This is a genomic window from Streptomyces sp. NPDC002566 (assembly GCF_042889585.1).
Lineage (GTDB): Bacteria > Actinomycetota > Actinomycetes > Streptomycetales > Streptomycetaceae > Streptomyces.
In genome coordinates this window covers 703,247-759,079 of sequence record NZ_JBIARD010000004.1, presented here as the reverse complement: position 1 = coordinate 759,079, position 55,833 = coordinate 703,247, and the positions used below count along the sequence as shown (strand labels likewise).

61 protein-coding genes and 1 tRNA gene (2 of these 62 only partly in view) are annotated in these 55,833 nt (G+C 68.2%); 56 read left to right on the top strand and 6 right to left on the bottom strand.

Annotated features, from left to right (window positions below; genetic code table 11):
- On the top strand, positions 1–188 hold the final stretch of the coding sequence (locus tag ACFYXA_RS20605; RefSeq protein ID WP_389034683.1) for a UDP-N-acetylmuramate dehydrogenase. The gene continues 868 nt to the left of window position 1, outside the view; only the last 188 of its 1,056 coding nucleotides appear in the window; its start codon lies off the left edge, out of view; the stop codon is at positions 186–188.
- Positions 189–428: 240 nt separating this feature from the next.
- On the opposite strand, the gene ACFYXA_RS20600 is transcribed toward ACFYXA_RS20605, so the two are convergent.
- Together ACFYXA_RS20600 and ACFYXA_RS20595 are read right to left on the bottom strand one after the other, a co-directional pair.
- Complete coding sequence (locus tag ACFYXA_RS20600; protein WP_352245284.1) at positions 429–1,463, bottom strand: adenosine deaminase; 1,035 nt, start codon at positions 1,461–1,463, stop codon at positions 429–431.
- A gap of 129 nt (positions 1,464–1,592) precedes the next feature.
- A complete protein-coding gene (locus ACFYXA_RS20595) occupies positions 1,593–2,819 on the bottom strand; it encodes a pyridoxal phosphate-dependent aminotransferase (protein WP_389034679.1) in 1,227 nt (408 codons plus the stop codon).
- 295 nt (positions 2,820–3,114) lie between these two features.
- Here ACFYXA_RS20595 and ACFYXA_RS20590 point away from each other — a divergent pair.
- The 12 genes from ACFYXA_RS20590 to ACFYXA_RS20535 all read left to right on the top strand — a co-directional run bounded on the left by ACFYXA_RS20590 (position 3,115) and on the right by ACFYXA_RS20535 (position 18,369).
- A tRNA-Trp gene (locus tag ACFYXA_RS20590) sits at positions 3,115–3,187 on the top strand.
- A 102-nt stretch (positions 3,188–3,289) separates the two neighbouring features.
- Positions 3,290–3,574, top strand: coding sequence for a preprotein translocase subunit SecE (secE, locus tag ACFYXA_RS20585; protein ID WP_351094562.1), 285 nt, complete (start codon positions 3,290–3,292; stop codon positions 3,572–3,574).
- Between the two features lie 79 nt (positions 3,575–3,653).
- Positions 3,654–4,529, top strand: a complete 876-nt coding sequence (gene nusG, locus ACFYXA_RS20580) for a transcription termination/antitermination protein NusG (RefSeq protein WP_352245286.1) — start codon at positions 3,654–3,656, stop codon at positions 4,527–4,529.
- Positions 4,530–4,719: 190 nt separating this feature from the next.
- Entirely contained in the window at positions 4,720–5,154 is a 435-nt protein-coding gene (gene rplK, locus ACFYXA_RS20575) for a 50S ribosomal protein L11 (RefSeq protein ID WP_130441023.1), read from the top strand.
- A gap of 107 nt (positions 5,155–5,261) precedes the next feature.
- Positions 5,262–5,987 carry a 50S ribosomal protein L1 gene (gene rplA / locus ACFYXA_RS20570; protein WP_352245287.1) on the top strand — a complete coding sequence of 242 codons (726 nt, stop codon included), beginning with the start codon at positions 5,262–5,264 and terminating at the stop codon, positions 5,985–5,987.
- A gap of 202 nt (positions 5,988–6,189) precedes the next feature.
- A complete protein-coding gene (locus ACFYXA_RS20565; RefSeq protein ID WP_389034672.1) occupies positions 6,190–7,104 on the top strand; it encodes a hypothetical protein in 915 nt (304 codons plus the stop codon).
- Between the two features lie 116 nt (positions 7,105–7,220).
- Complete coding sequence (locus ACFYXA_RS20560) at positions 7,221–8,198, top strand: hypothetical protein (RefSeq protein WP_352245289.1); 978 nt, start codon at positions 7,221–7,223, stop codon at positions 8,196–8,198.
- Between the two features lie 342 nt (positions 8,199–8,540).
- On the top strand, positions 8,541–9,071 hold the full coding sequence (rplJ, locus tag ACFYXA_RS20555; RefSeq protein WP_130441031.1) for a 50S ribosomal protein L10: 531 nt from the start codon (positions 8,541–8,543) through the stop codon (positions 9,069–9,071).
- Between the two features lie 146 nt (positions 9,072–9,217).
- A complete protein-coding gene (gene rplL, locus ACFYXA_RS20550; RefSeq protein ID WP_037680487.1) occupies positions 9,218–9,601 on the top strand; it encodes a 50S ribosomal protein L7/L12 in 384 nt (127 codons plus the stop codon).
- 567 nt (positions 9,602–10,168) lie between these two features.
- Complete coding sequence (gene rpoB / locus ACFYXA_RS20545; protein ID WP_130441033.1) at positions 10,169–13,654, top strand: DNA-directed RNA polymerase subunit beta; 3,486 nt, start codon at positions 10,169–10,171, stop codon at positions 13,652–13,654.
- A 94-nt stretch (positions 13,655–13,748) separates the two neighbouring features.
- The gene (locus tag ACFYXA_RS20540) at positions 13,749–17,648 is read left to right on the top strand and encodes a DNA-directed RNA polymerase subunit beta' (protein ID WP_352245290.1); all 3,900 of its coding nucleotides are present in this window, start codon (positions 13,749–13,751) and stop codon (positions 17,646–17,648) included.
- A gap of 187 nt (positions 17,649–17,835) precedes the next feature.
- Positions 17,836–18,369 carry a DUF1707 and DUF4190 domain-containing protein gene (locus ACFYXA_RS20535; RefSeq protein ID WP_389034665.1) on the top strand — a complete coding sequence of 178 codons (534 nt, stop codon included), beginning with the start codon at positions 17,836–17,838 and terminating at the stop codon, positions 18,367–18,369.
- Between the two features lie 54 nt (positions 18,370–18,423).
- Here the strand turns inward: ACFYXA_RS20535 and ACFYXA_RS20530 are convergent, their stop codons facing one another.
- Positions 18,424–19,701, bottom strand: a complete 1,278-nt coding sequence (locus ACFYXA_RS20530; RefSeq protein ID WP_351094550.1) for a hypothetical protein — start codon at positions 19,699–19,701, stop codon at positions 18,424–18,426.
- Between the two features lie 148 nt (positions 19,702–19,849).
- Here ACFYXA_RS20530 and ACFYXA_RS20525 point away from each other — a divergent pair, with 148 nt between their 5' ends.
- The 9 genes from ACFYXA_RS20525 to ACFYXA_RS20485 all read left to right on the top strand — a co-directional run bounded on the left by ACFYXA_RS20525 (position 19,850) and on the right by ACFYXA_RS20485 (position 31,377).
- The gene (locus ACFYXA_RS20525; RefSeq protein WP_352245292.1) at positions 19,850–20,902 is read left to right on the top strand and encodes a glycosyltransferase family 2 protein; all 1,053 of its coding nucleotides are present in this window, start codon (positions 19,850–19,852) and stop codon (positions 20,900–20,902) included.
- A gap of 253 nt (positions 20,903–21,155) precedes the next feature.
- A complete protein-coding gene (gene rpsL, locus ACFYXA_RS20520; protein WP_003948652.1) occupies positions 21,156–21,527 on the top strand; it encodes a 30S ribosomal protein S12 in 372 nt (123 codons plus the stop codon).
- Between the two features lie 2 nt (positions 21,528–21,529).
- Positions 21,530–22,000: a 30S ribosomal protein S7 gene (gene rpsG / locus ACFYXA_RS20515; RefSeq protein WP_130441039.1), complete on the top strand. Its 471-nt coding sequence runs from the start codon at positions 21,530–21,532 to the stop codon at positions 21,998–22,000.
- A 39-nt stretch (positions 22,001–22,039) separates the two neighbouring features.
- A complete protein-coding gene (gene fusA / locus ACFYXA_RS20510) occupies positions 22,040–24,166 on the top strand; it encodes an elongation factor G (RefSeq protein WP_351094546.1) in 2,127 nt (708 codons plus the stop codon).
- 155 nt (positions 24,167–24,321) lie between these two features.
- Positions 24,322–25,515: an elongation factor Tu gene (tuf, locus tag ACFYXA_RS20505; protein ID WP_351094544.1), complete on the top strand. Its 1,194-nt coding sequence runs from the start codon at positions 24,322–24,324 to the stop codon at positions 25,513–25,515.
- Between the two features lie 487 nt (positions 25,516–26,002).
- Positions 26,003–26,581, top strand: a complete 579-nt coding sequence (locus ACFYXA_RS20500; RefSeq protein ID WP_389034656.1) for a multicopper oxidase domain-containing protein — start codon at positions 26,003–26,005, stop codon at positions 26,579–26,581.
- Between the two features lie 12 nt (positions 26,582–26,593).
- Complete coding sequence (gene lanKC / locus ACFYXA_RS20495) at positions 26,594–29,212, top strand: class III lanthionine synthetase LanKC (protein ID WP_389034652.1); 2,619 nt, start codon at positions 26,594–26,596, stop codon at positions 29,210–29,212.
- Between the two features lie 60 nt (positions 29,213–29,272).
- On the top strand, positions 29,273–29,395 hold the full coding sequence (locus ACFYXA_RS20490; RefSeq protein ID WP_351333081.1) for a class III lanthipeptide: 123 nt from the start codon (positions 29,273–29,275) through the stop codon (positions 29,393–29,395).
- An 83-nt stretch (positions 29,396–29,478) separates the two neighbouring features.
- Positions 29,479–31,377, top strand: a complete 1,899-nt coding sequence (locus ACFYXA_RS20485; protein WP_389034647.1) for an ABC transporter ATP-binding protein — start codon at positions 29,479–29,481, stop codon at positions 31,375–31,377.
- Positions 31,378–31,405: 28 nt separating this feature from the next.
- On the opposite strand, the gene ACFYXA_RS20480 is transcribed toward ACFYXA_RS20485, so the two are convergent.
- Both ACFYXA_RS20480 and ACFYXA_RS20475 read right to left on the bottom strand, forming a co-directional pair.
- Positions 31,406–32,086: a LuxR C-terminal-related transcriptional regulator gene (locus ACFYXA_RS20480; protein ID WP_389035098.1), complete on the bottom strand. Its 681-nt coding sequence runs from the start codon at positions 32,084–32,086 to the stop codon at positions 31,406–31,408.
- Positions 32,083–33,369 (bottom strand): sensor domain-containing protein, encoded by a 1,287-nt coding sequence (locus ACFYXA_RS20475; protein WP_352245296.1) that lies wholly within the window; start codon positions 33,367–33,369, stop codon positions 32,083–32,085. The genes ACFYXA_RS20480 and ACFYXA_RS20475 overlap by 4 nt, the downstream gene beginning before the upstream one ends.
- 110 nt (positions 33,370–33,479) lie before the next feature.
- Between ACFYXA_RS20475 and ACFYXA_RS20470 the strand changes: the two genes are divergently transcribed.
- The 3 genes from ACFYXA_RS20470 to ACFYXA_RS20460 are packed head-to-tail and all read left to right on the top strand — an operon-like array spanning position 33,480 to position 36,429.
- Positions 33,480–34,256 (top strand): ABC transporter ATP-binding protein, encoded by a 777-nt coding sequence (locus tag ACFYXA_RS20470; RefSeq protein ID WP_389034643.1) that lies wholly within the window; start codon positions 33,480–33,482, stop codon positions 34,254–34,256.
- Positions 34,257–34,271: 15 nt separating this feature from the next.
- Entirely contained in the window at positions 34,272–35,765 is a 1,494-nt protein-coding gene (locus tag ACFYXA_RS20465; protein WP_389034641.1) for an ABC transporter permease, read from the top strand.
- Positions 35,766–35,823: 58 nt separating this feature from the next.
- On the top strand, positions 35,824–36,429 hold the full coding sequence (locus ACFYXA_RS20460) for a DNA-binding response regulator (protein ID WP_389034637.1): 606 nt from the start codon (positions 35,824–35,826) through the stop codon (positions 36,427–36,429).
- Here ACFYXA_RS20460 and ACFYXA_RS20455 read toward each other — a convergent pair.
- Positions 36,370–37,659, bottom strand: coding sequence for a sensor histidine kinase (locus ACFYXA_RS20455; protein WP_389034634.1), 1,290 nt, complete (start codon positions 37,657–37,659; stop codon positions 36,370–36,372). The genes ACFYXA_RS20460 and ACFYXA_RS20455 overlap by 60 nt on opposite strands.
- A gap of 835 nt (positions 37,660–38,494) precedes the next feature.
- On the opposite strand from ACFYXA_RS20455, the gene rpsJ reads away from it, so the two are divergent.
- The 31 genes from rpsJ to truA all read left to right on the top strand — a co-directional run.
- Entirely contained in the window at positions 38,495–38,803 is a 309-nt protein-coding gene (gene rpsJ / locus ACFYXA_RS20450; RefSeq protein ID WP_003948644.1) for a 30S ribosomal protein S10, read from the top strand.
- A 17-nt stretch (positions 38,804–38,820) separates the two neighbouring features.
- Positions 38,821–39,465, top strand: a complete 645-nt coding sequence (gene rplC / locus ACFYXA_RS20445; RefSeq protein ID WP_003992355.1) for a 50S ribosomal protein L3 — start codon at positions 38,821–38,823, stop codon at positions 39,463–39,465.
- Positions 39,466–39,473: 8 nt separating this feature from the next.
- Complete coding sequence (rplD, locus tag ACFYXA_RS20440; RefSeq protein WP_130441053.1) at positions 39,474–40,133, top strand: 50S ribosomal protein L4; 660 nt, start codon at positions 39,474–39,476, stop codon at positions 40,131–40,133.
- Positions 40,133–40,552: a 50S ribosomal protein L23 gene (rplW, locus tag ACFYXA_RS20435; protein ID WP_352245301.1), complete on the top strand. Its 420-nt coding sequence runs from the start codon at positions 40,133–40,135 to the stop codon at positions 40,550–40,552. The genes rplD and rplW overlap by 1 nt, the downstream gene beginning before the upstream one ends.
- 40 nt (positions 40,553–40,592) lie before the next feature.
- Positions 40,593–41,429, top strand: coding sequence for a 50S ribosomal protein L2 (rplB, locus tag ACFYXA_RS20430; protein ID WP_030788280.1), 837 nt, complete (start codon positions 40,593–40,595; stop codon positions 41,427–41,429).
- A gap of 12 nt (positions 41,430–41,441) precedes the next feature.
- Entirely contained in the window at positions 41,442–41,723 is a 282-nt protein-coding gene (gene rpsS, locus ACFYXA_RS20425; protein ID WP_130441057.1) for a 30S ribosomal protein S19, read from the top strand.
- Positions 41,724–41,765: 42 nt separating this feature from the next.
- The gene (rplV, locus tag ACFYXA_RS20420) at positions 41,766–42,113 is read left to right on the top strand and encodes a 50S ribosomal protein L22 (protein ID WP_030174537.1); all 348 of its coding nucleotides are present in this window, start codon (positions 41,766–41,768) and stop codon (positions 42,111–42,113) included.
- Entirely contained in the window at positions 42,113–42,940 is an 828-nt protein-coding gene (rpsC, locus tag ACFYXA_RS20415; RefSeq protein WP_130441059.1) for a 30S ribosomal protein S3, read from the top strand. The genes rplV and rpsC overlap by 1 nt, the downstream gene beginning before the upstream one ends.
- A gap of 5 nt (positions 42,941–42,945) precedes the next feature.
- Positions 42,946–43,365: a 50S ribosomal protein L16 gene (gene rplP / locus ACFYXA_RS20410; RefSeq protein WP_003992362.1), complete on the top strand. Its 420-nt coding sequence runs from the start codon at positions 42,946–42,948 to the stop codon at positions 43,363–43,365.
- Positions 43,365–43,589 (top strand): 50S ribosomal protein L29, encoded by a 225-nt coding sequence (gene rpmC, locus ACFYXA_RS20405; RefSeq protein WP_130441061.1) that lies wholly within the window; start codon positions 43,365–43,367, stop codon positions 43,587–43,589. The genes rplP and rpmC overlap by 1 nt, the downstream gene beginning before the upstream one ends.
- The gene (rpsQ, locus tag ACFYXA_RS20400) at positions 43,589–43,873 is read left to right on the top strand and encodes a 30S ribosomal protein S17 (RefSeq protein ID WP_067249205.1); all 285 of its coding nucleotides are present in this window, start codon (positions 43,589–43,591) and stop codon (positions 43,871–43,873) included. Before rpmC ends, rpsQ begins: the two co-directional genes overlap by 1 nt.
- Before the next feature lie 128 nt (positions 43,874–44,001).
- Complete coding sequence (gene rplN / locus ACFYXA_RS20395) at positions 44,002–44,370, top strand: 50S ribosomal protein L14 (protein WP_003998823.1); 369 nt, start codon at positions 44,002–44,004, stop codon at positions 44,368–44,370.
- A 2-nt stretch (positions 44,371–44,372) separates the two neighbouring features.
- Complete coding sequence (rplX, locus tag ACFYXA_RS20390) at positions 44,373–44,696, top strand: 50S ribosomal protein L24 (protein ID WP_130441063.1); 324 nt, start codon at positions 44,373–44,375, stop codon at positions 44,694–44,696.
- Complete coding sequence (gene rplE, locus ACFYXA_RS20385) at positions 44,696–45,253, top strand: 50S ribosomal protein L5 (RefSeq protein WP_016434630.1); 558 nt, start codon at positions 44,696–44,698, stop codon at positions 45,251–45,253. Before rplX ends, rplE begins: the two co-directional genes overlap by 1 nt.
- 5 nt (positions 45,254–45,258) lie before the next feature.
- Positions 45,259–45,444 (top strand): type Z 30S ribosomal protein S14, encoded by a 186-nt coding sequence (locus tag ACFYXA_RS20380; protein ID WP_003948630.1) that lies wholly within the window; start codon positions 45,259–45,261, stop codon positions 45,442–45,444.
- 211 nt (positions 45,445–45,655) lie between these two features.
- The gene (gene rpsH / locus ACFYXA_RS20375; RefSeq protein ID WP_013001411.1) at positions 45,656–46,054 is read left to right on the top strand and encodes a 30S ribosomal protein S8; all 399 of its coding nucleotides are present in this window, start codon (positions 45,656–45,658) and stop codon (positions 46,052–46,054) included.
- Between the two features lie 24 nt (positions 46,055–46,078).
- The gene (gene rplF / locus ACFYXA_RS20370) at positions 46,079–46,618 is read left to right on the top strand and encodes a 50S ribosomal protein L6 (protein WP_130441065.1); all 540 of its coding nucleotides are present in this window, start codon (positions 46,079–46,081) and stop codon (positions 46,616–46,618) included.
- 3 nt (positions 46,619–46,621) lie between these two features.
- A complete protein-coding gene (gene rplR, locus ACFYXA_RS20365) occupies positions 46,622–47,005 on the top strand; it encodes a 50S ribosomal protein L18 (RefSeq protein ID WP_030039763.1) in 384 nt (127 codons plus the stop codon).
- Between the two features lie 39 nt (positions 47,006–47,044).
- Positions 47,045–47,653 (top strand): 30S ribosomal protein S5, encoded by a 609-nt coding sequence (gene rpsE, locus ACFYXA_RS20360; protein WP_013001409.1) that lies wholly within the window; start codon positions 47,045–47,047, stop codon positions 47,651–47,653.
- Positions 47,653–47,835: a 50S ribosomal protein L30 gene (gene rpmD, locus ACFYXA_RS20355; protein ID WP_060901490.1), complete on the top strand. Its 183-nt coding sequence runs from the start codon at positions 47,653–47,655 to the stop codon at positions 47,833–47,835. Before rpsE ends, rpmD begins: the two co-directional genes overlap by 1 nt.
- A 2-nt stretch (positions 47,836–47,837) precedes the next feature.
- On the top strand, positions 47,838–48,293 hold the full coding sequence (gene rplO / locus ACFYXA_RS20350) for a 50S ribosomal protein L15 (RefSeq protein WP_067018996.1): 456 nt from the start codon (positions 47,838–47,840) through the stop codon (positions 48,291–48,293).
- 245 nt (positions 48,294–48,538) lie between these two features.
- The gene (gene secY, locus ACFYXA_RS20345; RefSeq protein ID WP_130441067.1) at positions 48,539–49,852 is read left to right on the top strand and encodes a preprotein translocase subunit SecY; all 1,314 of its coding nucleotides are present in this window, start codon (positions 48,539–48,541) and stop codon (positions 49,850–49,852) included.
- Entirely contained in the window at positions 49,852–50,523 is a 672-nt protein-coding gene (locus ACFYXA_RS20340) for an adenylate kinase (protein ID WP_352245302.1), read from the top strand. Before secY ends, ACFYXA_RS20340 begins: the two co-directional genes overlap by 1 nt.
- A gap of 121 nt (positions 50,524–50,644) precedes the next feature.
- Positions 50,645–51,481, top strand: a complete 837-nt coding sequence (map, locus tag ACFYXA_RS20335; protein ID WP_352245303.1) for a type I methionyl aminopeptidase — start codon at positions 50,645–50,647, stop codon at positions 51,479–51,481.
- 163 nt (positions 51,482–51,644) lie between these two features.
- Positions 51,645–51,866 (top strand): translation initiation factor IF-1, encoded by a 222-nt coding sequence (gene infA, locus ACFYXA_RS20330; RefSeq protein WP_003948620.1) that lies wholly within the window; start codon positions 51,645–51,647, stop codon positions 51,864–51,866.
- 70 nt (positions 51,867–51,936) lie between these two features.
- Positions 51,937–52,050: a 50S ribosomal protein L36 gene (gene rpmJ / locus ACFYXA_RS20325; protein ID WP_003948619.1), complete on the top strand. Its 114-nt coding sequence runs from the start codon at positions 51,937–51,939 to the stop codon at positions 52,048–52,050.
- A 218-nt stretch (positions 52,051–52,268) separates the two neighbouring features.
- The gene (gene rpsM, locus ACFYXA_RS20320) at positions 52,269–52,649 is read left to right on the top strand and encodes a 30S ribosomal protein S13 (RefSeq protein ID WP_351094511.1); all 381 of its coding nucleotides are present in this window, start codon (positions 52,269–52,271) and stop codon (positions 52,647–52,649) included.
- 68 nt (positions 52,650–52,717) lie between these two features.
- The gene (gene rpsK / locus ACFYXA_RS20315) at positions 52,718–53,122 is read left to right on the top strand and encodes a 30S ribosomal protein S11 (RefSeq protein ID WP_010354218.1); all 405 of its coding nucleotides are present in this window, start codon (positions 52,718–52,720) and stop codon (positions 53,120–53,122) included.
- A gap of 119 nt (positions 53,123–53,241) precedes the next feature.
- Positions 53,242–54,264, top strand: a complete 1,023-nt coding sequence (locus ACFYXA_RS20310) for a DNA-directed RNA polymerase subunit alpha (protein WP_003966937.1) — start codon at positions 53,242–53,244, stop codon at positions 54,262–54,264.
- 164 nt (positions 54,265–54,428) lie between these two features.
- On the top strand, positions 54,429–54,923 hold the full coding sequence (gene rplQ / locus ACFYXA_RS20305; protein ID WP_130441075.1) for a 50S ribosomal protein L17: 495 nt from the start codon (positions 54,429–54,431) through the stop codon (positions 54,921–54,923).
- Positions 54,924–55,009: 86 nt separating this feature from the next.
- Positions 55,010–55,833, top strand: partial view of a tRNA pseudouridine(38-40) synthase TruA gene (gene truA / locus ACFYXA_RS20300; protein WP_351333118.1) — the 5' portion only. The gene runs 34 nt beyond the window's last position; only the first 824 of its 858 coding nucleotides appear in the window; the start codon lies at positions 55,010–55,012; its stop codon lies beyond the right edge, outside the window.

Sequence of the window (55,833 nt, the reverse complement as noted above, 5' to 3'; positions counted from 1 at the left end):
GGTTCACCAAGGGGTACGGCGACGGGCCTGCGCGTATCTCCACCAAGCACACGCTGGCGCTCACCAACCGGGGGGCGGCCACGACGGAGGATCTGCTCGTGCTGGCGCGGGAGGTCGTCGCCGGGGTGCGGGAGGCTTTCGGCGTGACGCTGGTCAACGAGCCGGTCACGGTCGGGGTGAGCCTGTAGGAACGGCGCTCACGCGTCCCTTCGCAGCCGCGGGCAGTCGCATCCCTCGTAGCTGCGGGCAGTCGTGCCGCCGGGGCGATGGGGGTCCCCCCGCTCGAGCGAAGCCGAGAGTGGGGGAGGGTGGGCGCAGCGGCACCCCCAAACGCCGGGCTGCGTCGAACGCCGTGCGCCCGCATCCACCCCGGGTGCCACATGCGCGCGCGAGTGCCCGCGGCTGCGAGGGGACGCGGCCGTCCGCCGCTACGGCGTAGCCAGCCAGTCGTCCACCCCCGACAGCAGCTTGGTGCGTACGTCCTCCGGGGCCGCTGAGGCGCGGATGGACTGGCGGGCCAGTTCCGCCAGTTCCTCGTCGGTGAAGCCCTGGTGATGCCGGGCCAGTTCGTACTGGGCGGCCAGGCGGGAGCCGAACAGCAGCGGGTCGTCGGCGCCCAGCGCCAGCGGCACGCCCGCGTCGAACAGCGTGCGCAGCGGCACGTCCTCGGGCTTCTCGTAGACCCCCAGCGCCACGTTCGAGGCCGGGCACACCTCGCAGGTCACGCCCCGCTCCGCCAGCCGCTTCAGCAGCCGCGGGTCCTCCGCGGCCCGCACGCCGTGCCCGATCCGCGAGGCGTGCAGATCGTCCAGGCAGTCCCGCACCGACGACGGCCCCGTCAACTCGCCCCCGTGCGGCGCGGACAGCAGCCCGCCCTCCCGCGCGATGGCGAACGCCCGGTCGAAGTCACGGGCCATGCCCCGCCGTTCGTCGTTCGACAGCCCGAAGCCGACGACGCCCCGGTCGGCGTACCGCACCGCGAGCCGGGCCAGGGTGCGCGCGTCCAGCGGATGCTTCATCCGGTTCGCCGCCACCAGCACCCGCATCCCGAGCCCCGTGTCCCGCGAGGCCGAGTCCACGGCGTCCAGGATGATCTCCAGCGCCGGGATCAGCCCGCCCAGCCGGGGCGCGTACGACGTCGGGTCCACCTGGATCTCCAGCCAGCCCGAGCCGTCCCGCACATCCTCCTCGGCGGCCTCGCGCACCAGGCGCTGTATGTCCTCGGGCTCCCGGACGCACCCGCGGGCGGCATCGTACAGACGCTGGAAGCGGAACCAGCCCCGCTCGTCCGTCGCCCGCAACTGCGGCGGCTCCCCGCTGGTCAGGGCCTCGGTCAGCGTCTCCGGCAGGCGCACGCCGTACTTGTCGGCCAGCTCCAGCACGGTGGAGGGCCGCATCGATCCGGTGAAGTGCAGGTGCAGATGGGCTTTCGGCAGTTCAGAGACATCACGTACACGCTCCATCTGGGAATCCTGCCGTACGCGGGCGCCGTTCGGACAGTCGATTCCCCGAACGTGGTCTTGCTCGCACAAAGCAGCGGGCCGCCTCCCAGAAGAGGCGGCCCGAAAGCTACTCGCGTGAGTAGGTCGAAGTCAGTCGGTGGCCTCCGCCAGCAGCTTCTGGATCCGGCTCACACCCTCGACGAGATCCTCGTCGCCCAGCGCGTACGACAGCCGCAGGTAGCCCGGCGTGCCGAAGGCCTCGCCCGGGACGACCGCGACCTCGGCCTCCTCCAGGATGAGCGCCGCGAGCTCGACGGTGTCCTGCGGGCGCTTGCCGCGGATCTCCTTGCCGAGCAGGGCCTTCACCGACGGGTAGGCGTAGAACGCGCCCTCGGGCTCGGGGCAGAGCACCCCGTCGATCTCGTTGAGCATCCGCACGATGGTCTTGCGGCGCCGGTCGAACGCCTCGCGCATCTTCTCGACGGCCGACAGGTCACCGGAGACGGCGGCCAGCGCGGCGGCCTGGGCCACGTTGGAGACGTTCGAGGTGGCGTGCGACTGGAGGTTGGTCGCGGCCTTCACCACGTCCTTCGGGCCGATGATCCAGCCGACCCGCCAGCCGGTCATCGCGTACGTCTTGGCGACGCCGTTGACCACGATGCACTTGTCCCGCAGCTCCGGCAGGATCGCCGGCAGCGAGGTGAACTTCGCGTCGCCGTAGACCAGGTGCTCGTAGATCTCGTCCGTCAGCACCCACAGGCCGTGATCCACGGCCCAGCGGCCGATCGCCTCGGCGTCCTCGGCGCTGTAGACCGCGCCGGTCGGGTTGGACGGGGAGACGAAGAGCACGACCTTCGTCTTCTCCGTGCGCGCCGCCTCCAGCTGCTCCACGCTCACCCGGTAGCCGGTCGTCTCGTCCGCGACGACCTCCACCGGGACGCCGCCGGCCAGCCGGATCGATTCCGGGTACGTCGTCCAGTACGGCGCCGGGACGATGACCTCGTCACCCGGGTCGAGGATCGCGGCGAACGCCTCGTAGATGGCCTGCTTGCCGCCGTTGGTGACCAGGATCTGCGACGGGTCGACCTCGTAGTCCGAGTCACGCAGGGTCTTCGCGGCGATGGCGGCCTTCAGCTCGGGAAGACCGCCCGCCGGCGTGTAGCGGTGGTACTTGGGGTTCTTGCAGGCCTCGACGGCCGCCGCGACGATGTAGTCCGGGGTCGGGAAGTCGGGCTCGCCGGCGCCGAAGCCGATCACCGGACGCCCGGCGGCCTTCAGGGCCTTGGCCTTGGCGTCCACGGCGAGGGTGGCGGACTCGGAGATCGCGCCGACTCGGGCGGAGACCCGGCGCTCGGTGGGAGGGGTTGCAGCGCTCATGAGGCCCATGGTTCCAGACCGGAAACGAGCCGGGCACGCGGGTTTCACAGACTGAACAGGTACGGGCAAACCCCTGAACATCCGTACGGATCGTCGGCCGGGCCCACGCGGTGGCCTGGGTGATCTTCCGGCCGTTTCCCGACGATCTTGCGCGGATGGCGCTCCACGGGCCGCTTTCCGTTCGACGGAGGGCCCGGGACCACGTACACTCCTACGTCGTTGGCCTTCGACAGCCGTGCCGCAACGGATGCACACCGAGCATCCGGGTGGATGCGGTACGTTGGGGGACACACAAAGGGTCGTAGCTCAATTGGTAGAGCACTGGTCTCCAAAACCAGCGGTTGGGGGTTCGAGTCCCTCCGGCCCTGCTACACACACCGCCAGGTGTGCGCATGTACGTACAGCAATGCACCGCCGTGCGGCTCAGACCGGGCGCGGCACGGCCACGACCCGGGAACAGGTGAGGACGAATGGCGGATGCCGTGGGCTCCATCGACACGCCTGATGCCCAGGACGAAGTGCCTGAGACGCAGAAGGCGCGCAAGGGCGGCAAGCGCGCCAAGAAGGGCCCGCTGAAGCGGCTCGCCCTCTTCTACCGCCAGATCATCGCGGAGCTCCGCAAGGTCGTCTGGCCCACGCGGAACCAGCTGACGACGTACACGACCGTCGTGATCGTCTTCGTCGTGATCATGATCGGCCTGGTGACCGTGATTGACTATGGACTCAGCCACCTCGCCAAGTACGTCTTCGGCTGAGCCAAGAGCGAAGGGCGCCGGGTGATCGGCGCCCCTTTCGCGTGTTCCACCCCTATGTATCCAGGAAGAAGCAGCCACCGTGTCTGACCAGAACCTGAACGACGCCATCGAGCCGGACCAGGCTGACGACGAGCTCGACATCGTCGAGGGCGCTGACGAGGACCTGGACGAGTTCGAGGCTGCCGACGCCGAGGCCGGGGACCCCGCGGAGGAAGCCGCGCTCCACGTCGAGGGCGACGAAGAAGAGGGCGCCGACAGCGCCGCCGCCGACGACGAGGACGCCGAGGGTGCCGAGGCCGTCGCGGAGGACGCGGCCGAGGAGGAGCCGGCCGAGCCGGTCGACCCCATCGCCGCCCTGCGCGAGGAGCTGCGCACGCTGCCCGGCGAGTGGTACGTGATCCACACCTACGCCGGCTACGAGAACCGCGTGAAGACCAACCTGGAGCAGCGCGCCGTCTCGCTGAACGTCGAGGACTACATCTTCCAGGCCGAGGTGCCGCAGGAAGAGGTCGTCCAGATCAAGAACGGCGACCGCAAGACCATCCGCCAGAACAAGCTCCCCGGCTACGTGCTGGTGCGCATGGACCTGACGAACGAGTCCTGGGGCGTCGTCCGCAACACCCCCGGCGTCACCGGCTTCGTGGGCAACGCCTACGACCCGTACCCGCTGACCCTGGACGAGATCGTCAAGATGCTCGCCCCGGAGGCCGAGGAGAAGGCCGCCCGCGAGGCCGCCGAGGCCGAGGGCAAGCCGGCTCCGGCCCGCAAGGTCGAGGTCCAGGTGCTGGACTTCGAGGTCGGCGACTCGGTCACCGTCACGGACGGCCCGTTCGCCACGCTGCAGGCCACGATCAACGAGATCAACGCCGACTCGAAGAAGGTCAAGGGTCTCGTGGAGATCTTCGGCCGCGAGACCCCGGTCGAGCTCAGCTTCGACCAGATCCAGAAGAACTAGCTTTTTCTGGACCCCCTGCCTCCGAACAGGTCAGACAGGCTGATGAGGCCGGTCTGACCTGCTCGGTTTTTGGCCGCGCATCTATACCCGCTATCGTTGTGCGGTATGCCTGCGTCCGGAGCGGCTTGTCGGCTTTCCGGACGGTGTTCCGAACGCGGGCAGGACCCGAACCGAAAGGACCCGGAGAGCAATGCCTCCCAAGAAGAAGAAGGTCACGGGGCTCATCAAGCTCCAGATCAACGCCGGTGCGGCCAACCCCGCACCGCCGGTTGGCCCCGCGCTCGGCCAGCACGGCGTCAACATCATGGAGTTCTGCAAGGCCTACAACGCCGCGACCGAGTCGCAGCGTGGCTGGGTGATCCCGGTGGAGATCACGGTCTACGAGGACCGCTCCTTCACCTTCATCACCAAGACGCCGCCGGCCGCGAAGATGATCCTCAAGGCCGCCGGTGTCGAGAAGGGCTCGGGCGAGCCCCACAAGACCAAGGTCGCCAAGATCACCCAGGAGCAGGTCCGCGAGATCGCGCAGACCAAGCTTCCCGACCTCAACGCCAACGACCTGGACGCCGCCGCGAAGATCATCGCCGGCACCGCGCGTTCCATGGGCGTCACGGTCGAGGGCTGACCTTCCGAGCCCCGCACCACCTTCTCAGAACTCCATGCGGCCTCGGCCGCGCGTGGCAGGGCCTGCTCGGCCCGCACCACGACTCCTCAGAACACACAGGAGCAGCAGTGAGCAAGCGCAGCAAGTCTCTCCGCGCTGCGGACGCCAAGATCGACCGGGAGAAGCAGTACGCCCCGCTCGAGGCCGTCCGTCTCGCCAAGGAGACCTCCACGACCAAGTTCGACGGCACCGTCGAGGTCGCCTTCCGCCTGGGTGTCGACCCGCGCAAGGCCGACCAGATGGTCCGTGGCACCGTGAACCTGCCGCACGGCACCGGCAAGACCGCCCGGGTCCTGGTCTTCGCGACCGGTGACCGTGCTGCGGCCGCGGAGGCCGCTGGCGCCGACATCGTCGGCTCCGACGAACTGATCGACGAGGTCGCGAAGGGCCGTCTGGACTTCGACGCCGTCGTCGCCACCCCGGACCTCATGGGCAAGGTCGGCCGCCTCGGCCGCGTGCTCGGTCCGCGTGGCCTGATGCCGAACCCGAAGACCGGCACCGTCACCCCCGACGTGGCCAAGGCCGTCACCGACATCAAGGGCGGCAAGATCGAGTTCCGTGTCGACAAGCACGCGAACCTGCACTTCATCATCGGCAAGACGTCGTTCGACGACAGCAAGCTGGTGGAGAACTACGGCGCGGCGCTGGAGGAGATCCTCCGTCTGAAGCCGTCCGCCGCCAAGGGTCGCTACATCAAGAAGGCCGCCATCTCCACCACGATGGGCCCCGGCATTCCGCTCGACCCGAACCGCACCCGCAACCTCCTCGTCGAGGAGGACCCGGCAGCCGTCTGACCGGGTTGAGCATCCGCTCACAGCGATCGGCGACGAGCCCCGCAACCTTCCGAGGTGCGGGGCTCGTCCCTTTTCCCGTGCGGGTGCGCTCCCTGTGGCGTCGGTGAGTGCCGGGGTGGCGACCACCGGAACCCGCGAATCGGTGTCGATGTCAGTGCTGTGCGTTAGCGTGCGAGCACGGGATTCGTTGGGGGTGGGACGTATGGGGAAGTCCACTGGCGCGCGCCGCGCGGGCGTGTCGATCGTCGCGGTGGGCCTGCTGGCCGGGGTGGCCGCATGCGGGGGGAGCGGCTCCGGAGGGGCGCGCGAAGGGGCCGACGGGGGCAGCGGGGCGCCGGCCCCGGACCGTGCCGCCCTGAGCCCCGTCGCGGCGCTGCTCAGTGCGGAGAAGTCCACGAGCGCGGCCGACTCCGCGCGGGTGGAGTCCACGACGACCATGGGCTCGGCGATGTCGATGACGGCCGAAGGATCGGTGGGCTGGAGCGACGGGCTCAGGGGCAGACTCACCCTCACGTACACCGGCGGCGCGTTGGCCGACACCATGCGCAAGATGGGCAGCACGTCGATGGAGGCCCGCTACCTGCCGGACGCCTACTACGCGCGCATGGGCGACGCCTTCGCGGCGCAGGCCGGCGGCAAGCACTGGATCAGGTATCCCTACGACGCCCTGGCGGACCTCGGGGGCGGGTCGGGCGCGTATCTGAAGGACCAGATGCAGAACTCCACCCCGAACCAGTCGGTGAAGATGCTGCTGGCCTCGGGAGACGTGCGCAAGGTCGGCGAGGAGACCGTGCGCGGCAAGGAGACCACGCACTACTCGGGCACGGTCGATCTCGCGGACCTCGCCGCCCGCAACTCCAGCCTCAGCGCGGCCCAGCTCGCCGACATGAGGAGGCAGCTGGAGCAGGCCGGCGTGGAGACCGAGACCATCGACATCTGGGTCGACGAGGACGATCTTCTGGTCAAGAAGGTCGAGAAGGGCCAGATGACCACCGGGACGTACACGCAGACCGTCCACTACAGCGACTACGGCGCCGACGCCTCCGTGCAGGCGCCGCCCGCGGGTGACACCGCCGACTTCACCGAGCTGCTGCGGAAGCAGTCCTCGACACGGTAGACGGGCGTGAAAAGCGCCCGAAACTCGCACGACGGCAAAGAGATCACCGGGATAAGGTCCCCGGTGGGTGATGGACGCGGGGGACGATCGCGTCCCGATGTCCTGGGGGGACACACATGAACGTACGGAGAAACACCGCCGCGGCCACCGTCGTGGTCCTGCTGCTCACCGGCGCGGTGGGCTGCGCGGGCGCGGGCAAGGGCGTCAAGCAGGGGGCGGAGCGGTCCGCCGCGCAGGTGCTGACGGCCGCCTACGAGAAGACGTCCGAGGCGAAGTCGGCCAAGGTCACCATGACGGTGTCGATGCCGGCCGCCATGAAGGGCGGCGGCGACATGAAGATGTCCGGGACCATGGGCTGGGACCCGGCCGTCATGGACCTCACGATGGAGAGCTCGGCCCTGGCGCAGGCCCCCGGCGCTCCGGAGCGGGTGCGCATGATCATGCGCGACAACATCATGTACCTGGACATGGGGGACAAGGCGCCCGCCGAGCTGGACGGCAAGCGCTGGATGAAGATGGACCTGACCGCGATGGCGGAGGCCACCGGCGATGCCGCGCTGCGCAAGCAGATGTCCTCCGGCCTGGAGAACATGAACCAGGACCCGGCGCAGCAGCTGGCCATGCTCCTCGACTCGCCCAACCTGAAGCACGTGGGCAGCGAGAAGATCGGCGGCGAGCAGGCCGAGCACTACAAGGGCACCCTCACGGTGAAGGAGATGCTGGAGGCCAACGACTCGCTGGACGTCCTCGGGCCGAAGAAGCGCGCAGAGGTGCTGAAGCAGGCCGAGAAGGCCGGCATCAAGGGCTACGACACGGACGTCTGGGTCAACGGCGACGACCTGCCGGCGCGGATGGACATCGGCATGGACGCCCCCCAGGGCAAGATCCGCATGTCGATGACGTTCTCCGACTACGGCGCCAAGGCCGTGGTCAAGGCGCCGCCGGCCGACCAGACCTTCGACCTGGCGCAGATGTTCAAGGAGATCGCGAAGGGCGTCGGCGAGAGCGGCGGCGACCCCGCGCTCGACAAGGAACTGTCCGACCTCGAGTCGGAGATCGACGTCTCCGGGCTGGAGCCCGCGCCCGCGGCCTGACCCTCCTCGCCGCGTCCCCCGCTTACTTACTTACCTACCTACTCGCTCACTCCGGCTGTGCGGGGAACGGATTTGCTTGACGGCGATCCGTTCCCGTACTCTTCCGGAGAAGCCAAAGACCGCTGGTCGTTGCCGTGCCCTTGCGAAAGAGCCCGGTGACCGAAGGATCCGCTGATATGCGGGCGACCCGCGCAGGTGTGAGTGGAAGTGCTCCCGGCCGCAGTCCGTCCTTCGACGGATCTCGTCCGGTCGAGCTACGCCCCGTGCGCCTGCGCCGGGGCGTTTCGTCTGTCGTAGCCCCTTCTGAGCGGTCCTCATCACCCGGAAGGAGGCCGACGCTCTATGGCAAGGCCCGACAAGGCTGCCGCGGTAGCCGAGCTGACGGAGCAGTTCCGCAGCTCGAACGCCGCCGTGCTGACCGAGTACCGGGGTCTCTCCGTGGCGCAGCTCAAGAACCTGCGCCGTTCGCTCGGTGAGAACGCCCAGTACGCCGTGGTGAAGAACACGCTGACCAAGATTGCGGCCAACGAGGCCGGGATCACGACGCTCGACGACCTGTTCAACGGTCCGACGGCGGTCGCCTTCGTCACCGGTGACCCGGTGGAGTCGGCCAAGGGTCTTCGTGACTTCGCCAAGGACAACCCCAACCTCGTCATCAAGGGCGGTGTCCTTGACGGCAAGGCGCTGTCCGCCGACGAGATCAAGAAGCTTGCGGACCTCGAGTCCCGCGAGGTTCTGCTCAGCAAGCTGGCGGGTGCCTTCAAGGGCAAGCAGTCTCAGGCTGCTCAGCTCTTCCAGGCGCTTCCCTCGAAGCTCGTCCGCACCGTGGACGCTCTTCGCGCCAAGCAGGCCGAGCAGGGCGGTGCCGAGTAACTCGGCCCCCGAAATGACCGCCGCCTGAGGCAGCTCGCCTGAAGCAGCGGTCGTAGCGGGCCGAACGTCTACGTGACGCCGCAAGGCGGACGCCCGCCAGACATGTACATCCGGCACCAGCCGATTTAGTGGAAGGATCGCCCACCATGGCGAAGCTCAGCCAGGAAGACCTGCTCGCGCAGTTCGAGGAGATGACCCTCATCGAGCTCTCCGAGTTCGTGAAGGCGTTCGAGGAGAAGTTCGACGTCACCGCCGCCGCCGCGGTCGCCGTCGCCGGTCCGGCCGGCCCGGCCGCCACCGCCGAGGCCGAGGAGGAGAAGGACGAGTTCGACGTCATCCTCACCGGTGCGGGCGACAAGAAGATCCAGGTCATCAAGGTCGTGCGTGAGCTGACCTCCCTGGGTCTGAAGGAGGCCAAGGACCTCGTGGACGGCGCCCCGAAGCCCGTCCTCGAGAAGGTCGCCAAGGACGCCGCCGAGAAGGCCGCCGAGTCCCTCAAGGGCGCCGGCGCCTCCGTCGAGGTCAAGTAAGCGCCGGCCCCGAAAGGGGCTGTAACGCTCACGTACCGAGGAGCGATCATCCATCTGGGTGGTCGCTCTTCGGCGTTTCCGGGGTCCGGCCACGGTTGCCTTGCACCTGAGTGCGTGAGGGGTATGGTGATCTTCGTCGTGTCGCCGGGCACCTCTGTTCGGGCAACGGTTCGGACAGGGAGTTCGAGCCGGGGGGCCTTGACGAACCGCACGCAGCGCGCAATTCTCAGGACGCGTCGTCACAACGATCCGGGTTCCGAGGCATGGATCGACGACGAAGAGGGCAGTATCACCGTGCGTTGAGGACTAGCAGACCGAGGGCGTTGAGAACAACGAGGGTCGCGAGAAACCCGCACTGGACATCAGTGTGCCAAGTGGCTACACTGTCCCTTTGCGCTGCCTGTTAGCTGTCCCCTGCCCGTCACCAGGGGCATGCCCTCGCCCTAGCACCGACGACCGGACCCGTCCGACCTGGCCTTTCGGCCGATCGGGCACCACCTGTCCTCCGTGTGTGGGAGAGGGGCCGGCACGCGCGTAGTGAGTCCGAGCCCTCGGAAGGACCCCCTCTTGGCCGCCTCGCGCAACGCCTCGACCGCGAATACGAACAACGGCGCCAGCACCGCCCCGCTGCGCATTTCCTTTGCAAAGATCAAGGAGCCTCTCGAGGTTCCGAACCTGCTCGCGCTGCAGACCGAGAGCTTCGACTGGCTGCTCGGCAACACCGCTTGGCAGAGTCGGGTCGAGGAGGCTCTGGAGAACGGTCAGGACGTCCCCACGAAGTCCGGACTCGAGGAGATCTTCGAGGAGATCTCCCCGATCGAGGACTTCTCCGGGTCGATGTCCCTGACCTTCCGTGACCACCGTTTCGAGCCGCCGAAGAACTCCATCGACGAGTGCAAGGACCGCGACTTCACCTACGCCGCGCCGCTCTTCGTCACGGCGGAGTTCACCAACAACGAGACCGGTGAGATCAAGTCCCAGACGGTCTTCATGGGCGACTTCCCGCTCATGACCCACAAGGGCACCTTCGTCATCAACGGCACCGAGCGTGTCGTGGTGTCGCAGCTGGTCCGTTCGCCGGGTGTCTACTTCGACTCCTCCATCGACAAGACGTCCGACAAGGACATCTTCTCCGCCAAGGTCATCCCCTCCCGGGGCGCCTGGCTGGAGCTGGAGATCGACAAGCGCGACATGGTCGGTGTGCGCATCGACCGCAAGCGCAAGCAGTCCGTCACCGTCCTTCTGAAGGCTCTCGGCTGGACCACCGAGCAGATCCTCGAGGAGTTCGGCGAGTACGAGTCCATGCGCGCCACCCTGGAGAAGGACCACACCCAGGGCCAGGACGACGCACTGCTCGACATCTACCGCAAGCTGCGTCCGGGCGAGCCCCCCACGCGTGAGGCCGCGCAGACGCTGCTGGAGAACCTCTACTTCAACCCCAAGCGCTACGACCTCGCCAAGGTCGGCCGCTACAAGGTCAACAAGAAGCTGGCCGGCAACGCTCCGCTCGACGCGGGCGTGCTGACGGTCGAGGACGTCATCTCGACCATCAAGTACCTGGTCAAGCTGCACGCCGGTGAGACCGAGACGGTCGGCGACAACGGTCAGACGATCGTCGTCGAGACCGACGACATCGACCACTTCGGCAACCGTCGTCTGCGCAGCGTCGGCGAGCTCATCCAGAACCAGGTCCGCACGGGTCTGGCTCGTATGGAGCGCGTCGTCCGCGAGCGCATGACGACCCAGGACGTCGAGGCGATCACGCCGCAGACCCTGATCAACATCCGGCCGGTCGTCGCCTCCATCAAGGAGTTCTTCGGCACCAGCCAGCTGTCGCAGTTCATGGACCAGAACAACCCGCTGTCCGGGCTGACGCACAAGCGTCGTCTGTCCGCGCTCGGCCCGGGTGGTCTGTCCCGTGAGCGGGCCGGCTTCGAGGTCCGTGACGTGCACCCCTCGCACTACGGCCGCATGTGCCCGATCGAGACGCCCGAAGGCCCGAACATCGGTCTGATCGGTTCGCTCGCCTCCTACGGCCGCGTCAACGCGTTCGGCTTCGTGGAGACGCCGTACCGCAAGGTCGTCGACGGTGTCGTCACCGACGAGGTCGACTACCTGACGGCCGACGAAGAGGACCGGTTCGTCATCGCGCAGGCCAACGCCACGCTCGACGACGACCTGCGCTTCACCGAGAACCGCGTCCTGGTCCGCCGCCGTGGCGGCGAGGTCGACTACGTCCCCGGTGACGACGTGGACTACATGGACGTCTCGCCGCGCCAGATGGTGTCGGTCGCGACCGCCATGATCCCGTTCCTCGAGCACGACGACGCCAACCGTGCCCTCATGGGCGCGAACATGATGCGTCAGGCCGTGCCGCTCATCAAGAGCGAGTCCCCGCTCGTCGGCACCGGCATGGAGTACCGCTCCGCCGTCGACGCCGGCGACGTGGTCAAGGCCGAGAAGGCGGGTGTGGTCCAGGAGGTCTCCGCCGACTACATCACCACCACCAACGACGACGGCACGTACATCACGTACCGCCTGGCCAAGTTCGCCCGGTCCAACCAGGGCACCTCGGTCAACCAGAAGGTCATCGTCAACGAGGGCGACCGGATCGTCGAGGGCCAGGTCCTGGCCGACGGCCCGGCCACCGAGAACGGCGAGATGGCGCTGGGCAAGAACCTGCTCGTGGCGTTCATGCCGTGGGAGGGTCACAACTACGAGGACGCGATCATCCTGTCGCAGCGCCTCGTGCAGGACGACGTCCTCTCCTCGATCCACATCGAGGAGCACGAGGTCGACGCCCGTGACACCAAGCTCGGCCCCGAGGAGATCACCCGGGACATCCCGAACGTCTCCGAGGAGGTCCTCGCCGACCTCGACGAGCGCGGCATCATCCGCATCGGCGCCGAGGTCGTCGCCGGCGACATCCTCGTCGGCAAGGTCACGCCCAAGGGCGAGACCGAGCTGACCCCGGAGGAGCGCCTGCTGCGCGCGATCTTCGGTGAGAAGGCGCGTGAGGTCCGTGACACCTCGCTGAAGGTGCCGCACGGCGAGATCGGCAAGGTCATCGGCGTCCGCGTCTTCGACCGCGAGGAGGGCGACGAGCTTCCCCCCGGTGTGAACCAGCTGGTGCGCGTCTACGTCGCGCAGAAGCGCAAGATCACCGACGGTGACAAGCTCGCCGGCCGCCACGGCAACAAGGGCGTCATCTCCAAGATCCTGCCGATCGAGGACATGCCGTTCCTGGAGGACGGCACCCCGGTCGACATCATCCTCAACCCGCTCGGCGTCCCGTCCCGAATGAACCCGGGACAGGTCCTGGAGATCCACCTCGGCTGGCTCGCCAGCCGCGGCTGGGACGTCTCCGGGCTCGCCGACGAGTGGGCGCAGCGCCTCCAGGCGATCGGCGCCGACTCGGTCCAGCCGGGCACCAACGTCGCGACCCCGGTCTTCGACGGCGCCCGTGAGGACGAGCTGGCGGGTCTGCTGCAGCACACCATCCCCAACCGCGACGGCGAGCGCATGGTGCTCCCGTCCGGCAAGGCGCGGCTGTTCGACGGCCGCAGCGGTGAGCCGTTCCCGGACCCGATCTCGGTCGGCTACATGTACATCCTGAAGCTGCACCACCTGGTCGACGACAAGCTGCACGCCCGCTCGACCGGTCCGTACTCGATGATCACCCAGCAGCCGCTGGGTGGTAAGGCCCAGTTCGGTGGCCAGCGCTTCGGTGAGATGGAGGTGTGGGCGCTGGAGGCTTACGGCGCCGCGTACGCCCTCCAGGAGCTCCTGACCATCAAGTCCGACGACGTCACCGGCCGCGTGAAGGTCTACGAGGCCATCGTCAAGGGCGAGAACATCCCCGAACCCGGCATCCCCGAGTCCTTCAAGGTGCTCATCAAGGAGATGCAGTCCCTGTGCCTGAACGTGGAGGTGCTGTCCAGCGACGGCATGTCCATCGAGATGCGCGACACCGACGAGGACGTCTTCCGCGCTGCGGAGGAGCTTGGCATCGACCTGTCCCGGCGCGAGCCGAGCAGCGTCGAAGAGGTCTGACGGGAGTTCGGCCGGGCTCGTCATGAGCCCGGCCGGCCCCAGGACCCCCGTATCAGACCCCATGACTTACAACCCTGAGAGGGATTGACGCATAGTGCTCGACGTCAACTTCTTCGATGAGCTCCGGATCGGTCTGGCCACCGCTGACGACATCCGTCAGTGGAGCCACGGCGAGGTCAAGAAGCCCGAGACCATCAACTACCGCACCCTCAAGCCCGAGAAGGACGGACTCTTCTGCGAGAAGATCTTCGGTCCGACCCGGGACTGGGAGTGCTACTGCGGCAAGTACAAGCGCGTCCGCTTCAAGGGCATCATCTGTGAGCGCTGCGGCGTCGAGGTGACCCGCGCCAAGGTGCGCCGTGAGCGGATGGGCCACATCGAGCTGGCCGCCCCCGTCACCCACATCTGGTACTTCAAGGGCGTTCCGTCGCGGCTGGGCTACCTGCTCGACCTCGCCCCGAAGGACCTCGAGAAGGTCATCTACTTCGCGGCGTACATGATCACGTACGTCGACGAGGAGCGCCGCACCCGCGACCTGCCCTCCCTGGAGGCGCACGTCTCCGTCGAGCGGCAGCAGATCGAGAACCGCCGGGACGCCGACCTGGAGGCCCGCGCCAAGAAGCTCGAGACCGACCTGGCCGAGCTGGAGGCCGAGGGCGCCAAGGCCGACGTGCGCCGCAAGGTGCGCGAAGGCGCCGAGCGTGAGATGAAGCAGCTGCGCGACCGCGCGCAGCGCGAGATCGACCGTCTCGACGAGGTGTGGACCCGCTTCAAGAACCTCAAGGTCCAGGACCTGGAGGGCGACGAGCTCCTCTACCGCGAGCTGCGTGACCGCTTCGGCACGTACTTCGACGGCTCGATGGGCGCCGCGGCGCTGCAGAAGCGCCTGGAGTCCTTCGACCTCGACGAGGAGGCCGAGAAGCTCCGCGAGATCATCCGCACCGGCAAGGGCCAGAAGAAGACCCGTGCGCTCAAGCGCCTGAAGGTCGTCTCCGCGTTCCTGCAGACCAGCAACAGCCCCAAGGGCATGGTGCTGGACTGCGTGCCGGTCATCCCGCCGGACCTGCGTCCGATGGTGCAGCTGGACGGTGGCCGCTTCGCGACCTCCGACCTGAACGACCTGTACCGCCGTGTGATCAACCGCAACAACCGTCTGAAGAGGCTCCTCGACCTCGGCGCGCCCGAGATCATCGTCAACAACGAGAAGCGCATGCTTCAGGAGGCTGTTGACGCCCTCTTCGACAACGGTCGTCGCGGCCGCCCGGTGACGGGCCCCGGCAACCGCCCGCTGAAGTCCCTCAGCGACATGCTGAAGGGCAAGCAGGGCCGCTTCCGTCAGAACCTGCTCGGCAAGCGTGTCGACTACTCGGCGCGTTCCGTGATCGTCGTCGGTCCGCAGCTGAAGCTGCACCAGTGCGGTCTGCCGAAGGCGATGGCGCTGGAGCTGTTCAAGCCGTTCGTGATGAAGCGCCTGGTCGACCTGAACCACGCGCAGAACATCAAGAGCGCCAAGCGCATGGTCGAGCGCGGCCGCACCGTGGTGTACGACGTCCTCGAAGAGGTCATCGCCGAGCACCCGGTGCTGCTGAACCGTGCGCCCACCCTGCACCGCCTCGGCATCCAGGCCTTCGAGCCGCAGCTGGTCGAGGGCAAGGCCATCCAGATCCACCCGCTCGTCTGCACCGCGTTCAACGCGGACTTCGACGGTGACCAGATGGCCGTGCACCTGCCGCTGTCCGCGGAGGCGCAGGCCGAGGCCCGCATCCTGATGCTGTCCTCGAACAACATCCTCAAGCCCGCCGACGGCCGTCCGGTGACGATGCCGACCCAGGACATGGTCCTCGGTCTGTTCTTCCTCACCACCGACGGCGAGATGCGGGACGTGAAGGGCGAGGACCGCTCCTTCTCCTCCGTCGCCGAGGCGATCATGGCCTTCGACGCGGGCGAGCTGTCGCTCCAGTCGAAGATCGACGTCCGCTTCCCGGTGGGCACCATCCCGCCGCGCGGCTGGACGGCTCCGGCCCAGGAGGAGGGCGAGGCCGAGTGGCAGCAGGGTGACAGCTTCCGGCTGAAGACCACGCTGGGCCGTGCGCTCTTCAACGAGCTGCTGCCCGAGGACTACCCGTTCGTCGACTACGAGGTCGGCAAGAAGCAGCTCTCCGAGATCGTCAACGACCTCGCCGAGCGCTACCCCAAGGTCATCGTGGCGGCGACGCTCGACAACCTGAAGGCGGCCGGCTTCTTCTGGGCCACCCGTTCCGGCGTCACCGTCGCCATCTCCGACGTCGTCGTCCCCGAGGCGAAGAAGGAGATCGTCGCCGGGTACGAGGCCAAGGACGAGAAGGTCCAGAAGCAGTACGAGCGCGGTCTGATCACCAAGGAAGAGCGCACGCAGGAGCTCATCCAGATCTGGACCCAGGCGACCAACGAGGTCGCCGAGGCGATGAACGACAACTTCCCGAAGACCAACCCGATCTTCATGATGGTGAACTCGGGCGCACGAGGCAACATGATGCAGATGCGTCAGATCGCCGGTATGCGTGGTCTGGTGTCGAACGCGAAGAACGAGACGATCCCGCGTCCGATCAAGGCGTCGTTCCGTGAGGGTCTGTCCGTGCTGGAGTACTTCATCTCCACCCACGGCGCCCGTAAGGGTCTGGCGGACACCGCTCTGCGTACCGCCGACTCGGGTTACCTCACCCGTCGTCTGGTCGACGTGTCGCAGGACGTCATCATCCGCGAGGAGGACTGCGGCACCGAGCGCGGTCTGAAGCTGCGGATCGCCTCGAAGGACGAGAACGGCGTCCTGCGCAAGGCCGGTGACGTCGAGACCAGCGTCTACGCCCGCATGCTCGCCGAGGACGTCGTCATCGACGGCAAGGTGATCGCGCCGGCCAACGTGGACCTGGGCGACGTGCTCATCGACCAGCTGGTGCGCCACGGCGTCGAGCAGGTCAAGACCCGCTCGATCCTGACCTGTGAGTCGCAGGTCGGCACCTGCGCCATGTGCTACGGCCGCTCGCTGGCCACCGGCAAGCTGGTCGACATCGGTGAGGCGGTCGGCATCATCGCCGCCCAGTCCATCGGTGAGCCCGGTACCCAGCTGACGATGCGTACCTTCCACACCGGTGGTGTGGCCGGTGACGACATCACCCAGGGTCTGCCGCGTGTCGTCGAGCTCTTCGAGGCCCGTACCCCGAAGGGTGTCGCCCCGATCTCCGAGGCCTCCGGCCGCGTGCGGATCGAGGAGACCGAGAAGACCAAGAAGATCGTCATCACGCCGGACGACGGCAGCGACGAGACGGCCTACCCGATCTCCAAGCGCGCCCGTCTGAAGGTCAGCGAGGGCGAGCACGTCGAGGTCGGCCAGCAGCTCACCGTGGGTACGCAGAACCCGCACGACGTGCTGCGCATCCTCGGCCAGCGCGCCGTCCAGGTCCACCTGGTCGGCGAGGTCCAGAAGGTCTACAACTCGCAGGGCGTGTCGATCCACGACAAGCACATCGAGATCATCATCCGGCAGATGCTGCGCCGGGTGACGATCATCGAGTCCGGCGACGCGGAGCTGCTGCCGGGCGAGCTCGTCGAGCGCGGCAAGTTCGAGACCGAGAACCGCCGTGTGGTGCAGGAGGGCGGTCACCCGGCCTCCGGTCGTCCGCAGCTCATGGGTATCACCAAGGCCTCGCTGGCCACGGAGTCCTGGCTGTCGGCGGCGTCCTTCCAGGAGACGACCAGGGTCCTCACGGACGCGGCGATCAACGCCAAGTCCGACTCCCTGATCGGCCTCAAGGAGAACGTCATCATCGGTAAGCTCATCCCGGCCGGTACGGGTCTGTCCCGCTACCGCAACATCCGGGTCGAGCCGACCGAGGAGGCCAAGGCCGCGATGTACTCGGCCGTCGGCTACGACGACATCGACTACTCGCCGTTCGGCACGGGCTCCGGCCAGGCCGTTCCGCTGGAGGACTACGACTACGGTCCGTACAACCAGTAAGGCGTACGTCTGACGCTCTGAAGGGCGGTCACCCCCTGGGGTGGCCGCCCTTCGGCGTGGACGGGGGCGTCCGCCCTGCCGTCGCACGGGTTCCGACGGGACCGTACGAGGGGGGAACCATCGCGCCGCGCCGAGCGTAGGTGAATGATGGAGGCATTCATGCCTGTCCGGGGGAGGTGAGGTGCCCGTGTCGTTTCCGTCGCCATGGCAGCCGTGGCAGGGCCAGAGCAGCCCGTCGATGCTGGCCGCGAACGCGGACCGCGAGCGCGCCGTCGACGTGCTCAGAGCCGGTTTCGCCGAGGGACGCCTGCAGCAGGCCGAGCTGGACAAGCGGGTGGCGCGGGTCTACCAGGCCCGTACGGTGGGGGAGTTGTCCCTCGTCGTGGCCGACCTCCCGCAGGGGCCCGTGCCCGTCCAGCCGGCGTTCCAGGCCTATCCTCCGGCAGTTCCCCGCACCTTTATGCCCGCCCCGCCGCCGCCCACGAACGGCAAGGCGATCGGCGCCATGGTCTGCGGTGTGCTCACCACGATGACGGCGGGCATCACCGGCATCCCCGCGGTGATCCTCGGGCACTCCGCACGCGCGGAGATCCGCCGCACGGGGGAGGGCGGCGACGGGCTCGCGCTGGCCGGCCTGATCCTGGGCTGGCTGGCGGTGGCGGGCTGGGTGTTCCTCTTGGCGATCATGCTGCTGGCCGTGGGCTCGTCCTCGGGCGGCTGAGCACGCCCCTGCCAGGTCAGGGGAGCCTCCGCCGTCAACGGGAGCCACCGGCCGCTACGGGATGCCCAGTTCGAACATCACGTAGTGCGCGTACCAGCCCGACGCCAGCGCCGCCGTGGTGAAGAACACCGTCAGGCTCGGCCACTTCAAGCGGCTCATCGCGGCCGCCGGGCCGAGCAGCAGCGGGAACACCGGCAGGAGATAGCGCGGGGTGTTGCCGAACATCTGCTGGGTGCCCAGCACGGTCACGATGCTCGCCAGCGTGTACGCGACCAGCACCAGCGGCGGCTTCTTGCGCAGCATCAGCGCGATCAGGAACGGCAGCGCCAGCACCAGTTGGACGGCGATGAGATCGGACGTGGTGAACGAGAACAGGTAGTGGTCGTGCCCGACGGCGATGTTGCCGAGGACGTCGAGCGTGTAGGCGCCGAAGTCGAAGTAGTGCGCCCACCCTTCACGCTGGAGCGTGAAGTACGCCGTGAAGGAGCCCATGTTGAGGCTGACCCAGGTGATGTACGTGATCAGGCCGAGCGGCGCGGCGAACATGGCGTACAGCGGTCCGGCCACCCCGTGCTCGCGCCGGCTCTCCCGCCGGACCAGCGTCACCAGCGCGGCCAGCCCCACCGCGCCGATGAGCGCGGCGGCCGTCGGCCGGTTCAGTCCCGCGACGAAGGCGAGCAGCCCCGCGGCCACCCAGCGGCGCTTCATCACGCAGTAGCAGCACCAGGCCGCGATCGCGACGAACAGGGACTCCGAGTACACCGCCCACTCGACGCCCGCGCCGGGCGCCACGGCCCACAGCCCGGCGGCGATCGTGCCGGCCCGGACGCCGGCGAGCGTGGAGATCACGGCGTAGATCCCGGCCGCCGCGACGAAGGACGCGACCACCGAGACGAGCAGCCCGGAGCCGAACAGACCGAGTCCGGTGACCTCGGAAACGCCCCTGATCAGGCCGGGGTAGAGGGGGAAGAAGGCGACGGAGTTCTGCTTCACCGTGAACAGCCCGCCCGACGCGAGCCGTTCCAGGGGCCCCGGGTCGTACCCCTTCTCAGCGACCTGGAGGTACCACCAGCCGTCCCAGGTGCCGAGCACGTCCCACCAGTGGGCGCCGCCGCCGAACCGCGGCTCCTTCTTCTCGTAGTCCCCGGCGGCCTCCAGCAGCACGGCGAAGACGGTGAGACCGACGAGCTTGGTCACGCCGTACAGGAGCAGCGGGGCGCGGTACGGTCGTACACCGGCCGGCAGGGTGAGGCGGCTCAGTCTCCGGGGCCGCGCCTCCTGCTCGCCGGGCACGGCGGGATCCGTCGCCGCGCTGCTGGAAGCCGTGCTCATGAGTGTGGACCCCCCTCGGCCCCGACCATCGGATCCCCGAGGAACCACTGTCCGGATGGTCGTGAAGTGTCAGTCGTAAGATCACACCAGAGTCGCACATTCACGCCACAGGTTGGGGGACGGGCGGGTGACTGAAGCGAGGGATCCCATGGACGTCCTACCCACGGGTGTCACAGCCGCGACGGCCGCGCCGACCGTCCTGTCGGTCGTCGTCCCCATGTACAACGAGGAAGAGGTCCTTCCCGCGCTGGTCACCCGGCTTCGCCCGGTCCTGGCCTCCCTCGGCGTCGGCTACGAGGTGGTCGCCGTCGACGACGGCAGCGGCGACCGCACGGCCGAACTGCTCGCCGCGTTCCGGCTGGGCTGGCCGGAACTGCGGGTGATCCGGCTGCGCCGCAACTCCGGCCACCAGGCCGCCCTGACCGCGGGACTCGACCGGGCGCTCGGGGCGTACGTCGTGAGCCTGGACGCGGACCTCCAGGACCCGCCCGAGAAGATCCCCGAGATGCTCGCGCTCGCCCGCGGCGAGGGGCTCGACATCGTTTACGGCATCCGCGCCGACCGGGCCAGCGACACCGGCTTCAAGCGGTGGACCGCCGGCCTCTACTACCGCCTGGTGCGCCGGCTGGCCGGGCCCTCGGTGCCCGCGCACGCCGGCGACTTCCGGCTGCTCAGCCGGGCCGCCGTGGACGCCCTCAAGGCCCTGCCGGACCAGCAGCGCGTCTACCGCCTCCTGGTGCCCTGGCTCGGCTTCCCCAGCGGCCGGGTCACCTACGAGCGCGCCCCGCGTCCGGCGGGCGTCAGCAAGTACCCGCTGGGGCGGATGATCCGGCTCGCCGTGGACAGCGTCACCGGCTTCTCCGCGGCCCCGCTGCGCATCGCGACCTGGCTGGGCGGCTTCGCCTTCCTGGTCTGCCTGGGGCTGATGGTCTACACCCTCGCCGCCCACGCGTTCGACCACACCGTCCCCGGCTGGACCTCGCTCTTCACCGGCGTGCTGTTCATCGGCGCGGTGCAGCTGGTCTGCGTGGGCCTGCTGGGCGAGTACGTGGGCCGCATCTACACGGCGGTGCAGAACCGGCCGACGTACTTCGTGGGCGGGGACACGGCATACTCCGACGACTCCGACGGCGACTCCGCGGGCGCCGGGAGCGGTCCCGCGCCGCGGACACCACAGAGATCACCCAGCCCGGGAAGGTGACCTCGGCCGGTCGGGCGTACCGCCTCTGTTTTGACCGGAGTGGTTGCGCTCGGTACGCTCAGACCTTGTGCCTGGGGTGTGCCCTGGCCCTCGTGCGTGCCATGAACCGCACCGCTGGGTCCGTGAGCGGCCACTGTGATCTGCGTCTCTCTGCCTCGCGGCGGAAGTCCGCCGGATTCGACACACCCGACCGCGTGGGTCGGCGAAGTTCCAGGTTAGCTGTACAACTCGGCACACAGAAACCGGAGAAGTAGTGCCTACGATCCAGCAGCTGGTCCGTAAGGGCCGGCAGGACAAGGTCGAGAAGAACAAGACGCCCGCACTCGAGGGTTCGCCCCAGCGTCGTGGCGTCTGCACGCGTGTGTTCACGACCACCCCGAAGAAGCCGAACTCGGCCCTGCGTAAGGTCGCGCGTGTGCGTCTGACCAGCGGGATCGAGGTCACCGCTTACATTCCGGGTGAGGGACACAACCTGCAGGAGCACTCCATCGTGCTCGTGCGCGGCGGCCGTGTGAAGGACCTGCCGGGTGTTCGCTACAAGATCATCCGCGGCTCCCTCGACACCCAGGGTGTCAAGAACCGCAAGCAGGCCCGCAGCCGTTACGGCGCCAAGAAGGAGAAGTAAGAATGCCTCGTAAGGGCCCCGCCCCGAAGCGCCCGGTCATCATCGACCCGGTCTACGGTTCTCCTCTGGTGACCTCCCTCATCAACAAGGTGCTGCTGAACGGCAAGCGCTCCACCGCCGAGCGCATCGTCTACGGCGCCATGGAGGGCCTGCGCGACAAGACCGGCAACGACCCGGTCATCACGCTGAAGCGCGCGCTCGAGAACATCAAGCCGACCATCGAGGTCAAGTCCCGCCGTGTCGGTGGCGCCACCTACCAGGTCCCGATCGAGGTCAAGCCCGGTCGTGCCAACACCCTGGCGCTGCGCTGGCTGGTCGGTTACTCCCGCGCCCGTCGCGAGAAGACCATGACCGAGCGCCTGCTCAACGAGCTCCTCGACGCGTCCAACGGCCTCGGCGCCGCTGTGAAGAAGCGTGAGGACACCCACAAGATGGCCGAGTCCAACAAGGCCTTCGCGCACTACCGCTGGTAGTCGCTACCCACATCGAGACCGAGAGAAGACTGAAGCCTTATGGCTACCACTTCACTTGACCTGGCCAAGGTCCGCAACATCGGGATCATGGCCCACATCGACGCGGGCAAGACGACCACCACCGAGCGGATCCTGTTCTACACCGGCGTCTCGTACAAGATCGGTGAGGTCCACGACGGCGCCGCCACGATGGACTGGATGGAGCAGGAGCAGGAGCGTGGCATCACGATCACGTCTGCTGCGACCACCTGTCACTGGCCGCTCGAGGACAACGACTACACCATCAACATCATCGACACCCCGGGTCACGTCGACTTCACCGTCGAGGTGGAGCGCTCCCTGCGTGTGCTCGACGGTGCCGTGACGGTGTTCGACGGTGTCGCCGGTGTCGAGCCGCAGTCCGAGACGGTGTGGCGTCAGGCCGACCGTTACGGCGTGCCCCGCATCTGCTTCGTCAACAAGCTGGACCGCACCGGCGCCGAGTTCCACCGCTGCGTGGACATGATCTCGGACCGCCTGGGCGCCCAGCCGCTCGTCATGCAGCTGCCGATCGGCGCCGAGGCCGACTTCAAGGGCGTCGTGGACCTGGTCCGCATGAAGGCGCTCGTGTGGTCCGCCGAGGCCGCGAAGGGCGAGATGTACGACGTCGTCGACATCCCGGCCACGCACACCGAGGCTGCCGAGGAGTGGCACAACAAGCTCGTCGAGGCCGTCGCGGAGAACGACGAAGAGATCATGGAGCTGTTCCTGGAGGGCGAGGAGCCCACCGTGGAGCAGCTGTACGCCGCGATCCGTCGCATCACCATCGCGTCCGGCAAGTCGAGCGACACCACGGTCACCCCGGTGTTCTGCGGCACCGCGTTCAAGAACAAGGGCGTCCAGCCCCTGCTCGACGCGGTCGTGCGCTACCTGCCGACCCCGCTCGACGTCGAGGCCATCGAGGGCCACGACGTCAAGGACCCCGAGGTCGTGATCAAGCGCAAGCCGTCCGAGGACGAGCCGCTGTCCGCCCTGGCGTTCAAGATCATGAGCGACCCGCACCTCGGCAAGCTCACCTTCGTCCGGGTCTACTCGGGCCGCCTGGAGTCCGGCACCGCCGTGCTGAACTCCGTCAAGGGCAAGAAGGAGCGCATCGGCAAGATCTACCGCATGCACGCCAACAAGCGTGAGGAGATCGAGTCGGTGGGCGCCGGCGACATCGTCGCCGTCATGGGCCTGAAGCAGACCACCACCGGTGAGACGCTGTCCGACGACAAGAACCCGGTGATCCTGGAGTCCATGGACTTCCCGGCGCCGGTGATCCAGGTCGCCATCGAGCCCAAGTCCAAGGGCGACCAGGAGAAGCTGGGTGTCGCCATCCAGCGCCTGGCCGAGGAGGACCCGTCCTTCCAGGTCCACTCGGACGAGGAGACCGGCCAGACCATCATCGGCGGCATGGGCGAACTGCACCTCGAGGTGCTGGTCGACCGTATGCGCCGTGAGTTCAAGGTCGAGGCCAACGTCGGCAAGCCGCAGGTCGCCTACCGCGAGACGATCCGCAAGGCCGTCGAGCGCGTCGACTACACGCACAAGAAGCAGACTGGTGGTACCGGCCAGTTCGCCAAGGTGCAGATCGCGATCGAGCCGATCGAAGGCGGAGACGCCTCCTACGAGTTCGTGAACAAGGTCACCGGTGGCCGTATCCCGAAGGAGTACATCCCTTCGGTGGACGCCGGTGCGCAGGAGGCCATGCAGTTCGGCATCCTGGCCGGCTACGAGATGACGGGCGTCCGCGTCACGCTCATCGACGGTGGCTACCACGAGGTCGACTCCTCCGAACTCGCGTTCAAGATCGCCGGTTCGCAGGCCTTCAAGGAGGCCGCGCGCAAGGCCAGCCCCGTGCTGCTCGAGCCGATGATGGCCGTCGAGGTCACCACGCCCGAGGACTACATGGGTGAGGTCATCGGCGACATCAACTCCCGCCGTGGCCAGATCCAGGCCATGGAGGAGCGTGCGGGCGCCCGCGTCGTCAAGGGCCTCGTGCCCCTGTCGGAGATGTTCGGCTACGTCGGCGACCTCCGCAGCAAGACGTCGGGTCGCGCAAGCTACTCGATGCAGTTCGACTCCTACGCCGAGGTTCCGCGGAACGTCGCCGAGGAGATCATCGCGAAGGCCAAGGGCGAGTAACGCACCGCGTTCACACGCTTTAGGCTTGACTCCGGAGCCTCACGGGGCAAACAACCGCATTCACGGATGTTTGCCCCTGGGCCCGGGCTTCCCAGCAAAGATCACCTGGCGCCGTTGAAGCAAGGCGTACAGAACCACTCCACAGGAGGACCCCAGTGGCGAAGGCGAAGTTCGAGCGGACTAAGCCGCACGTCAACATCGGCACCATCGGTCACATCGACCACGGTAAGACGACCCTCACGGCCGCCATTACCAAGGTGCTGCACGACAAGTACCCGGACCTGAACGAGGCCTCGGCCTTCGACCAGATCGACAAGGCTCCCGAAGAGCGCCAGCGCGGTATCACCATCTCCATCGCGCACGTCGAGTACCAGACGGAGGCGCGTCACTACGCCCACGTCGACTGCCCGGGTCACGCGGACTACATCAAGAACATGATCACCGGTGCCGCGCAGATGGACGGCGCGATCCTCGTGGTCGCCGCCACCGACGGCCCGATGCCGCAGACCAAGGAGCACGTGCTCCTGGCCCGCCAGGTCGGCGTTCCGTACATCGTCGTCGCCCTGAACAAGGCCGACATGGTGGACGACGAGGAGATCCTGGAGCTCGTCGAGCTCGAGGTCCGTGAGCTCCTCTCCGAGTACGAGTTCCCGGGCGACGACGTCCCGGTCGTCAAGGTCTCGGCGCTCAAGGCGCTCGAGGGCGACGCCCAGTGGGGTCAGTCCGTCCTGGAGCTCATGGACGCCGTCGACAGCGCGATCCCGGAGCCGGAGCGCGACGTCGACAAGCCGTTCCTCATGCCCATCGAGGACGTCTTCACGATCACCGGTCGCGGTACGGTCGTCACCGGCCGTATCGAGCGTGGTGTCCTGAAGGTCAACGAGACCGTCGACATCATCGGCATCAAGACCGAGAAGACCACCACCACGGTCACCGGTATCGAGATGTTCCGCAAGCTGCTCGACGAGGGCCAGGCCGGTGAGAACGTCGGTCTGCTGCTCCGCGGCATCAAGCGCGAGGACGTCGAGCGCGGCCAGGTCATCATCAAGCCGGGCTCGGTCACCCCGCACACCGAGTTCGAGGCGCAGGCCTACATCCTGTCCAAGGACGAGGGTGGCCGCCACACGCCGTTCTTCAACAACTACCGCCCGCAGTTCTACTTCCGTACGACGGACGTGACCGGCGTCGTGACCCTCCCCGAGGGCACCGAGATGGTCATGCCGGGTGACAACACCGAGATGAAGGTGGAGCTCATCCAGCCCGTCGCCATGGAGGAGGGCCTGAAGTTCGCCATCCGTGAGGGTGGTCGCACCGTGGGCGCCGGCCAGGTCACCAAGATCAACAAGTAAGTTCCGCTTGCTTGAAGGTCGCTTGACCTGAAAGGGCCCGTACGACTCCGGTCGTACGGGCCCTTTCGCGTTGCTGCGGGTACGGCAGCGGAGTACCGGATCAGACGGCCCCGACGAGGGTGGTAGCCGGGTCGGTAGTTGCGGGTGACGCCCTCCGGCACCTTGGGGGCCCAGGCGATCGTCATCGTTTGCCGGCGGCGTCGTACGTGCTGGTTGGCCGCCCGGTGAACCGCGGTGCTGACCGGCTTCAGGACCGGCGGCAGCGGCAACGGCACCTGGAACGCGGGTGGCAGCGGCACACCGCTGCGTAACTGCTCACCGCTGGAGGCCGGGTGGCGCGCCAGGCCTGCCTCGGCCGTCAGTCCGGTGACCGGCGTCAGTCCCCACACCACAGGCCCGGCACGCGCCTGGCTTGCCGCGTTACTGGTCAACGCCGCCCCGTGGCCGGTGCACGAGGCCGACGCGGCCCGCTACCGGCGCACCCTGAATGCCTCCAACGCCCGTCACAGCGACCTCGAAGCGGTCACCGACGACGGAACTGCGCCTCGACCTCGTCCAGGTCGGCGCCGACCAGGGCTGTTCACCGCGCCAGTCAGCCACCGCACCCTGGAGGCTGATCAGAGGAGTCCCGTTCGACCCGGCCCGCTCCGACGTCACCACTCGGGTCGGTGACATCGAGGTGGGGCGGCCGATCGCGGACCTGCGCCACCCCGTCCACCTCCACCTGGTCGGGTTCCGGGTGCTGTGGCGCAGCGGGAAGAAGCCGGTCCCTCATGACGCGGGCCTCAAGGACACCGTCTCGTCCCCCCGGCGAAGCGGCGGAGATGTCGCGGCCGCTACCTCTTCCACTGTCACAACGCCGAGCGCGAGGACAGGGATGATCGCCAACCTCGACGTCGTCGAAGACGTGCCGGCGGGCACCGGTGGCTCTCCCAGGCCGCCGGCTCCGCAGGACGCGGAACCAGCTACTGGTTCGGACCGTGAATTCTTACCGGTCGAAGTCAGGAACTCTTCTCTCGTCAGGTCCCTTCCGGCTCGGCAGTATTTCCTGCGTAAGCGGAGCTGAAGGGGGGATTCGGTGGACAAGCGATTCGAGACCTACTGCATGGCCGACCCGGTGTTCTTTGAAGCGCCCGGACGGTCCGGTGCTGCGGAACAGGACCTCGAGTACGCCGCGGCCCGCCGGCCCGCTCCCGACGGCTGGCGCCGTTACCAGGGTGATCTGTGGCTGGAGCTGCATCCCCGCGGTGAGTCCATGGTCGACCAGGGTTGGAAGGTGCACACCTCGGGCACCATGGACAATGCCGAGCGCATCATCGAAGCGGTCTGGGAATTCTGCGTACCCCGCCGCTATTCCTTCAAGTTCCTGCCCAGTCGCCGCGCTTTCCTCGGACAGAACGCCAAATACGCCCCACGTGGGTCCAGCGGAAAACTTGTCACCATCTATCCGCGGAACGAAGAGGAACTGACCGACGTCCTCGACGGACTTGCCTCCAGGCTGGAAGGCGAACCCGGTCCCTACATACTGAGCGACGCCCGCTACGGCTCCGGTCCGCTGTACGTCCGCTACGGAGGCTTCCGCAAGAAGGAGATCCTCCTCGAAAGCGGTGACGTCGTGCCCGCGGTGCAGCGGCCGGACGGGGAACTGGTCCCGGACCTGCGCAAGCCGGTGTTCGAGGTGCCGGACTGGGTGACACCTCCGAAGATCTTGCGCGACTGCATCGCGCAACGGACCACGGGCGGCGGCGCAGAGGAGTTCCCCTACCAGGTCGAGAGACCGCTGCACTTCTCCAACGGCGGCGGGATCTACCTGGCACGACGGACGCGGGACGGTGTGCAGGTCGTCCTCAAGGAGGCCCGGCCGCACGCGGCGCTGGACGCCGCCGGAACGGACGCGGTGGTTCGGCTGCTGCGCGAACGGGACATCCTGCGCAAGCTCGCCGGCGTGCCGGGGATCCCGGAGCTCCATGAGTACTTCACCGCCTGGGACCACCACTTCCTGGCCATCGAGTACTTCGACGGCGTACGGCTGAGCGCGAAGGAGGCGCAGACCTACCCCCTGCTGTCGGCGACTCCCACGGACGAGGACAAGGAGTCCTACACCGCCTGGGCGGTGGAGGTGTGCGAGCAAGTCGAGACCATCCTGGACGCGATCCACGAGCGTGGCGTGGTCTACGGCGACGTGCACCCGCACAATGTGCTGGTCCTCCCCGACGGCAAGGCCGTGCTCATCGACTTCGAGACCTCGTCGGACGATCCGGACGGCTTCCGGCAGGCACTGGCCGCGCCGGGCTTCGCGGCACCGCCCGACCTGCGGGGACCGGACATCGACCGGTTCGCCCTGGCCGTGCTGAGGCTGTGGCTGTTCATGCCGCTGGTGTCCATTCTCTGCCTCGACCAGGAGAAGGCCCTGGACCTGCTGGCCGCGGCCCGGGAGAACTTCCCCGTCCCCGACGGCTACGTGGCCGCGATCCGACGCGGCCTGGGGCCCGCCCTGCCGCGGACGAAGGCGATGCGGGCAGGCGTCGGCCGGCCGGAGGTGCCCGTCAGGGGCGCGGACACCGACTGGCCGGCACTGATGGACTCACTGGCGAGAGCCATCGCCGCGAGCGCGACACCCGAGCGGCACGACCGGCTCTTCCCCGGTGACATACGGCAGTTCTCACACGCGGGGGAGACGTTCGCCTTCGGCGCGGCCGGTGTCCTGCACGCCCTCGCGGAAGCCGGCCACGAGGTTCCCGACCAGTGGATAGCCTGGCTGCTCGCGGCCGTGGAACGCAACGGCGCCCGGCATCCCGGCTTCTTCGACGGCAACCACGGAGTGGCCCATGTGCTCGACAGGCTGGGCCACCGCGAGCAGGCGCTCGATCTGCTGGCCCGTACCGATTCCTCGCTGGACCGGCTGCAGAACCCCAACCTCTTCAGCGGGTTGTCCGGCATCGGCCTCAACCTGCTGCACTTCGGCCGACTGAGCGGTGATCCCGCGCTCCGGGACAGGGCGCTGGACCTCGCCGAACGGGTGGCGGAGACCGTGGCGCGCGGGACGTTCCCCGCAGCGTCGCTGTCCTCCACCGCCGAACTCGGGCCCGTACGGGCACTTGCCGGACCGGCCGGACTGATGCACGGCTGGTCGGGGCCCGCCCTCTTCCTGCTGCGCACCCACCAGCTGACCGGCGATCCGGCGTGGCTGGACGTCGCCTTCAAGGCGTCCCACCGCGACCTCGACCGCTGCCGGGTGTCCGACTTCGGGACCCTCAACGTCGACGAGGGCTGGCGCCTCAACCCCTACCTGGAGGGCGGTGCCGCCGGTGTCGCACTGGTCATGGCCGAACTGCTGGCCCACCGTGCGGACGCCCGGCTCGCCGACGCCATCGACGCGGCCAAGAACACCTGTGCCTCCGAGTTCTTCGCCCTGCCCGCCCTCTGGTCGGGCCGGGTCGGTCAGATGGCGACGCTGCGCCACATCGCCGGAGCGGACGACCCGGTGGCCGCCGATCAGGTGCGGCGACACCTCGAACGTCTCTCCTGGCACCTGCTGGGACTGCACGGTGAGTCGGTGTTCCCCGGCTTCCAGCTGATGCGCATCTCCATGGACCACGCCACTGGAAACGCAGGCATCCTGCTCGGCCTGAAAAGCGTGCTGAGCGGAACTGTGGGTTTCCTCCCGTTCCTCCGGCCGGTCGCCACCGCGATCTGACGGAGTTCCCACCCAACAGCGCGGGGCAGAAAGTCCCGCACTCAACCGAAGGAGTACGTCATGGCGAACATCCTCGACCTCCAGGCCCTGGAACTTCCGCAGGAGCAGACCGAGGCCGGCCCGCTGAACAGCACGCAGAGCAACCACTGCGACGACACCAGCAGCATCAGCCTGTTCTGCTGATCCATCCGGAACGGTTCGTAGGTGCGGGGCGGCACGCCGCCCCGCACCTACGCGTATCGGCCCGAGCCGGTGAGGGGAGATCGATGGAAACCGGGCACACGGGGACCGGGGGACCGGACGCCTCCCGCCGCACGCCGCCGGCACCCGCCGTCTGGCGGAGGATCGCCGAGACGGCGAGACCCTTCCGCGAACAGCTGCTGGCCTTCCTCGTGCTGGTCCTCGTGGAATCCGCGCTGATCGCCGTGCCGGCCCTGCTGACCCGGCGCATCATCGACGACGGCGTCCTCAAGGGGGACCGGGACCGCGTCGTCCTGCTGGTGCTGGCGATCGTGGTGCTGGGCACGGTCGCCGTGGGAGTGACCCTCGCGGAGCGGCGACTGGCCGCGGGCATCGGGGAGAGCATCACCCTGGAGCTGCGTCGGAGCGCGTTCGGCCACCTCCAGCGCATGCCGCTGTCCTTCTTCACCCGGATCCGCACCGGCGCGCTGGTCACCCGGCTGAACAACGACGTGCAGGGCGCCCAGCGGGCCATCACCTCCACCGCCGCGAGCCTGCTGTCGAACCTGGCGGCCGTGGCCACCATCGCCGTCACCATGATCCTGCTGTCCTGGCAGGTCACCCTGCTCGCCGTGGTCCTCGTACCGGCGTGTCTGCTGCCCGCGCGGTTGCTCGACCCCCGCGTGCGCCGCCTCAACCGCAGGCTCCTGGACGACCAGGCGGAGCTGGTCACCTTCACGACCGAACGCTTCAGCGCCCAGGGCGCGATGCTGGCGAAGCTCTACGGTCGGCCCCGGGACGAGGAGCGTGCCTTTCTCCGCGGCGGTGCCCGGCTGCGCGACACCGGCGTTCGGCTGGTGATGACCAACTCCCTCCTCGGCCTGGCGGTCTCCTGGCTCGCCACGATGGTCACCGCCGTCGTCTATCTGCTCGGCGGGTTCCTCGCCGTGGACCACCACATCACCGTGGGCACCCTGATCGCCCTGGTGACCCTGCTGGCCCGGCTGTACGGGCCGATCACCTCGCTCTCCCAGGCGCGGGCCGAGATCGCCGCCGCCCTGGTCAGCTTCGAGCGGATCTTCGAGGTCCTGGACCTGGTCCCCTCGGTCACCGACAGCCCCGGCGCGGGTGACCTCCCGCCCACGGGCGCGTCGATCGAGCTGGAAGGGGTCAGCTTCCGGCACCGGGCGCCGAGCGACCTGCCCGCCTCGTTGGACTCCGCGTCGCCCGGCACGCCCGACAGCCCGGTTCCGGCCGGCGCAGGGGAACGCGATGTGCTCAGGAACGTCGACCTACGGATCGGCGAAGGAGAGACGGTGGCCGTGGTCGGCCCCTCAGGCGCGGGCAAGTCGACGCTCGTCGGACTCGTCTGCCGGCTGTACGACCCCACGGCCGGAGCGGTCCGCATCGGCGGCCACGACGTCCGCAGCGTCACTCAGGAGTCGCTGCGGGCCGCGATCGGGGTGGTCACCCAGGACTGCCACCTCTTCCACGACACCCTGCGGGCCAACCTCACCTACGCGCGCCCCGGGGCCACGGACGAGGACTGCGAGGCTGCCTGCCGCGAGGCCATGGTCTGGGACACCGTGCGCCGGCTGCCGCAGGGACTCGACACCGTGGTCGGCGACGGAGGTCACCACTTGTCGGGGGGCGAGCGCCAGCGCCTGGCCATCGCCCGTCTGCTGCTCAAGAACCCCCGCATCGTGCTGCTCGACGAAGCGACGGCCCACCTGGACTCCCAGTCGGAGGCGCGGGTGCAGCACGCCCTCACACGGGCCCTCCGGGGACGCACCGCGCTGGTGGTCGCCCACCGGCTCTCCACCGTGCGCACCGCCGACCGCATCGTCGTCCTGGAGGGCGGCCGCATCGTGGAGAGCGGGACCCACGACACGCTGCTGAAGGCCGAAGGCGTCTACGCCGCCCTGCATCGCACGCAGTACGGCGAGCCGGTCCCCGCGCGCGTGGTGCCGACCGCTTCTGCTTGAGGGCGGCGGTGCGTGACGGACCGCCGGGTCAGCGCCGCAGGTAGGCGAGGACCGCCAGGACCCGACGGTGGTCGGCGTCGCTGGTGTGCAGATCGAGCTTGTCGAAGATGTTGCCGATGTGCTTGGAGACCGCGGCCTGACTGACGGTGAGCGCGTGGGCGATCGCCGAGTTGGACCGGCCCTCGGCCATGAGCGCCAGCACATCGGTCTCACGGGGGGTCAGGTCCTGCACCGACGTGCGTCCACGGCGGGAGCCCAGCAGACGCCGGACGATCTCCGGATCGATGACCGTCTCACCATCGGCGACCCGCTGCGCCTGGCCGACGAAGTCCAGCACGTCGCCCACCCGGTCCTTGAGCAGGTAGCCGACCCCCGCGGACGCCCCGGCCGGCACCGCGCCGGATGTCCGCCGGTCCTCCTCGTCCGTGGCGCCCAGCAGTTCGGAGGCGTAGTCCGCTTCCAGGTACTGCGAGAGGACCAGCACCCCTAGTCCTCGGTGCTCCCGGCGCAGGGCGACCGCGGCGCGCAGCCCCTCGTCACGGAAGCCGGGCGGCAACCGGACGTCCACGACGGCCAGTTCAGGCGCGTGGGTGCGTACCGCCGCCAGGAGCGAAGGCGCGTTGTCCACGGCCGCGACCACCTGATGACCGAACTTGGTGAGGATCTGCACCAGGCCCTCGCGCAACAGCGCCGAGTCCTCCGCGATCACGATGCGCACGGTATCTCCACGTGTAACAGGGTCGGCCCGCCGACCGGGCTCGACAGATGAACGGTCCCCTCCAGGGCGGCGACCCGGTCGGCCAGTCCCAGCAGCCCGGTGCCGGCCTCCGCGTCGGCTCCGCCGTTCCCGTTGTCGTACACCTCCAGCACCAGGCGCGAGCCGGTCCGCCGCAGCGACAGACCGGCCTCGGTGGCGCCACTGTGCTTGGCGATGTTGGCCAGCGCCTCGCAGGCCACGAAGTACGTGGCCGCCTCGACAGCCTCGTCGGGACGCTCGGCCAGCCGCAGGTCCGTGGTGACGGGCACCGGGAACTCCTCGGCCAGCGCGGTCAGCGCGGCGGGCAGGCCGCGATCGGTGAGGATGGCGGGGAATATGCCGTGGACGAGGTCGCGCAGCTCGGTCAGGGTGATGCGCGCCTGTTCATGGGCCCGCTCCACCAGCTCGCGTGTCTCGGGAGTGGAGTCGGCCACCGCGAGGCGGGCCAGACCGAGCGTCATGATCAACCCCGTCAGCCGCTGCTGGGCGCCGTCGTGCAGATCGCGCTCGATCCGCCGGCGTTCGGCGTCGTAGGCGTCCAGGATGCGGGCCCTGGACCGCACGAGACGGCCGATGTACCGCTCCTGGTCCGTGCCGTCGTCGGGGCCGGCGTCCCTGGCCAGCACGGCGACCGACAGCCGCGCCCGCAGCGCGGCATACCGGGTGAGGACGGCGTACGAGAGCACCAGGCACACCCCACCGCACAGCACCAGCACCAGCGCCTGCGGTGTCGAGTCCGCCTGGAAGACCGCCACGCGAAGCCGGCCGTCGCGCGTGAACGGGCGCAGCAACGGAGCCGTCAGCAGGGAGGCGGGGATGATCAGGCTCACCAGGACGAGCACGAACTCGGCGATGGACAGGGCGCTGTGCACCACCGCATAGCCCAGCTCCCGCCAGGTCGCCGGCTCGGTCAGCCGCCGCCGCACCCAGGTGAGCGGCCCGCCGCCCGCCGGCCCGGGTCCGCCGCGGGCACCCCCGCGGCGCGGCTCGCCGCAGAACCACCGCAGGCGTAATCGCTCCACCGCGCCGAGCGGGATCCCCGACAGCACGGCGGCGCAGATCAGCCCGGCTCCGACCACCAGGGGCAGCGTCGCCACCCCGATGCCCAGCAGAACCGTGCAGGACACCAGCCACACCAGCCCCGTGGGCAGCCCGCCGGCCAGATACAGAACGGCCCGGACCATCCGGACCGTCCCGCGCCGCGCCCGTGCCGTCATCTCCTTGTGTGCCGTCACCGGCCCCGCCCCGTCACTCCTCGCGCGCCCCCGGCGGGTAGAGCTGTCTCTACCCCGGACGTCCACCGCCCTCCACCGACAACGCGCCCTGCACAGCGTTGACTTGGGGCATGCTCACACCTCAGACGGCGCCCGTGCCTCACGTTACTACCAGCCCTCCGTTCGCGGTCCGGGTGCGCTCCCTGACCAAGGTGTACGGCGGAGGAGCGACGGCGGTCACCGCACTGGACGACGTCCACCACGACTTCCCGACGGCCACCTTCACCGCGGTGATGGGGCCGTCCGGCTCCGGCAAGTCCACGCTCATGCACTGTGCGGCGGGTCTTGAATCGGCCACCTCGGGCAGCGTCGTGATCGGGGAGCGGGACATCACCGGCTGGTCCGAGCGACGCCTCACGCTGCTGCGCAGGCGGCACATCGGTTTCGTCTTCCAGAACTTCAACCTCGTGTCCGCGCTGAACGTGGCGGACAACGTGGCCCTGCCGGTCCGCCTGGGCGGCCGCCGTCCCGACCGCACGCGTCTGGATGACCTGCTCTCCCGGGTCGGCCTGTCCGACCGCCGCGGCCACCGTCCCGCGGAACTCTCCGGAGGACAGCAGCAGCGGGTGGCGGTGGCACGTGCGCTGATCACCCGGCCCGAGGTCGTCTTCGCGGACGAGCCCACCGGTGCCCTGGACCGGGCGTCCGGTCGCGATGTGCTCGCTCTGCTCCGGGACGCGGTGGACGGGCTCGGCGCCACCGTGATCATGGTCACCCATGATCCGCAGGCGGCCGCCTGGGCCGATGAGGTGCTGGTCCTCGCGGACGGGCGCCTCGTCGACCGGCTCTCCGGCCCCCGGGTCACCGCCGAGACGATCGCGGCCCGACTGGCCGCACTGGGGGACTGAACGGTGTTCTCGTTGGTGGCGCACTCCTTCCGGACAAGGATCGGCCAGTACGTCGGCTCGCTCCTCGTGGTCGTCATGACGTCCGCCCTCTTCACCACGCTCGCCACGATCCTGGACCGGGTGCGGCAGGCCGGCCTCGGACACGGAGCGGAGCGGTCCGCCGAGTCCCTCATGGGTCTCGTGGGCGGCACCTCCGGTCTGGCCGCCCTGCTCCTGGTTGCCAACACCTTCTCCCTGGTGGTCGACCAGCGGCGGCGGGAGATCGGAGTGCTGCGGACCATCGGTACCACTCCAGCCCAGATCCGGCTCCAGATCGTCGGCGAGGCGCTGCTCGTCTCGCTGGCCGGCGGACTGGCGGGCTCGGTCCTCGGCACAGCCGGAACCGGCCCCGCACTGCACTGGCTCGTCCGCAACGAGGTCATCCCGGCCGGCACCGAGGCGCACTTCTCGGTGACGGGCGCGGTGACGGGGCCCCTGTGCACGGCGGTCATCGCCGTACTCGCCGCGCTCACCGCTGTGCACCGCCCCACCCGCACGGGCGCGCTGGCCACAGTGCGGGAGGCCGAGGTACGGCGGCGTGCCATGCCCACCGGCCGGGTGATCTCCGTCCTGCTGATGTCGGCCCTTGCGTTCGCCGTGTACCGGCGCTACGAGCACCGGGACGGTGCCGACGACGCCGTCGACGGGGCGATGGCACTGGGTCTCATGCTTCTGCTGGCCGCCTGGTTGCTCATGCCGGTGCTGGTGCGCCCGCTCATGGCGGTGGGCGCACGTCCGGGCCGGGTGCTCTCCCGGTACACGGGGCGTCTGGCGGCGGTGAACGGCGTCGGCGCCACCCGGCGGACGGCGGCCATGACCGGACCGGTGCTCATCGCGGCCGGTCTGAGCGCCCTGCTGCTCTGCTCCGCGGCCGCCGCGGGAGCGGTCGAGGAGGCGGAGGCGCGTCCGGTGACGGTCACGCGGACGGCCGAGGTTTCCGTGGCCTCCGAGGCCGCCGTCGCCGCCGTCGCCGCCGAGCACCCTGTCACGGCCGTGCGCGCCGACGACGCCCCGGCGGCTTCGGACGAGGAGACCCGTGCAGCTGAGGCGGACCGGCAGCGGCGGCGCAACGCGGTGGGCATCAAGGTGCTGATGGCTCCACTGATCGTCTTCTCCGGTGTCGGCATCCTCAACACGCTGCTGCTGGCCACCAGGCAGCGACGCCGGGAGTTCGCCGTACTGCGCCTGAGCGGCGGCACCACGGGGCAGTTGCTGCGGATGCTCCTGTGGGAGTCGCTGGCCGTGGTGATCGCAGGCGTCGCCACCGCCGGCGCAGTGGTCGGCGCCTTCCTCGTGGTGCTGTCGCAGCGGCTGGCCCCGTTCGGCGTGGAGACGGCCGCGGTCCTGCCCTGGGACCAACTGGCGCGGGTGGTGGCCGGGTGCGCCGCGCTGGGGCTGCTGGGCGTGTTGGTGCCCGCCCGATCCGCGCTGCGGGTGAGAGCGGTGAGGGCGACGCGAACTCCGGATTGAGGACCGGCAGTTGGAGGGTACAGCTGTTCCTGTTCTGTGAACGACGAGAGGATTTTCTGTGATCAGGGTCCTGGTGGCGGAGGACATGCACCTGTTGCGGGGAGCGCTGGTGGGAATCCTCCGCTTGGAGGACGACCTGGATGTCGTGGCCGAGGTCGACCGCGGGGACGAGGCCCTGCGTCTGGCGGAGGAGACCGAACCCGAGGTCGCTCTGATCGACATCGACCTGCCTGTCATGGACGGGATAACCGTCGCGTCGAAACTGCGCTCACGCGCACCGGGGTGCCGGAGCCTCATCGTCACCGGCTTCGCCCGTCCCGCGAACATCCGCCGGGCCATGGAAGCGGAGGCGGCCGGTTTTCTCCTCAAGGACACTCCACCCTGCCAGCTGGTCTCGGCGATCCGCCGAGTAGCGGCGGGGGAGCGGGTGATCGACGTGGAGCTCGCGGCGTCCGCGCTGAAAGGCGCCGCGAGTCCCCTGACGAAAAGGGAGGCGGAGGTGCTGCGGCTGGCGGCCGAGGGTGCTCCCGCCCAGGAGGTCGCCACCCGGCTCTGCCTGGAACTCAGCACGGTCCGGAACTACCTTTCGGCTGTGGTGGCCAAGTCAGGGGCGCGGAACCGTGTCGACGCCATCCGGATCGCGGTGCAGGAGGGCTGGATTTGAGACCGCCCAGGCGACCAGACGGCTCCTGACCGGCACCGCTCCCACCGCGCCCGCCCCGGCCCGTGGGTGCGCCTGTCCGCCACCTGTCCCGGCCTGCGTTCGACGCGTCCCCGCAGCGAGCGGGACCACTGCCTCGAGCACGAACTCCGCGCTCTCCCCGCAGCCGCGTCGTACGGTCGTCAGACCGCCGCCGAGCGTGGCCATGCGCTGGGACAGGCTGTCCAGGCCCACTCCGCGGGTGAGTTCATGACCTACGGCGACCGGATGCGGACGGTCGTTGATCACGACGAGCCGGGCGGCGCCGTCGTCCTGTGACACCCGGACGACGCAGTAGCGCGCGCCGCTGTGCCGCAGCACGTTGCTCACGCCCTCGCGTAGTACGGCCGCCAGTTCGCTGCCGGCGCGGTGGCAGAAGTCGACGCCGAGAGCGGAGAAACGCGGCTCGATGCCCGCCGACCGCAGGACCGAACGAGCCGACTCGAACTCCCTCTCCAGTGACAGCTGGTGGTGGCCGCGCGCGATGCTCCGTATCTCCTGCTGGGCGTCCCGGGTGACCGCGATCGCCTGGGCGAGCTCGATACGCGCGGCCGCCGGCTCCCGCTCGCCCAGACGCAGCGCCAGCTCGGCCTTGGTCACGGCGGCGGACAGGCTGTAGCCCACGATGTCGTGCAGGTCCTGGGCGAACCGCAGACGCTCCCCGATGACGGCCAGCTGGGCCGCGTCCAGCCGAGCCTGGTGCAGTCGCCCGACCAGCGAGGACAGTTGTGCTATTCCGGCGAACGTCACGGCGACTGACGCACCGACCAGGAGTGACATCAGCGCGGCGCGGGGCTGGACCCCGTGCAGATACATCAGACAGCCCTGCGCGGCGGCCACACCGACGGCCAGACATCGGGCGACCCCGCGTCTCGCGACCGTGATCACGGAACCGGCGAGCATCCCCCAGGCCCCGGCCCCCGACCCGCCGAGCACGGCGAGCGAGGCGAAGGTCAGCACCGCCTGCACGGTCAGGCTCACCGCCGAGTGGGATGCGGGCGACCCGTGCAGGACGCGACGGCAGTGCAGGATCTGCAGACCGCCGAGCACTCCCCAGACGATCACCGCACCGATCGCGGACCCCGCCCAGGGATGTCGTAAGGCGCTGTCCGACGCGTACAGGCAGCAGGCGACGGTGACGGCCGACATGACGGCCAGCACCAGAGTGCGGCTACGGGTCGTGTCCCTTTCCACGGTTTCCGGCGAAACGGAATCATCCACCATGGCTTTCCCCCTGACTGCGGTCACTGCACTCCGTGATGACACGTCCCATGCATATGCCTGCCGGTCGAAAGCAAACATGATCACCCATGCTTCAACACCGACCCGCCAAGCGGCAGCCTGGATCCGGCCAGGATCACGCCATGAACAGGAGCCGAGCCGCCTGCTCCTCGGACCGGCGCCAGGGAGACCGCATCACCGATCCGCATGAGTGCGGACACTCGATTGCGCTGGCTACAGGCACAGTTGACTGCGCGGGGGCGCTGGCTACGCGCTGGCCATGCTCAGCCTGGCCCTGAAGCGGATCGTCTTCCGGAGCCGCATGCGACACCAGATCGCCCTGGCCCGTTCGGGACAGCCCACGAAAGAGGTCACCCGCCGTCAAGGGAGCGCCTGTTTGACCTGCGTCACGTCCGGGGTATTCTCTCCGGCTCGATTGGCGTAGATCCCGCCCCGTATGGCAGACTAGCGGGGTTGCTCGGTCGAGTGTTGATGCTGCGCGCCTCCCGCCGGGAGGACCGGAAGCGAGTCCCACAGTACTCGTCGCCCCAACTGCCTCATGGCAGCGCTGGAGCGGACGTACGGGAATCTTTCGGGAAGTGTCAGTGCGCCACTGGCCAGGCACCCGGTGGGCTTCCGCCCCCGGCCTGCGGTTCCGGAAGGGCCGCGTTTCCCGACGAGGGATGCTCGAACAAGGGGCATCTGTGTCAGCGGGGGCGCGACACACCCGACCGCGTGGGTCGGAGGGGCGGGTTACGGAACACCGGGTTCCAGAGCGTTAAACGAGACAAAGGACTACTGAGTAGCCATGGCGGGACAGAAGATCCGCATCCGGCTCAAGGCCTACGACCACGAGGTCATCGACTCCTCGGCGAAGAAGATCGTCGAGACGGTGACCCGCACTGGTGCGTCGGTCGCGGGCCCGGTGCCGCTGCCCACTGAGAAGAACGTGTACTGCGTCATCAAGTCGCCGCACAAGTACAAGGACTCGCGCGAGCACTTCGAGATGCGCACGCACAAGCGCCTGATCGACATCCTCGACCCGACCCCCAAGACCGTTGACTCTCTGATGCGACTCGACCTCCCGGCCGGTGTCGACATCGAGATCAAGCTCTGAGGCCGGTGATCTGAGAGATGGCAAAGCAGATCAAGGGCATCCTGGGCGAGAAGCTCGGCATGACGCAGGTGTGGGACGCGAACAACCGTGTTGTTCCGGTCACCGTCGTCAAGGCCGGCCCCAACGTCGTCACCCAGGTCCGTACGAACGACGTCGACGGCTACGAGTCGGTTCAGATCGCCTTCGGCGAGATCGACCCGCGCAAGGTGAACAAGCCCCTCAAGGGCCACTTCTCCAAGGCCGACGTCACCCCCCGTCGTCACCTCGTCGAGATCCGCACCGCGGACGCCTCCGAGTACACGCTCGGCCAGGAGATCACCGCTGAGGTGTTCGAGGCCGGCGTCAAGGTCGACGTGACCGGCAAGAGCAAGGGCAAGGGCTTCGCCGGCGTCATGAAGCGCCACAACTTCCGTGGCCTCGGCGCCGGACACGGCACCCAGCGCAAGCACCGCTCCCCCGGTTCCATCGGTGGCTGCGCCACCCCGGGCCGCGTGTTCAAGGGCCTCCGCATGGCGGGTCGCATGGGCAACGAGCGCGTCACCACCCAGAACCTGACCGTCCACGCCGTTGACGCGGAGAAGGGTCTGCTGCTCATCAAGGGCGCTGTCCCGGGTCCGAACGGCGGCCTCGTCCTGGTCCGCACCGCGGCCAAGGGGGCCTGAGGTAACCGATGAGCACTGTTGACATCCTTTCGCCTGCCGGCGAGAAGACCGGTAGCGTCGAGCTCCCCGCGGAGATCTTCGGCGTGGAGAAGGTCAGCATCCCGCTGATCCACCAGGTCGTCGTCGCGCAGAACGCGGCTGCCCGTCAGGGCACGCACAAGACCAAGACCCGCGGTGAAGTCCGTGGTGGCGGCAAGAAGCCGTACCGCCAGAAGGGCACCGGCCGCGCCCGTCAGGGCTCGACCCGCGCGCCGCAGTTCGCCGGCGGTGGCGTCGTGCACGGTCCCGTGCCGCGTGACTACTCGCAGCGGACCCCGAAGAAGATGAAGGCTGCCGCGCTGCGTCACGCCCTCACCGACCGGGCCCGCCACAACCGCATCCACGTCGTCACCGGCGTGATCGAGGGCGAGACCCCCTCCACCAAGGCCGCCCGGTCGCTGTTCGGCAAGATCTCGGAGCGCAAGAACCTGCTCCTGGTCGTCGACCGCGCCGACGAGGCCGCGTGGCTGTCCGCCCGCAACCTGCCCCAGGTCCACATCCTGGAGCCGGGCCAGCTGAACACGTACGACGTGATCGTCTCGGACGATGTGGTCTTCACCCAGGCCGCTTTCGAGTCCTTCGTCGCCGGCCCGAACAAGGCCAACGACACCGAAGGGAGCGAGGTCTGATGGCTATCCGTCACCCCGCTATCGCCTCGAAGGCTGCCAAGAAGGCCAAGGAAGCGCGCCTGAAGAAGGCCCGCCGCCACGCCGCCGAGGGCAAGAACACCGTCGTCACCGCGCCCAGCAAGGCGTACACGGACCACCGTGACGTGCTGCTGAAGCCGGTCGTTTCGGAGAAGAGCTACGCGCTCCTCGACGAGAACAAGTACACGTTCATCGTCGACCCGAACGCCAACAAGACCCAGATCAAGCAGGCCGTCCAGGCGGTCTTCTCGGTCAAGGTCACCGGGGTCAACACGATCAACCGCATCGGCAAGCGCAAGCGCACCAAGACCGGTTTCGGTCAGCGCGCCGGCACGAAGCGAGCGATCGTGACCCTTGCTGAGGGCGACCGTATCGACATCTTCGGCGGTCCGACCGCCTGAGGGCGGTCCGGATCGTCCGATATCGGACGAGGACTGAAAAATGGGAATCCGCAAGTACAAGCCGACTACGCCGGGCCGTCGTGGCTCCAGCGTCGCCGACTTCGTCGAGGTCACGCGGTCCACGCCGGAGAAGTCGTTGGTCCGCCCCCTGCACAGCAAGGGTGGCCGTAACAACTCCGGTCGTGTGACCGTCCGCCACCAGGGCGGTGGCCACAAGCGCGCCTACCGCGTGATCGACTTCCGTCGTCACGACAAGGACGGCGTGCCGGCGAAGGTCGCGCACATCGAGTACGACCCCAACCGCACCGCGCGCATCGCGCTGCTGCACTACGCCGACGGCGAGAAGCGCTACATCCTCGCCCCGCGCAACCTGCAGCAGGGTGACCGCGTCGAGAACGGTCCCGGGGCCGACATCAAGCCGGGCAACAACCTGGCGCTCCGCAACATCCCGGTCGGTACCACGATCCACGCGATCGAGCTCCGTCCCGGTGGCGGCGCCAAGTTCGCCCGCTCCGCCGGCGCTTCGGTGCAGCTGCTCGCGAAGGAGGGCTCGATGGCCCACCTGCGCATGCCGTCCGGTGAGATCCGCCTGGTCGACCAGCGCTGCCGCGCCACGGTCGGCGAGGTCGGCAACGCCGAGCAGAGCAACATCAACTGGGGCAAGGCCGGCCGCAAGCGCTGGCTGGGCGTCCGCCCGACCGTTCGCGGTGTGGCGATGAACCCGGTTGACCACCCCCACGGTGGTGGTGAGGGCAAGACCTCCGGTGGTCGCCACCCGGTCAGCCCCTGGGGTCAGAAGGAGGGTCGTACTCGTTCGCCGAAGAAGGCTTCGAACAAGTACATCGTCCGCCGCCGCAAGACGAACAAGAAGCGCTAGGAGCGGGTTTAGATGCCGCGCAGTCTCAAGAAGGGACCCTTCGTCGACGGCCACCTCGTGAAGAAGGTGGACGCCCAGAACGAAGCCGGTACCAAGAACGTCATCAAGACCTGGTCCCGTCGCTCGATGATCACTCCCAGCATGCTGGGCCACACGATCGCGGTGCACAACGGCAAGACCCACATTCCGGTGTTCGTCACCGAGTCGATGGTCGGCCACAAGCTCGGCGAGTTCTCGCCGACGCGCACCTTCCGGGGTCACGTCAAGGACGACCGGAAGTCGAAGCGCCGCTAGTAGCGGGGTGGAATGACCATGACAGACACTGGAAGGACAACCATGGAAGCCAGGGCCCAGGCGCGGTACATCCGCGTCACGCCCATGAAGGCCCGCCGCGTGGTGGACCTTATCCGTGGCATGGACGCCACGGAGGCTCAGGCGGTCCTGCGTTTCGCCCCGCAGGCCGCGAGCGTGCCGGTCGGCAAGGTGCTGGACAGCGCCATCGCCAACGCCGCGCACAACTACGACCACACTGACGCCGACAGCCTCTACGTCTCCGAGGCCTACGTCGACGAGGGCCCGACCCTGAAGCGGTTCCGTCCGCGCGCCCAGGGCCGCGCCTACCGGATCCGCAAGCGGACCAGCCACATCACCGTGGTCGTCAGCAGCAAGGAAGGGACCCGGTAATGGGCCAGAAGGTAAACCCGCACGGGTTCCGGCTCGGTGTCACGACCGACTTCAAGTCGCGTTGGTACGCCGACAAGTCCTACAAGGAGTACGTCGGGGAAGACGTCGCCATCCGTCGGATGATGACGTCCGGCATGGAGCGCGCCGGCATCTCGAAGGTGGAGATCGAGCGCACCCGTGACCGTGTCCGCGTCGACATCCACACCGCCCGGCCGGGCATCGTCATCGGCCGTCGCGGCGCGGAGGCCGACCGCATCCGCGGCGACCTGGAGAAGCTGACCAAGAAGCAGGTCCAGCTGAACATCCTCGAGGTCAAGAACCCCGAGACGGACGCTCAGCTGGTCGCTCAGGCCGTCGCCGAGCAGCTCTCCTCCCGCGTCTCCTTCCGTCGGGCCATGCGCAAGAGCATGCAGTCCGCCATGAAGGCCGGCGCCAAGGGCATCAAGATCCAGTGCGGCGGCCGCCTCGGTGGCGCCGAGATGTCCCGCTCGGAGTTCTACCGCGAGGGCCGTGTGCCCCTGCACACGCTCCGCGCGAACGTGGACTACGGCTTCTTCGAGGCCAAGACGACCTTCGGCCGCATCGGCGTGAAGGTCTGGATCTACAAGGGCGACGTCAAGAACATCGCCGAGGTCCGCGCCGAGAACGCTGCTGCCCGCGCCGGCAACCGCCCGGCCCGTGGCGGCGCCGACCGCCCGGCCCGTGGTGGCCGCGGTGGCGAGCGTGGCGGTCGCGGTCGCAAGCCGCAGCAGGCTGCCGGCGCCGAGGCCCCCAAGGCCGAGGCCCCCGCGGCTGCTCCGGCTGAGAGCACCGGAACGGAGGCCTGACCGAAATGCTGATCCCCCGTAGGGTCAAGCACCGCAAGCAGCACCACCCGAAGCGCAACGGTATGTCCAAGGGTGGGACGCAGGTTGCGTTCGGCGAGTACGGCATCCAGGCGCTGACCCCGGCGTACGTGACGAACCGCCAGATCGAAGCGGCTCGTATCGCCATGACCCGTCACATCAAGCGTGGCGGCAAGGTCTGGATCAACATCTACCCGGACCGCCCGCTCACGAAGAAGCCGGCCGAGACCCGCATGGGTTCCGGTAAGGGTTCTCCGGAGTGGTGGATCGCCAACGTCAAGCCCGGACGCGTGATGTTCGAGCTGTCGTACCCCAACGAGAAGATCGCGCGCGAGGCCCTGACCCGTGCGGCTCACAAGCTGCCGATGAAGTGCAAGATCGTCAAGCGCGAGGCAGGTGAAGCGTGATGTCGGCCGGTACCAAGGCGTCAGAGCTGCGCGAGCTGGGCAACGAGGAGCTTCTCGCGAAGCTCCGCGAGTCCAAGGAAGAGCTGTTCAACCTCCGCTTCCAGGCGGCGACCGGACAGCTCGAGAACCACGGCCGTCTGAAGGCGGTCCGTAAGGACATCGCGCGGATCTACACCCTGATGCGCGAGCGTGAGCTGGGCATCGAAACGGTGGAGAGCGCCTGATGAGCGAGAACAACGTGACTGAGAACGCAGAGGCGCGCGGCTTCCGCAAGACCCGTGAGGGTCTCGTCGTCAGCGACAAGATGGACAAGACCGTCGTCGTCGCCGTCGAGGACCGTGTGAAGCACGCGCTGTACGGCAAGGTCATCCGCCGTACGAACAAGCTCAAGGCCCACGACGAGCAGAACGCCGCGGGTGTCGGCGACCGCGTCCTCCTGATGGAGACCCGGCCGCTGTCCGCGACGAAGCGCTGGCGCGTCGTCGAGATCCTCGAGAAGGCCAAGTAGGTAGTTCCCGCAAGGGAATTGCAGCAAGTACGCCTGCGGCAAACCCCGCAGGACAGTTCCGCCAGGCTCGGCAGGGGTCCTCGCTCTGAGGCCCCTGCCGGGAACCGGCAGACAAACAGGAGATAGACGTGATCCAGCAGGAGTCGCGACTGCGTGTCGCCGACAACACTGGTGCGAAGGAGATCCTTTGCATCCGTGTGCTCGGTGGCTCCGGTCGCCGCTACGCGGGCATCGGTGACGTCATCGTCGCCACCGTCAAGGACGCGATCCCCGGTGGCAACGTGAAGAAGGGTGACGTCGTCAAGGCGGTCATCGTTCGCACCGTCAAGGAGCGCCGCCGTCCGGACGGCTCGTACATCCGCTTCGACGAGAACGCCGCCGTCATTCTGAAGAACGACGGCGACCCTCGCGGCACCCGCATCTTCGGCCCGGTCGGGCGTGAGCTGCGCGAGAAGAAGTTCATGAAGATCATCTCGCTGGCTCCGGAGGTGCTGTAAGCATGAAGATCAAGAAGGGCGACCTGGTCCAGGTCATCACCGGTAAGGACAAGGGCAAGCAGGGCAAGGTCATCGCGGCCTTCCCCCGCGAGGACCGCGTCCTGGTCGAGGGTGTCAACCGGGTCAAGAAGCACACCAAGGCCGGGCCGACCGCCGGCGGTTCGCAGGCCGGCGGGATCATCACCACCGAGGCGCCGATCCACGTCTCCAACGTCCAGCTGGTCGTTGAGAAGGACGGCAACAAGGTCGTGACCCGCGTCGGTTACCGCTTCGATGACGAGGGCAACAAGATCCGCGTTGCCAAGCGGACGGGTGAGGACATCTGATGGCTACCACCACGACCCCGCGTCTGAAGCAGAAGTACCGCGAGGAGATCGCGGGCAAGCTGCGTGACGAGTTCAAGTACGAGAACGTCATGCAGATCCCCGGCCTCGTCAAGATCGTGGTCAACATGGGTGTGGGCGACGCCGCCCGCGACTCCAAGCTGATCGAGGGCGCCATCCGCGACCTCACCACGATCACCGGTCAGAAGCCGGCCGTCACCAAGGCCCGCAAGTCCATCGCGCAGTTCAAGCTGCGTGAGGGCCAGCCGATCGGTGCCCACGTCACGCTCCGTGGCGACCGCATGTGGGAGTTCCTGGACCGCACCCTGTCGCTCGCGCTGCCGCGCATCCGCGACTTCCGCGGCCTGTCCCCCAAGCAGTTCGACGGCCGTGGCAACTACACCTTCGGTCTCACCGAGCAGGTCATGTTCCACGAGATCGACCAGGACAAGATCGACCGCGTCCGGGGTATGGACATCACCGTGGTGACCACGGCGACCAACGACGCTGAGGGCCGCGCGCTCCTTCGTCACCTCGGCTTCCCCTTCAAGGAGGCGTGAGCGAGATGGCGAAGAAGGCTCTGATCGCGAAGGCTGCTCGCAAGCCCAAGTTCGGCGTGCGTGGCTACACGCGCTGCCAGCGCTGCGGCCGTCCCCACTCCGTGTACCGCAAGTTCGGCCTGTGCCGCGTGTGCCTTCGTGAGATGGCTCACCGTGGCGAGCTGCCGGGCGTGACCAAGAGCTCCTGGTAATTCCCTAGTTCAGGGTTTATCCGGGCTCTCGGTAAGCATCTGGGTCGGCAGGAGCCCTTCCCCCATGCCTTAGGCTTGTGGGGTTGGGCGCTTGCCGCGCCCGTACGACTTACTACGCCGTAGGTCCACCGCGCCGCACCCGTCCCGTCTCGGATCGGGGAGAGGGATGGCGCACCAGGAAACCCCGGCGAGAGAGGCCACAGGCCAATTCATGACCATGACTGATCCGATCGCAGACATGCTTACGCGTCTGCGGAACGCGAACTCGGCGTACCACGACTCCGTGACGATGCCGGCATCGAAGATCAAGTCTCACATCGCAGAGATCCTCCAGCAGGAGGGCTTCATCACGGGCTGGAAGGTCGAGGACGCCGAAGTCGGCAAGAACCTCGTCCTGGAGCTGAAGTTCGGCCCCAACCGTGAGCGCTCCATCGCGGGCATCAAGCGGATCTCCAAGCCCGGTCTCCGGGTTTATGCGAAGTCCACCTCCCTGCCCAAGGTGCTCGGTGGCCTCGGCGTGGCGATCATCTCCACGTCGCACGGTCTCCTCACCGACAAGCAGGCCGGCAAGAAGGGCGTAGGCGGAGAAGTCCTCGCCTACGTCTGGTAGCGGAAGGGAACGGAGGAAACAGCTATGTCGCGCATTGGCAAGCTCCCCATCACGGTTCCCGCCGGCGTGGACGTCACCATCGACGGCCAGACGGTCTCGGTCAAGGGTCCCAAGGGAACGCTGACCCACACCGTCGTTTCGCCGATCGAGATCGCCAAGGGTGAGGACGGCGTTCTGAACGTCACCCGCCCCAACGACGAGCGTCAGAGCAAGGCCCTGCACGGCCTGTCCCGCACGCTGGTGGCGAACATGATCACCGGCGTGACCCAGGGTTACGTGAAGAAGCTCGAGATCAGCGGTGTCGGTTACCGCGTGACCGCCAAGGGTTCGAACCTCGAGTTCGCGCTCGGTTACAGCCACCCGATCCTCGTCGAGGCCCCCGAGGGCATCACCTTCACCGTGGAGGCCCCGACCCGTTTCTCGGTCGCGGGCATCGACAAGCAGAAGGTCGGCGAGGTTGCGGCGAACATCCGCAAGCTGCGCAAGCCCGACCCGTACAAGGCCAAGGGCGTCAAGTACGAGGGCGAAGTCATCCGCCGCAAGGTCGGAAAGGCGGGTAAGTAAGCCATGGCATACGGGCAGAAGATCCTCAAGGGCGACGCCTACAAGCGCGCCGCGATCAAGCGCCGCCACATCCGGATCCGCAAGTCGATCAACGGTACGGCGGAGCGTCCTCGCCTGGTCGTGACCCGTTCGAACCGGCACATCGTGGCCCAGGTGATCGACGACCTCAAGGGTCACACCCTTGCGTCGGCGTCCACCCTGGACACCTCGATCCGCGGTGGCGAGGGCGACAAGTCCGCGCAGGCCAAGCAGGTCGGCGCCCTGGTCGCCGAGCGCGCCAAGGCCGCCGGTGTCGAGGCTGTCGTGTTCGACCGTGGTGGCAACCAGTACGCCGGGCGCATCGCCGCCCTGGCGGACGCCGCCCGCGAAGCCGGGCTCAAGTTCTGAGCCTGCCGTAGCTAGCGGAAACAGAGAGAGGTAATTCCAATGGCTGGACCCCAGCGCCGCGGTGGCGGTGCCGGTGGCGGCGAGCGGCGGGACCGGAAGGGCCGTGACGGCGGCGCTGCTGCCGCCGAGAAGACCGCGTACGTTGAGCGCGTCGTCGCGATCAACCGCGTCGCCAAGGTTGTGAAGGGTGGTCGTCGCTTCAGCTTCACCGCGCTGGTCGTGGTGGGCGACGGTGACGGCACCGTGGGTGTCGGTTACGGCAAGGCCAAGGAGGTGCCGGCCGCCATCGCCAAGGGCGTTGAGGAGGCCAAGAAGCACTTCTTCAAGGTCCCCCGTATCCAGGGCACCATCCCGCACCCGATCACGGGTGAGAAGGCGGCGGGCGTCGTCCTGCTCAAGCCGGCTTCCCCCGGTACCGGCGTTATCGCCGGTGGCCCGGTGCGTGCCGTGCTCGAGTGCGCCGGCGTTCACGACATCCTGTCGAAGTCGCTCGGTTCGTCGAACGCGATCAACATCGTGCACGCGACCGTGGAGGCCCTGAAGGGCCTGCAGCGTCCCGAGGAGATCGCGGCCCGCCGCGGTCTGCCGCTCGAGGACGTCGCTCCCGCGGCCCTGCTGCGTGCGCGTGCCGGGGCTGGTGCTGCGTAATGGCTCAGCTCAGGATCACGCAGACGAAGTCGTACATCGGCAGCAAGCAGAACCACCGCGACACCCTGCGTTCGCTCGGGCTCAAGCGCCTGAACGACGTGGTCGTCAAGGAGGACCGCCCCGAGTTCCGCGGAATGGTGCACACCGTCCGCCACCTCGTGACGGTCGAGGAGGTCGACTGATCATGGCGGAGAACAACCCGCTCAAGATCCACAACCTCCGTCCCGCCCCCGGCGCCAAGACCGCCAAGACCCGTGTCGGTCGTGGTGAGGCGTCGAAGGGTAAGACGGCCGGTCGTGGTACCAAGGGCACGAAGGCCCGCTACCAGGTTCCGGAGCGCTTCGAGGGCGGCCAGATGCCGCTGCACATGCGCCTCCCGAAGCTGAAGGGCTTCAAGAACCCGTTCAAGACCGAGTACCAGGTCGTGAACCTCGACAAGCTGGCGGCTCTGTACCCGGAGGGTGGCGAGGTCACCGTCGAGGGTCTCGTCGCCAAGGGCGCCGTTCGCAAGAACAGCCTCGTCAAGGTCCTCGGCCAGGGCGAGATCTCCGTGGCGCTGCAGGTGACGGTCGACGCCGTCTCCGGCTCCGCCAAGGAGAAGATCACCGCCGCCGGCGGTACCGTCACCGAGCTCGTCTGAGCCCATCAGGCGTCTCGATGACTTGAGCGATCCCGACCGGGGATACCCCACAAATGGGGTATCCCCGGTTGGTCGTTCCTAGGGCGGCGGTGTCGCCGGTAAGGTGACCTCCACTGCCCACTTTCACAAGGTGCGCGCAAACGGGCACCTTGAGCGGCAGTCGTCCGTTACACATGTCGTTGTTCTTATTGGACCTTCAAGACCGTCACCCTTGACGCAGTTGCGCGGGGGTCGCAGGAGGCACCGTGCTCACCGCGTTCGCCCGGGCGTTCAAGACGCCCGACCTGCGCAAGAAGCTGCTCTTCACGCTCGGCATCATCGTGGTCTACCGGGTGGGTACGCATGTACCGATCCCCGGCGTCGACTACACGTCCGTCCAGCGCTGCGTGGACGAGGCGTCCGGCAACCAGGGCCTCTTCGGGCTGGTGAACATGTTCAGCGGCGGGGCGCTGCTGCAGATCACGGTCTTCGCGCTGGGCATCATGCCGTACATCACGGCGAGCATCATCCTTCAGCTGCTGACCGTGGTCATCCCGCGTCTGGAAGCCCTCAAGAAGGAGGGACAGGCCGGCACCACGAAGATCACGCAGTACACCCGCTACCTGACCGTGGCGCTCGCCATCCTGCAGGGCACCGGCCTGGTGGCCACCGCCCGCAGCGGCGCCCTCTTCTCCGGCTGCACGGTCGCGAGCCAGATCGTCCCGGACCGCGCGATCTTCACCACCGTGACCATGGTCATCTGCATGACCGCCGGTACGGCCATCGTCATGTGGCTCGGTGAGCTCATCACCGACCGCGGCATCGGCAACGGCATGTCGATCCTGATGTTCATCTCGATCGCCGCGACCTTCCCGTCGGCCCTGTGGGCCATCAAGAAGCAGGGCACCCTGGCGGGCGGCTGGATCGAGTTCGGCACGGTCGTCGCCGTGGGCCTGGTCATGATCGGCCTGGTGGTCTTCGTCGAGCAGGCCCAGCGCCGCATCCCGGTCCAGTACGCCAAGCGCATGATCGGCCGCCGCTCCTACGGCGGGACCTCGACCTACATCCCGCTGAAGGTCAACCAGGCGGGCATCATCCCTGTGATCTTCGCCTCGTCGCTGCTCTACATCCCGGCGCTGGTGGCGCAGTTCGCCGGCGGCAACGCGGGCTGGAAGACCTGGATCGAACAGAACCTCGCAAAGCCGGACGCGCCCGCGCACATCACGCTCTACTTCTTCTTGATCATCTTCTTCGCGTTCTTCTACGTGGCCATCTCGTTCAACCCCGAGGAAGTGGCCGACAACATGAAGAAGTATGGTGGCTTCATCCCGGGCATCCGGGCTGGCCGACCGACCGCTGAGTACCTGAGTTACGTACTCAACCGGATCACCTGGCCGGGGTCGCTGTATCTGGGTCTGATCGCTCTCGTCCCGACAATGGCGTTGGCCGGCTTCAATGCGAACCAGAACTTCCCGTTCGGCGGGACCAGCATCCTGATCATCGTGGGTGTCGGCCTGGAGACGGTGAAGCAGATCGAGAGCCAGCTTCAGCAGCGCAATTACGAAGGGTTCCTCCGCTGATGCGAATCGTCCTCGTCGGGCCGCCGGGCGCCGGAAAGGGAACGCAGGCCACGCGCCTGGCAGAGAAGCTGCGCGTTCCGCACATCTCCACGGGCGACCTGTTCCGGACCAACATCAGCCGGCAGACGGAACTCGGGAAGCTCGCGAAGTCCTACATCGACGCCGGTGACCTCGTCCCCGACGAGGTGACCATCGGCATGGCCAAGGACCGCATGGAGCAGCCGGACGCCGAGCGCGGCTTCCTGCTGGACGGCTTCCCGCGCAACGTCTCGCAGGCCGAGGCGCTGGACGAGCTCCTCACCACCGAGGGCATCAAGCTGGACGCGGTGCTGGACCTGGAGGCCCCCGAGGAGGAGGTCGTCAAGCGGATCGCCGGCCGGCGCGTCTGCCGCAACGACTCCGCCCACGTCTTCCACGTGACGCACAAGAAGCCGGCCAAGGACGGCGTCTGCGACGTGTGCGGCGGCGAGCTGTACCAGCGCGCCGACGACACCGAGGAGACGGTGCGCACGCGGCTGGAGGTCTACCACACGCAGACCGAGCCGATCATCAGCTACTACGCGCAGCAGGGCCTGGTCACCACGATCTCCGCCCTGGGCGAGGTCGACGAGGTCACCGAGCGCGCCCTGGCGGCGCTGCCGCAGCTGGAGGACCCCGCGCACTCCCACTGAGCGCTCACGGAGGAGCCCCCGGCGTCCCGCGCATCCGCGCCCGGACTCCGGGGGCTTCTTCGTCGGGTGGGCGCGTATCCTGGAGTGCCGCTAGACGAGTCCCCAGGAGGCGCGACCGAGCATGGTGCAGATCAAGACCCCCGAGCAGATCGCCAAGATGCGTGCGGCGGGGCTGGTCGTCGCCGCGATCCACGCGGCCACCCGTGAGGCCGCGGTGCCCGGGGCCACGACGAAGGACCTGGACGAGGTCGCCCGCAAGGTGCTCGCCGAGAACGGCGCCAAGTCGAACTTCCTCGGCTACGGCGGCTTCCCCGCCACCATCTGCACCTCGGTGAACGACGTGGTCGTCCACGGCATCCCCTCCGACGAGGTCGTCCTGAAGGACGGGGACGTCATCTCCATCGACTGCGGAGCGATCGTCGACGGCTGGCACGGCGACGCCGCCTACACCGCGTTCGTGGGCTCGGGGCACTCCCCGGAGCTGATCGAGCTCTCCCGGGTGACCGAGGAGTCGATGTGGGCCGGCATCGCGGCCATGAAGCACGGCAACCGGCTGGTCGACGTCTCCCGTGCCATCGAGACGTACATCCGCCGTCAGCCGAAGCCCGGCGGCGGCCGCTACGGCATCATCGAGGACTACGGCGGCCACGGCATCGGCACCGAGATGCACATGGACCCGCATCTGCTGAACTACGTGGACCGCCGCCGCGGCAAGGGCCCCAAGCTGGTCACCGGCTTCTGCCTCGCCATCGAGCCGATGGTCTCCCTCGGCACCCCGAAGACCGAGGTCCTCTCGGACGACTGGACCGTCATCACGACGGACGGCACCTGGTCCTCCCACTGGGAGCATTCGGTCGCCCTGACGGACGAGGGCCCGCTGGTCCTGACGGCTCCCGACGGCGGCAAGGCGAAGCTGGCGGAGCACGGCGTCACGGCCGCGCCGGACCCGCTTGCATGATGTGGGCCACGGTGGGGCAGGCTTTCTCGATTCGTGTTTCTGGGTGCGCTGACGTAGACTGACTCGTCGGCTCTTGTGCACCCGCATGTCTGCATGCGAACGCTGCTCGCCAGCGGGAAAGTGCCCAGGAGTCGATCAAGGTAGTCGATTCGAAGGGCGAAGCGTGGCCAAGAAGCAAGGTGCCATCGAGATCGAGGGCACTGTCGTCGAGTCTCTTCCGAACGCCATGTTCAAGGTCGAGCTCCAGAACGGCCACCAGGTCCTGGCACACATCAGCGGCAAGATGCGTATGCACTACATCCGTATCCTCCCTGACGACCGGGTCGTGGTGGAGCTGTCTCCGTACGACCTGACGCGTGGCCGGATCGTCTACCGCTACAAGTAGATCTTGCCAATGCCCCGTGCACCGCTCGGTGTCCGGGGCTGTCGGCAACTGACCCGGAGAACCTCATCACATGAAGGTCAAGCCGAGCGTCAAGAAGATCTGCGACAAGTGCAGGGTGATCCGCCGTCACGGTCGGGTCATGATCATTTGCGACAACCCGCGCCACAAGCAGCGCCAGGGCTGATCGCAACTCTGATCACCCTCTGCATCGATATCGCAGAGACTTCGCGCGACGCGAGCTGAATATGTTCATACGCAGGGCCCAGGCGGATTCGACACCCGTCTGACACCCCCGGTTCGGAGGCCGGGGACCCAGCCGTACCAACTCTTTCCAAGGGAAGAGGCCGGCGGCTGGGAGCCGGTTCTGTGGAAGACCTCCGAAGATCACCAGGAGCCATTGAAATGGCACGCGTTTCCGGTGTTGACATCCCGCGCGAAAAGCGCGTGGAGGTCGCCCTCACCTACGTGTTCGGCATCGGCCGGACCCTCTCGCAGGAGACGCTGGCTGCGACCGGCGTCGACCCGAACACCCGTGTTCGCGACCTGACCGAAGAGCAGCTGGTCGCCATCCGCGAGTACGTCGACAACAACATCAAGACCGAGGGTGACCTCCGTCGCGAGATCCAGGCCGACATCCGCCGCAAGGTGGAGATCGGCTCCTACCAGGGTCTGCGTCACCGTCGCGGTCTGCCTGTCCGCGGTCAGCGCACCAGCACGAACGCCCGCACCCGCAAGGGCCCGCGTCGCGCCATCGCCGGCAAGAAGAAGCCGGGCAAGAAGTAGTCCGCAGCGGACTCGCCGTCCAGCGGTCTTCGCTGTAGGACCGACCACCTCCCGTAGGAGTTTTCGACATGCCCCCCAAGGGACGTCAGGGCGCAGCCAAGAAGGTGCGCCGCAAGGAAAAGAAGAACGTCGCGCACGGCCAGGCGCACATCAAGAGCACGTTCAACAACACGATCGTGTCCATCACGGACCCGGCCGGCAACGTGATCTCGTGGGCCTCCGCCGGTCACGTCGGTTTCAAGGGCTCGCGCAAGTCCACGCCGTTCGCCGCGCAGATGGCCGCCGAGTCGGCTGCCCGTCGCGCTCAGGAGCACGGCATGCGCAAGGTCGACGTCTTCGTCAAGGGCCCGGGCGCCGGTCGTGAGACCGCCATCCGTTCCCTGCAGGCCACTGGCCTCGAGGTCGGCTCCATCCAGGACGTCACCCCGACCCCGCACAACGGCTGCCGTCCGCCCAAGCGCCGCCGCGTCTGACGCACGGTTGTCTTGAAGGTTCGCGGGCGGTACGGCTCCTCGGAGGCGTGCCGCCCGTACCCTTGCAGTAACGAGTCGGGCGTCAAATAGCGGGCGCCCCTGACTGAAGGATCACCAACATGCTGATCGCTCAGCGTCCCTCGTTGACCGAAGAGGTCGTCGACGAGTTCCGCTCCCGGTTCGTCATCGAGCCGCTGGAGCCGGGCTTCGGCTACACCCTCGGCAACTCCCTGCGCCGGACCCTCCTCTCCTCGATCCCGGGTGCGGCGGTCACGTCCATCCGCATCGACGGCGTGCTGCACGAGTTCACCACCGTGCCGGGCGTCAAGGAGGACGTCACCGACCTGATCCTCAACATCAAGCAGCTGGTCGTCTCCTCGGAGCACGACGAGCCGGTCGTGATGTACCTGCGCAAGCAGGGCCCGGGTCTGGTCACCGCCGCCGACATCGCGCCCCCGGCCGGTGTCGAGGTCCACAACCCCGACCTCGTCCTCGCCACGCTCAACGGCAAGGGCAAGCTGGAGATGGAGCTGACGGTCGAGCGCGGCCGCGGTTACGTCTCCGCCGTGCAGAACAAGCAGGTCGGCCAGGAGATCGGCCGTATCCCGGTCGACTCCATCTACTCGCCGGTCCTCAAGGTCACGTACAAGGTCGAGGCGACCCGTGTCGAGCAGCGCACCGACTTCGACAAGCTGATCGTCGACGTCGAGACCAAGCAGGCCATGCGCCCGCGTGACGCCATGGCGTCCGCCGGTAAGACCCTGGTCGAGCTGTTCGGTCTGGCCCGCGAGCTCAACATCGACGCCGAGGGCATCGACATGGGCCCGTCCCCCACGGACGCCGCCCTCGCCGCCGACCTGGCGCTGCCGATCGAGGAGCTGGAGCTCACCGTTCGGTCGTACAACTGCCTCAAGCGTGAGGGCATCCACTCCGTGGGTGAGCTCGTCGCTCGCTCCGAGGCCGATCTGCTCGACATCCGCAACTTCGGTGCGAAGTCGATCGACGAGGTCAAGGCGAAGCTGGCGGGCATGGGTCTCGCGCTCAAGGACTCGCCTCCCGGGTTCGACCCCACCGCTGCGGCGGACGCGTTCGGCGCGGACGACGACGCGGACGCGGGCTTCGTGGAGACCGAGCAGTACTGATCGGTTTTCGGGTGCGGGTGCGCTGTGGCTTGTCGCGCAGTTCCCCGCGCCCCTTCCGGGAGCGCCCCTTCGGGGCAGCTCCCGGATCTCTGACAGGCAACCGTCTGCTCAGATACTGACCCCGGTACCTGATACGGCCGGGGCAGACACACAGGAGAAGAACAATGCCGAAGCCCACCAAGGGTGCCCGTATGGGCGGCAGCGCCGCGCACGAGAAGCTGCTTCTCGCGAACCTCGCGAAGAGCCTCTTCGAGCACGGCCGCATCACCACCACCGAGGCGAAGGCCCGCCGCCTGCGCCCGTACGCCGAGCGTCTGGTCACCAAGGCGAAGAAGGGCGACCTTCACAACCGCCGTCAGGTGCTCCAGGTCATCACGGACAAGAGCGTCGTCCACACGCTCTTCACCGAGATCGGCCCGCGCTACGAGAACCGTCCGGGTGGCTACACCCGCATCACCAAGATCGGTAACCGCCGTGGCGACAACGCGCCCATGGCCGTCATCGAGCTGGTCGAGGCGCTGACGGTGGCGCAGGAGGCGACCGGCGAGGCCGAGGCCGCGACGAAGCGCGCGGTCAAGGAGGCCGAGGAGGCCAAGGTCGAGGAGACCAAGGCCGACGAGGCCGCCGAGGCTCCCGCCGAGGAGTCCAAGGACGCGTAAGCGTTCCCCGCGCCCCCGAGGGGTGTTGGCGGGCCCGTTCCTTTCGAGGAGCGGGCCCGCTTTGGTGTCGTTGAGAGGATCTGCACGTGAGTGATGAAGCAGCACCCGGTTACGTCCGCGTCCGGCTCGACCTTTCCTACGACGGTTCCGAGTTCTCCGGGTGGGCCAAGCAGGCCGGCGGGCGGCGGACCGTCCAGGGGGAGATCGAGGACGCGCTGCGGACCGTCACCCGGTCCCGGGAGACGTACGAGCTGACCGTGGCGGGGCGGACCGACGCCGGGGTGCACGCCCGGGGGCAGGTCGCGCATGTCGATCTGCCGGAGCAGGTCTGGCGTGAGCACCACGAGAAGCTGCTGAAGCGACTCGCCGGGCGGCTGCCCAAGGATGTGCGGGTGTGGGCGCTGCGGGAGGCGCCCGACGGCTTCAACGCGCGGTTCTCGGCGGTGTGGCGGCGCTACGCGTACCGGGTCACCGACAACCCGGGCGGCGTCGACCCGTTGCTGCGGGGCCATGTGCTGTGGCACGACTGGCCGCTCGACGTCGACGCGATGAACGAGGCCGCGCGGCGGCTGCTCGGCGAGCACGACTTCGCGGCCTACTGCAAGCGGCGCGAGGGGGCGACCACGATCCGCACCCTCCAGGAGCTGAGCCTGGTGCGGGGCGACGACGGGATCGTCACCGCGACCGTCCGCGCCGACGCCTTCTGCCACAACATGGTGCGCTCGCTCATCGGGGCGCTGCTGTTCGTCGGGGACGGGCACCGCGGGCCCGAGTGGCCGGGCAAGGTGCTCGCCGCGGGCGTCCGGGACTCTGCGGTGCACGTCGTACGGCCGCACGGGCTGACGCTTGAGGAGGTCGGCTATCCGGCCGACGAGCTGCTCGCCGCCCGCAACAAGGAGGCGCGCAACAG

Excerpts from the sequence above, each read along its gene's own strand:
- ACFYXA_RS20600 (WP_352245284.1), bottom strand. The coding sequence starts at position 1,463 with ATGGAGCGTGTACGTGATGTCTCTGAACTGCCGAAAGCCCATCTGCAC.
- ACFYXA_RS20595 (WP_389034679.1), bottom strand. The coding sequence starts at position 2,819 with ATGAGCGCTGCAACCCCTCCCACCGAGCGCCGGGTCTCCGCCCGAGTC.
- secE (WP_351094562.1), top strand. The coding sequence starts at position 3,290 with ATGGCGGATGCCGTGGGCTCCATCGACACGCCTGATGCCCAGGACGAA.
- rplK (WP_130441023.1), top strand. The coding sequence starts at position 4,720 with ATGCCTCCCAAGAAGAAGAAGGTCACGGGGCTCATCAAGCTCCAGATC.
- ACFYXA_RS20565 (WP_389034672.1), top strand. The coding sequence starts at position 6,190 with ATGGGGAAGTCCACTGGCGCGCGCCGCGCGGGCGTGTCGATCGTCGCG.
- ACFYXA_RS20560 (WP_352245289.1), top strand. The coding sequence starts at position 7,221 with ATGAACGTACGGAGAAACACCGCCGCGGCCACCGTCGTGGTCCTGCTG.
- rplJ (WP_130441031.1), top strand. The coding sequence starts at position 8,541 with ATGGCAAGGCCCGACAAGGCTGCCGCGGTAGCCGAGCTGACGGAGCAG.
- rplL (WP_037680487.1), top strand. The coding sequence starts at position 9,218 with ATGGCGAAGCTCAGCCAGGAAGACCTGCTCGCGCAGTTCGAGGAGATG.
- ACFYXA_RS20530 (WP_351094550.1), bottom strand. The coding sequence starts at position 19,701 with ATGAGCACGGCTTCCAGCAGCGCGGCGACGGATCCCGCCGTGCCCGGC.
- ACFYXA_RS20525 (WP_352245292.1), top strand. The coding sequence starts at position 19,850 with ATGGACGTCCTACCCACGGGTGTCACAGCCGCGACGGCCGCGCCGACC.
- rpsG (WP_130441039.1), top strand. The coding sequence starts at position 21,530 with ATGCCTCGTAAGGGCCCCGCCCCGAAGCGCCCGGTCATCATCGACCCG.
- fusA (WP_351094546.1), top strand. The coding sequence starts at position 22,040 with ATGGCTACCACTTCACTTGACCTGGCCAAGGTCCGCAACATCGGGATC.
- ACFYXA_RS20500 (WP_389034656.1), top strand. The coding sequence starts at position 26,003 with ATGCCTCCAACGCCCGTCACAGCGACCTCGAAGCGGTCACCGACGACG.
- ACFYXA_RS20490 (WP_351333081.1), top strand. The coding sequence starts at position 29,273 with ATGGCGAACATCCTCGACCTCCAGGCCCTGGAACTTCCGCAGGAGCAG.
- ACFYXA_RS20485 (WP_389034647.1), top strand. The coding sequence starts at position 29,479 with ATGGAAACCGGGCACACGGGGACCGGGGGACCGGACGCCTCCCGCCGC.
- ACFYXA_RS20470 (WP_389034643.1), top strand. The coding sequence starts at position 33,480 with ATGCTCACACCTCAGACGGCGCCCGTGCCTCACGTTACTACCAGCCCT.
- rpsJ (WP_003948644.1), top strand. The coding sequence starts at position 38,495 with ATGGCGGGACAGAAGATCCGCATCCGGCTCAAGGCCTACGACCACGAG.
- rplC (WP_003992355.1), top strand. The coding sequence starts at position 38,821 with ATGGCAAAGCAGATCAAGGGCATCCTGGGCGAGAAGCTCGGCATGACG.
- rplD (WP_130441053.1), top strand. The coding sequence starts at position 39,474 with ATGAGCACTGTTGACATCCTTTCGCCTGCCGGCGAGAAGACCGGTAGC.
- rplW (WP_352245301.1), top strand. The coding sequence starts at position 40,133 with ATGGCTATCCGTCACCCCGCTATCGCCTCGAAGGCTGCCAAGAAGGCC.
- rplB (WP_030788280.1), top strand. The coding sequence starts at position 40,593 with ATGGGAATCCGCAAGTACAAGCCGACTACGCCGGGCCGTCGTGGCTCC.
- rpsS (WP_130441057.1), top strand. The coding sequence starts at position 41,442 with ATGCCGCGCAGTCTCAAGAAGGGACCCTTCGTCGACGGCCACCTCGTG.
- rplV (WP_030174537.1), top strand. The coding sequence starts at position 41,766 with ATGGAAGCCAGGGCCCAGGCGCGGTACATCCGCGTCACGCCCATGAAG.
- rpsC (WP_130441059.1), top strand. The coding sequence starts at position 42,113 with ATGGGCCAGAAGGTAAACCCGCACGGGTTCCGGCTCGGTGTCACGACC.
- rplP (WP_003992362.1), top strand. The coding sequence starts at position 42,946 with ATGCTGATCCCCCGTAGGGTCAAGCACCGCAAGCAGCACCACCCGAAG.
- rpmC (WP_130441061.1), top strand. The coding sequence starts at position 43,365 with ATGTCGGCCGGTACCAAGGCGTCAGAGCTGCGCGAGCTGGGCAACGAG.
- rpsQ (WP_067249205.1), top strand. The coding sequence starts at position 43,589 with ATGAGCGAGAACAACGTGACTGAGAACGCAGAGGCGCGCGGCTTCCGC.
- rplX (WP_130441063.1), top strand. The coding sequence starts at position 44,373 with ATGAAGATCAAGAAGGGCGACCTGGTCCAGGTCATCACCGGTAAGGAC.
- rplE (WP_016434630.1), top strand. The coding sequence starts at position 44,696 with ATGGCTACCACCACGACCCCGCGTCTGAAGCAGAAGTACCGCGAGGAG.
- ACFYXA_RS20380 (WP_003948630.1), top strand. The coding sequence starts at position 45,259 with ATGGCGAAGAAGGCTCTGATCGCGAAGGCTGCTCGCAAGCCCAAGTTC.
- rpsH (WP_013001411.1), top strand. The coding sequence starts at position 45,656 with ATGACCATGACTGATCCGATCGCAGACATGCTTACGCGTCTGCGGAAC.
- rplF (WP_130441065.1), top strand. The coding sequence starts at position 46,079 with ATGTCGCGCATTGGCAAGCTCCCCATCACGGTTCCCGCCGGCGTGGAC.
- rplR (WP_030039763.1), top strand. The coding sequence starts at position 46,622 with ATGGCATACGGGCAGAAGATCCTCAAGGGCGACGCCTACAAGCGCGCC.
- rpsE (WP_013001409.1), top strand. The coding sequence starts at position 47,045 with ATGGCTGGACCCCAGCGCCGCGGTGGCGGTGCCGGTGGCGGCGAGCGG.
- rpmD (WP_060901490.1), top strand. The coding sequence starts at position 47,653 with ATGGCTCAGCTCAGGATCACGCAGACGAAGTCGTACATCGGCAGCAAG.
- rplO (WP_067018996.1), top strand. The coding sequence starts at position 47,838 with ATGGCGGAGAACAACCCGCTCAAGATCCACAACCTCCGTCCCGCCCCC.
- ACFYXA_RS20340 (WP_352245302.1), top strand. The coding sequence starts at position 49,852 with ATGCGAATCGTCCTCGTCGGGCCGCCGGGCGCCGGAAAGGGAACGCAG.
- map (WP_352245303.1), top strand. The coding sequence starts at position 50,645 with ATGGTGCAGATCAAGACCCCCGAGCAGATCGCCAAGATGCGTGCGGCG.
- rpmJ (WP_003948619.1), top strand. The coding sequence starts at position 51,937 with ATGAAGGTCAAGCCGAGCGTCAAGAAGATCTGCGACAAGTGCAGGGTG.
- rpsM (WP_351094511.1), top strand. The coding sequence starts at position 52,269 with ATGGCACGCGTTTCCGGTGTTGACATCCCGCGCGAAAAGCGCGTGGAG.
- rpsK (WP_010354218.1), top strand. The coding sequence starts at position 52,718 with ATGCCCCCCAAGGGACGTCAGGGCGCAGCCAAGAAGGTGCGCCGCAAG.
- ACFYXA_RS20310 (WP_003966937.1), top strand. The coding sequence starts at position 53,242 with ATGCTGATCGCTCAGCGTCCCTCGTTGACCGAAGAGGTCGTCGACGAG.
- rplQ (WP_130441075.1), top strand. The coding sequence starts at position 54,429 with ATGCCGAAGCCCACCAAGGGTGCCCGTATGGGCGGCAGCGCCGCGCAC.